The sequence below is a fragment of the Campylobacter sp. 7477a genome, assembly GCF_014892335.1.
GTDB lineage: Bacteria > Campylobacterota > Campylobacteria > Campylobacterales > Campylobacteraceae > Campylobacter_A > Campylobacter_A californiensis.
This window is the reverse complement of sequence record NZ_JADBJH010000008.1, coordinates 54,141-100,916: the sequence shown is the minus strand read 5'-3', so window position 1 is coordinate 100,916 and position 46,776 is coordinate 54,141. Positions and strand designations below refer to the sequence as shown.

The window sequence follows — 46,776 nt, the reverse complement described above, 5'->3', positions numbered from 1 at the left end:
AGTTAAGAAATTTTTTGCCTTTTATAAGGTATTATTTCTTAAGTGGTTTTGAAATTATACGAAAATATTTTCGTTTTGTCAAGGGATAAAAATGGTTTTAGGAAAAAAAATTCGTTTAGTAAGAGAAGAGCAAGGGTTGAACCAATCTGAACTGGCAGACAAGTTAAGTATTACAAGTCGAACTCTACAAAATTATGAATATGGCACCAGTATCCCGGACATAAAATTGATGCAAAAAATGGCTCAAATTTTTCAAGTGCCTATTGGGTATTTTTTAGATGACAATTTTGACGTTAATAGTATAAAAAATGACGTAAGTCTAAAAAAAGCAGAAAAGCTACAACACTTAAAAAACACCATAGGCGAACAAGAAAATAGACTTGTAAATTTACGCTTTTTCCCTAGTGTTAGTGCAGCCGCTGGATACGGCGCAAATAACGACGATGATACTCACGAAACCATCAGTGTAACGGCAAATTTTCTAACCAAAATTTGGCATGTTCCGGTTAAGCAATATGACGTTATAAGAGTAGCCGGCGATAGCATGGAACCTTTTTTAAAAGACGGCGATATGGTGCTTGTCTTGCCGACACACGAAGCAAGCAACGGCGAGATAGTCATAGCAAATCTTGATGGCGATTTATATGTCAAAAAAATGCTTAAAGATCCGATAAAAAAGCGCGTCCGTCTAACTTCTATGAATGAACTTTATGAAGACATCATAGTCGAAGGCGATGAGTTAGAGCAGCTTAAAATAGTCGGTATCGTCAAAAAAGTGCTTCCATCCGGTGTAATCTCGGCATAAGCCCTATTTTACGTAACTTTGAAATAATTTTTGAAGTTTTGAAGCGATTTTTGAAGCAGTTTGAAGCTTAACTTTCAAAATGCGAAAAAAATGCGTAAATTTTGCAAATTTTGCATTTTAGTTTCTCATTTTTTACCTTATGTCTCCAAGCCATAAAATACCGACCATTACGATATTTACTATACATTTTTTGTTATTCTCACTTTTTTACCTTTTGCATAAGATTTATCAGTTTTTAAAACTTGCCGGAAAATATTTTAAATTTTTATCTCTTTTTTCTTTAAATTTAACAACAAATATATCTTGCAAGCTAAATAAATTTTTATAAAAATGTTTATATAAAGGTTTTATAGGAGTAAAAATATAGAGAAGATTAAATTTAAAGAAGAAAGTAATATAATTTTTATAAAAGTACTTAGCCCAAATACGGGCTAAGTAAAGTAGTATTATAGGCCCTCAAATGGGTTTGTTACTACGTTATCGCGATCTACTATATATGGTATAAGCGCTGCTTGGCGAGCACGTTTGATCGCTTTTTCTACCATTTCTTGGTATTTTTTAGATGTGCCAGTTAGTCTGCGTGGCATTATCTTAAATCTTTCTGATAAGCAATACTTTAAAAGTGAAGTATCTTTATAGTCGATAAAATCTATCTTTGCCTCTGTGTATTTGCAATATTTGCGTGAATATTTTCTTTTTTCTGCCATAATTTATCCTTAATTAAAACGGTATTGTATCGTCGCTTTCGTATTTTACATTATCCGAATCAACGTTTACTTCAGGGATTTTTTCTTCATAATAATCTTCATTGCTTCTTTTGTTAAATTGCTGATTTTGAGCTCTTTGCGGTGCATTTTGGTTATATCCGCTATTTTGTGAGTTGAAATTTGACCCACTATTATAACCGCCCTGTTGATATCCGCCTTGATTATTTTGATTGAATCCACCTTGCGAAGAAGGGCCACCTCCAAGCATTTCCATGTTTTCAACACTTATGCTGTGTTTACTTCTATTTTGGCCGTTGTTGTCTGTCCACTGATCAAATTTCAAGCGACCCTCGACCAAAATTTTAGAACCTTTACTTAGGTATTGGTTGGCTATCTCTGCTGATTTTCCAAAAAAAGATATGTCGATAAAGCAAGTTTCTTCTCGTTTTTCACCGTTTGCCGTAAAACGGCGTGTTACTGCTATGCCAGAATTTCCGATAGCAGAACCGCTTGTTGTATATCTTAGCTCGATATCTCTGGTTAAATTTCCGACTAAAACTACTTTATTGAACATTTTTTATCCTTAAATTACTCTTCTGTAAGCGGTTGTTCTTCTACTTTTTCAACTCTTGGCTCACGTGGTGCTCTTGGCTCACGTGGCTCTTTGCGAGCGATTGTTTGTCTGATACCTTTTACCATTCTTTCCCATGCGGCTATCTCGCGTTTGTTTTCGTATTTAACGCTTAAGAATCTGATTATATCTTCTGTGATTCTGATATTTCTAACAAGTTCTGCTAGAAGTGCCGGAGGTGCTTTGTAGTAGATAATAAAATATGTGCCGCGCTCATATTTTTTAATAGCATAGGCAAGTTTTCTTGTGCCCATCTCTACAACATTGGCTATCTCGCCGCCGTTTTTGGTTATGACTTCTTTTACGAAATCAACTTTTGCTTTAATTTCTTCTTCTGTAAGCGTAGGCTTTAGAATGAATAAAAGCTCGTAATGTCTCATTGATTCTCCTTGTGGGTATTAAGCTCGCGAACGAGCAAGGATGCTTTAAGCAAGCTAGGATTATACCTTTTTTTTACTTAATTTTTGCTGTTGATATTATGTTTTGCAGGTTTAGAATGGTTGATAAAAGATATGCCGACTTATCTATACCGGGGTTTGTTTTTAGCTCTGATTCGGCTAAATTTAGCTGGATAAAAACATCTGCATAGGTCTTTAAATTTAAAGATAAACTTTGTGTTTTTAGCGCATTTGCGACGTTTTGAGGAGGTGCATATCCGATAGCTTCTTTGATATCAAATTTGCCATTTATTTTTATGTATGAGTAGAGTTTAAATAGTCTAAAAAATGATTTATAAAGTGAGTTAATAAATAAAATTTCGTTAAATATCGGATCTTGTTCGTATGTAAAAAAGTCCTTTTTGATATCTTTTAGTGAGATAAATTTATTAAAAAAATCATCAAAATTTACACTTCCAAGTCCAAAAACAAGCTTTCTTACTGTGTCTTGTTCGATGTGGGTATTTAAGCTCGCAAGTTTGTTAAGTTCGCCTGCTGCAAGATATAAATTTTCATTATGTATGAAGTAAAGCTCGTAAAGTGCATTTTTGGTTATATTTAGTCCTATTTTTCCGGCTTGTCTGGCAAGTAGTTGCAAGGCCTCTTCGGGGTTGTTTGGTTTAAAAAATCTAGCGAAATTTAAGCCAAACGTTCTTTGAATCTCGGTTGTTATCTTGGTATCTAACTCGTAAAATTCATATAAAAAGAAATTATTTTTATCTTTTTCACATGCTTTTATTAGCTCTTTTAGCTCTTTAGAAGCGATCTTTTTATCGGTTTTTATATGAAGTAAATTTTCTCCACCAAAAAGAGACGGTTCACTTAGGTGTGACAAGGCTCTTGTGTAGTCGTATTCGTTAAAGTAAAGGCTTAAAATATTTGTCTCTTCTTTTTTGTAAATGGTTAAAATTTCCTTTGCAAAGAGCTCGATTTGGTATTCATCAGCGCCAAAAAGTAAAAAATAATTTGCTATTTTGCCATTTAAAAGCGCATTTTCAAGCTCTCTTTTATACATTACTTTTCTTTTTTATCAAACTTTTTTATGATCTTACCGATGATTTTAGCTGTGGCGATATCGGCTTGCGTTATCTCTACTAGAACATGCGATAATAACTCGCAGGTGTAGTTTGGTATAAATATCCTAGCGCCTTTTAGTTCGTCATCTAATTTTGCGATCAGGATGTTTTGGTTTTCGCTTATGTAGCATTTGACGTGTTTACCGATATTTTTACTTGCCCACCTTGCAAATTTACGATCCATAAAGTCAAATGCCGTCTTGTCGGCTTCGCGTTCAAGCTCGCTTAAATTTGAGCACGTATTTTCTATATTTAAAAGTAGATAGTTATAAAGCCTGTCGTCTTTTGACAAATTTGCCTTTAGCAATCTATGCAAAATAAGATCGGAATACCGCCTAATCGGACTTGTAAAATGTGTATAACGGTCAAATCCAAGTCCAAAGTGTCCGAAGTTTTCGCTTGCGTATTCGGCCTTTTTTTGTGCTTTTATAATTAGCTTGTCGATCTCTTCGCGATTGCCTAAAATTTCTGCTTTTGCTTGAATTTTACGTATGAGATTTGCTAAGTCGCTCTCATAAGAGAAGTCAAGACCAAGTAAGGCAAGGTCGTTTAATAAATTTGTGATTTTTTTAAGATCTGGTGAGCCGTGATTTCTAAAGACACCCTTTTTTATACGTTTGGCGGCTGCTTTGTTTGCAAGCAACATACAGTCTTCTACTAATTGATGCGAAGCAGAGTCGTTTTCAAATCTAGTTGCGCATACTTCGCCGTTTTCATCAAGACTCATTCTAAGCTCTTGAGTGTGAAAATCAAACGCGTGAACTAGGCGCTTTTGTCGTAGTTTGATCGTTAATTTATGCAAAGGTTTTATCCAGTCGATCTCGCTTTTTTCTTCATCTTTTAAAATTTTATCTATCTGATCGTAGTTAAATCTTTTCTTGGAGACGATTATAGCTTCAAAAAGCTCTTCTTTTTTTACATCTAAATTTTTATCAAGAGAGATTTTAAAACAAAATGCAAGACGTGCAACATTTGGCTTTAGTGAGCAGATATTTTCACTTAAAGCTCGTGGCAACATCGGGATTGATTTGTGAGGAAAGTATATCGAAAAACCACGAGTTTTAGCTTCTTTGTCAATAGCGCCGTAACTGCTTACGTATTCGCTAACATCGGCTATAGCTACATAAATTTCAAGATTTTTTTCATCAAAATATATCGCATCGTCAAAGTCTTTGGCGTCGATAGGGTCTATCGTGCAAAAGTCAAGATCGCTAAGATCGACTCGCTGTGGATACATGCTAGGATCTACTTCGTCACCCCAAGCACTGGCTTCATCTTCACAAGCGTCGGTAAATTCGTCGTTTTTGTTATAAACGGCTAATGAAATTTTTTCATCGCTTGCAGGATCTGCGATATTTCCTAAGACTTCTACTATGTCGTTGTTTAGGTTGTTTATTTTAAGTAAAGTGCCCGTAGGTAGGGCTTTTAGGCTTTTTTGACTAGCCTTTAAGGCGAGGCTTAGTCCAGTTTTTAAATTTACTCCAAGCACTGCCGCGCCAAAACTTTTTGTGTAAACTACGCTTGTTTCGTTTGCGAGTTTTAGATTCATTACAACCTTGCCGTTTTCGCGTTTTCTACCATTTTTTAGGAGTTTTACGAGGACTATATCGCCGTAATGACCGTTGTTTAAATTTTTATTTTCGATTAATATATCTTGTTTAAAACGCTTATCATAAGGTAGTAAAAAACCGGTTCCGTTCGAGCTTATGTCAAGTTTTCCGCAAACAAAACCATTGTTTAGATAAAATTTATTGTTGTATTTTGTAACGGCATTTAAATTTAAGAGATTTCGTAAAATTTCTTTGTTTGAGGCACAGACTTCCTTTTCTGTTATCCCGTCGATTAAATTTTCTAAAAATTCTCTCACAGACTATCTTTTACCTTTGCCGTAGCCATCAAGAAAGTATCTTGGCTAAAGCCGTATTCATCAAGTAAAGGAAGAGTGTTTTGTATGCTTATATCATCAAGTTGGTTGAAGATATTTACACTTGTTTTGATAACCTTGAGTGCTTTTGCATACTCTTTTATGTGCTCAGGCGCATCTTCTGGGTCATTTGAGTAGAAGATAGAATTTATGAGCTCATTTTCTAAATTCCACTGCTCAAAAATTTTAGCAGTGACTTCTTCGTTTGTGATGTCTAAAAACTCACTCTCTAAAAGTGCTAAATCACTAGGATAAACGATATCTTTTAATCTTGAGTTAAATTCTTCCGCTTCGTCGTTTTCGTTAAGCTCGTGAGCTAAAACGATCTTTCCGATCTCTAGCATGAAAGAGGCTGGAGATAGTATTTCAAGGCTTTTTGGTTTTATTTTTGAGTACCAGTTATACATCAAAGCGTTTTGTATGGTTGAGATATTTAAGAAGTCCTGGCTAGTTATTCCGTAGGGCTCTAAATTTATATTAAAGCTCTTTTTTACGGCACTTGAAAGCGCAAAACCTCGTATAGTTACCGTTCCAAAAAGAGATATCGCTCTTGCTACGGTAGTGATCTCCTTGCTAAAGCCGTAAAGTGGAGAATTTGCCGAGCGCAAGATGTTTGCCGTTAGCATCGGATCTTGCTCTACGACCTTTGTTAGATCGCTAATGGAGCTATTTTCATCAGCGCAAATGCGTTGAATTTGGATAATCGTATCGTCAAGCGGAGGAAGGGATTTTATTTTTTTATATATTGAGTCGTTCATGATAGATAGCTTTCTTAAAAATTTTTGCAATATTTTATCTAAAATGGCTTGTTATAAAACTTAAAGGATATAAAATTTGCGACTTCAGCGATATTTGAGTTCGTAAATTGTATAATCTATGCCAAAATTTTATATAGGAGAAAATATGGCTGTTAATATTTATTATGACAAAGACTGTGATTTAAGTCTTATTCAGGGTAAAAAAGTTGCTATCGTTGGTTTTGGTTCACAAGGTCACGCACATGCGGAGAACCTACGCGATAGCGGTGTAAAGGTAGTTATCGGACTAGCAAAAGGCGGAAAAAGCTGGGCAAAAGCAGAGGCTAAAAACTTTGAAGTTAAAAGTGTGGCAGATGCTACAAAAGACGCAGACGTAGTTATGATATTAACTCCCGATGAGCTTCAAGCTGAAATTTTTGAAAACGAGATCAAGCCTAACCTAAAAGACGGCGCTGCTATCGCGTTTGGACATGGATTTAACGTTCATTTTGGACAGATAAAAGCTCCTGCAAACATAGATGTTATAATGATCGCCCCAAAAGCACCTGGTCATACTGTAAGAAGTGAATTTGTTCGCGGAGGCGGTATACCTGATCTAATCGCTGTTGATCAAGACGCTAGCGGGCAGGCAAAAGCTATCGCGTTAAGCTATGCTTCAGCTATTGGCGGTGGCAGAACAGGCATCATCGAAACTACATTTAAAGATGAAACTGAAACAGATCTTTTTGGAGAGCAAGCAGTTCTTTGCGGCGGTTTATGTGCACTTGTAAATGCAGGTTTTGAAACACTTGTTGAAGCCGGATATGAGCCTGAGATGGCATACTTTGAGTGTTTGCATGAGTTAAAACTCATCGTTGATCTAATGTATCAAGGCGGAATGGCTGACATGCGTTACTCTATCTCAAATACTGCTGAATACGGTGATTACGTAAGTGGCACAAGAGTAGTTGATGAAAACAGTAAGAAGGCTATGAAAGAAATTTTAAAAGAGATCCAAAACGGAACTTTTGCTAAGAATTTCATCCTAGAAAGAAAAGCCGGCTATGTAAAAATGAACGCAGAGCGTGGCATAGCTGAAAGAAGTCTTTTAAATCAAACAGGCAAAAAACTTCGCGCGATGATGTCTTGGATAAGTGCCGGCAAAATCGTAGACCAAAACAAAAACTAAGTCTTGAATAAAAAAAAGACCACAAAAGGGCGCTCTAAAAAATCCCTCAAAGGGCGTCCTTTAAATAAAACATTTCTTGGTATTGCGCTTTTATCCTTGCTTATCATCACAACACTAATAGTCGCGCTCAACCAAAAATCAGATAAAACAGCAGATATAAATCAAACCACTATAAATGTAAAAAATGTAACTACCATAACCGATAAAAGGGTTGAAGATATAAAAAAACCCGTCCAAAAACAACATAAGGTAGTAAAATTTTACGAAGATGAAAATTTAACTAAAATTTTTATAGACCCAAAAAACAAAGATGAAATTTTTAAAAATCAAAAGCCTCAAATTTATCAAAAACAAAAAGATGAAACCGAAGTAAATGCATCGATAAAGCACGACATAAAAGATGTTGAAAAAGATACAAAAAAAGAGTCGCCGGTAAAAACACAAGATAAATTTAACGAAGATAACGTTAGTAAAAAAATACCTCAAGAAAAAATACAAGAAAAGCAAATTTCAAAAAAAGACGAAAACAAAACCGCAAAACAAGCAACTCAATCCGATAAAAAGCCACTGCCCAAAGAGGAGGCTTTTGTGCCACTCACACATACAAAAAGCCTTTTTGGAAAGCCAAAGCTTGTTATTATAATAGACGACGTGGCGACTTTTGAACATGTAAATATGATACGCTCAACCGGACTTAAACTAACTCCTTCTATATTTCCGGCAACCGAGGCTCACCCTGATACGCCAAAGATAGCCCAAGGTTTTGAGTTTTTTATGATACATCTTCCTATGCAAGCTAAAAATTTTAAAAGACCCGAGATCGGCACTTTAAATGTAACAGATAGTTATGAAAGTATGCTTGAGAGGGTTAAAAAGATAAGAACTGACTTTCCAAAGGCGGTATATATAAATAATCACACCGGGTCAAAATTTACGAGCAATTTCGATGCTATGGACAGGGCTTATCGTGCGCTTTTAAGTCAAAATTTTGTATTTGTAGATAGTCGAACTATAGGCACAAGCGTAGTTGCCAAAGTCGCAAGCAAATATTCAAAACCATACATCTCGAGAGATGTATTTTTAGACGATGACCCATCAAGATCAGCCGTAAAAAGAGAGCTTGAAAATGCCGTAAGGATAGCCAAAAAACGCTCTTACGCTATAGCTATCGGTCATCCTAAGAAAAACACTATAGACATCATTAAAGAGAGCAAAAACACCATCTTAAAAGATGTAGAAGTGGTTTATCTTAAAGAAATTTTATGAAAATTCTAGCAAAAGATAAATTTATAAGTAAGTTAGATAGGCTTACAAATCCTCCAAAAGAGCTTTACTATGAGGGCGATATAGATCTTTTAATCATGCCAAAAGTAGCGGTTGTGGGCTCAAGAAAAGCCAGTGTCTATACAAAAGAGTGCGTTGCTAGACTTTGTACAAGTCTTAAAAACCATAATGTTTGCGTGGTAAGCGGAGGTGCACTGGGCGTCGATATAGCTGCACATAAAGCCGCCATGCCCTTAACGATCGGAGTTTTTGCGACTGGGCTTGATACCTTTTATCCTAGTTCAAATGCAAAATTTATAAAAGAAATTTATGATAAGGGGCTAGCACTAAGCGAATACAGCCCAGGCTCGCCTGCCATAGGATATAAATTTCTTGAGCGTAACCGCATAGTAGTCGCTCTCTCGCAAGCTCTTGTGGTAGCCCAGGCAGACTTAAAAAGCGGCTCCATGCAAAGTGCCAGACTTGCCGGAGAGCTTGGTGTTCCGGTATTTGTCCTGCCTCAACGAATGGGTGAAAGCGAGGGGACAAATATGCTTTTAGCAAAAGGTAAGGCAAAACTGATAAATGATTTTGATGAATTTTCTTCGCAATTTGGACTTTGTCTAAACAAAACGCCTGCACGAAATGATGATATTTTAGAATTTTGCAAAGACTTTGTTTCGCTTGAAAAGGCACTTGCAAAATTTGGTGATAAAATTTACGAATACGAATTGGAAGGCTTAGTGGAGATTATAAATTTAAAGGTAAAAAGTAAGATATGAATGAAAAATTTATGGCGATAGATGTTGGGCTTAAGCGGATAGGTGTTGCCTTTGGAGTAGGGCAAGTTGTTTTGCCCCAAGAGCCCATACTTCGTAAAAATCGCAACCAAGCCGCTCGTGACGTGTCGCAAAGAGTTGCAGAGTATGGAGTAAATGTTTTAGTTGTAGGCTTACCGCTTGGCGGAAGTAGTGAGGATGAGATGAGGCGTAGGATAGAACATTTTGTATCACTTCTTGAATTTGGCGGGCGCATAGTCTATCAAGATGAGAGTTTAAGTAGTTTTGAGGCGAGTGAAATTTATACAGATACAAAGCGCGACGGGAAGCTTGACAGCATGGCTGCTGCGGTTATACTTAAGCGATACTTAGGAGTTGTTTAACACTCCGTCCCTAACTCTTTCTTTTCTTTCATAACACATATCAAGCACTGCTCGCAAGATATCATAAGAGTATGGCTCTCTTAAGATGATGAGTTCTTGTTTGATTTCAGGTTTAAAGATCTCATCTGTTTCGCAAATCGCTACTATGCAAAAATGTTTCATCTTTTTAAATTTTAGTAGTTCGTTTAAATTTTGCTCATCTTCTAAAAATACCTTTTGGACAAAGGCTAGATCAGGGTTATATATAGCGTCTGTAATGTGTTGTTTTAAGCTTTCATAGTCACTGCTTGGCTTTACGTTTATACCTATAAATTTTAGTTGATTTGAGAGGATTTTAAAGCCGTTTTTATTGTCGTAAGCAATTATGGCGTTGTAGTTTTTTATAGCTTGATTATTGATGTCAAGGCTTTTTGTGGGTTGTGCGTCAGAAGCCAACTCGACTTCTATATCAAGGATAAAGTTGCCGTTTTTGTCTTGTCGTATGATGATACCGGCTTTATCACCATACTCTTTTGCCGCGTTTAGTAGTTCTTGGTCAAATTCTTTAAGTCGTTCGCTTGATGAGATTAGGATATTAAAAAGGATCCTATTTGTATTATAGTTGGCTAGTTTAAATTTGATTAAAATTTCACATTCACTTTGAAAAAAAAGAAAAATTTTAGTCAAATTTTCTATACATTTTATCGTATTAGAAGCGTCTATCTTATATACACGCGGATATGATGGGTCGTATTCGAAAAGTATGGTATTCGCATGTCTCTCGCCGTCGTAGTATATGGTCTCTAAGAATAAATTTATTCTTTCTATAAAGTCTATCTCTTTAAGTTTCATATGATAAGCATCCCATCTCCGTATGAGTAAAAACGGTATTTTTTATTGATAGCGGTTTGATAAATTTGCATTGTTTTTTCAAGGCCGATAAAACTTGTTACGAGCATGATTAGAGTTGATTTTGGTAGATGAAAATTTGTAAGTAAATAGTTTTGTCGGATCGGCGGGTTGTTTAAATTTAAAAACAACTTGCAAAATCCGCTTGCGCTATTGCTTCTGGCAAATTCTTCCACGCACCTAGTTACGGTTGTGCCAACTCCTAAAATTTTCTTATCGCTTTTTATAAGCTCTTGGGTGTTTTGCGGTATGTCATAAAATTCAGAATGCATGATATGATCTTTGATATTATTACACTCTACGCCTTTAAATGTTCCTGCTCCCACGTGCAAAGTTAGATATGAAATTTCATGATCTTTTTTGATGTTATCTATCATGTCCTCGCTAAAGTGCAAGCTTGCAGTCGGCGCGGCTACAGCTCCGCTGGTTTTAGCAAATATACTTTGATACCAGCTCTCATCATCTTTAGTGTCGGCTCGTTTTATATATGGCGGTAGTGGCACATGTCCGATCTTTTCAAGTTCGCAAAAAAGATCCGATGCGCTTAGTTCCAAATTTGATCTATAAAATTTAACCGCACGCGTGCCGTCGCTGTTTAAAGCTAAAACTTTTGCACTTATGCCATTATCAAAATTTAAGATAGAATTTTCTTTAACCCTGCCTCTGATATAACAGCTAAATTTGTTCTCTCCAAGTGGTTGGTTAAGCATTATTTCGCAAGCCCCACCGCTTTGTTTATATCCTAAAATTCGTGCTTTTATAACTTTTGTATCATTAAATATAACCGCGGTATCTTTTGGTATAAGCTCTGCTAAATTTTTAAATTTAAGGTGATGTATCTCGTCTTTATCTTTAAGATAAACTAGTAAGCGAGCCTCTTCTTTTGGTAAGATAGGTTCGCTTGCGATAAGGCTTGGCGGGAGATTATAATCGTAACTAAGAATGTCGTCTATATCTTTCATTTTTCGTTTTCTTGTGCGGGCTCTTCGTCCTCTTCTTTTTTGTTTGCCGACTTGGCGATAAGTATAGAAAGACCATAAAGACCCATAAGTGGAAATGCCATTAAAAATTGGCTTATAACATCAGGCGGAGTAACGATAGCTGAAAAGATAAATATAATAACAACTGCGTATCTAAAGTATTTTTTAAGCATGATGTCATCAACAAGACCAATTTTTGCAAAGAAAAATGTTATAACAGGAAGCTCAAAGGCGATACCAAATGCCACTAAAAGTTTGGTAAAAAATCCCACGTATTCGCCGATACTAGGAAGTGCGGTAAAGAGTTGTCCGCCAAAATTTACCAAAAACGTAAAGCCAAGCGGTATAACTACGTAGTAACAAAAAGCCGCACCGCATAAGAACATTATCGTTGCCGCAAGCACAAAAGGAACGACGTATTTTTTCTCGTTTTCATAAAGTCCGGGTGCTACAAATAGCCAAAACTGCCAAAATATAATAGGCAAAGAAACGATAAGTCCGGCAAAAAATGCAACTTTCATCGCCGTAAAAAACGGCTCTTGCACTTGCGTAAAGATGATGTTACTTCCATCCGGTAAGACGGCCTTTAAAGGCTCGGTCATCCATGCTAGGATCGGGTTCCAAACCGTAAAACAAACAACAAAAGCAAGAATAACGCTTGCTACGCTAAGACCAAGCCTCTTTCTAAGTTCAACTAAATGCGGTTTTAACTCTTCAAACATTATGCCTCTTTGTTTTGATTTTCTATATTTTTGTTTTCGGTTTTAATACTGTTTTGGCTTTGAGTGTCTTGTTTAGGGCTTTCACCGCTGCCTAAAACTGCGTCTTTTATAGCTTCGGTAGGGTTTTTAACACTATCAACAGCCTTTTTTACTCCGCTAACGGCATCGTTTAACCCACCCGTAATATCGTTTACACCGCTTTTTAAAGCATCAAGCTCTTCAAAAGTTAGTTTTTTTCGCACGTTTTCAGTGGTTTTTTCTAAATTTTCGCGGTATTTTTTAGCATCTTCTTTTAGTTCTGCTATCTTCATCTCTTGATCAAAGGTTGATTTGGCGTCATTCACGCCTTTTTTGAGCATTTTGAAAAATTTAGCTATCTGTATCATCGTGTCAGGAAGCTTCTCAGGTCCAAGAACTAAGACTGCTATCACGGCTATTATAAGTACTTCCGAAAAACTCATACCAAACATTTTTGTCCCTATTTTATTAAATTAAGCTCAACATTTTAGCTTTATTTTGCTCAAAGTTAAATAAATTTTTTAGCCGACGATAAATAATGCGATCTCGTCTGCAAGTAGGAAATTTTTAACAAAGTATTTGCCGTCTTTAAAGGCTAATTTTCGGCTTTTTCTTAAAATTTCCGCTCGCTCTTGCTCGTGTTTATTGAGCCACGAAGCTTCTATGCCTACGATACTTCTTGCTCCTAGAAAGATCCTTTCAAATTTCATATCGTTTTTACTTAAAATTTCGTATGTTTTTTGTGTGGGATCTGCTATAAATTTCTCTAAATTTGCACATGCGGTAAATCGAAAATCATCACAAAAGCCAACTGCATAAGCACCTATGGCTGCATAGTCCTTACCTTGCCAATACCCTAGGTTATGCTTGCAAATTTCGCCAAAATTTGAAATTTCGTATTGCTTTAAGCCGATATTTTCTATCTCATTCATTATAAATTTAGCCAGTATCGGGCTATCCTTTTTATACTCGTTTTTACGAAAAAACGGAGTATTTGGTTCAAGTGTTAGCGAGTAAGCACTAACGTGTGAAATTTCTAAATTTTTAATGTTTTCAACCTCTTTGGAGAGTCTTTTTTTTGTGTCAAATTTCGTGCCGTAAATCAAATCTATATTGATATTTTTAAAGCCTGAAATTTTAGCATTTTTAACGGCTTGATAAATTTGCTTTGCATCGTGTGTTCTTCCTAGAAATTTTAGCTTGTCTTCAAAGAAACTTTGAGCGCCGAAACTTATGCGATTAACCCCTAAGTTTCGCATTTGTGTAAGCCAGTTTGTATCTGCTGAGTTTGGATTTGCCTCGCTTGTTATCTCGCAATCTTTTTGACAAAAAGATAAAATCTGCTCAAAAAGAGGTTCGTAAAATTTGGCATCAACGGCGCTTGGAGTCCCTCCACCGATAAACACGCTTTTAAAATTTCTTATCTTAAATTTTTGAATTTGAAATTTCAAGTCTTTTAGTAACGCATCAAAATAACTTTTAGCTAGATTATCTTTGCCTACGACTGAGCCAAATGCGCAGTAATGGCATTTGCTTTCGCAAAATGGAATGTGTATATAAAGTAACAAATTTTCTCTTTCTTAATTTTTTGTATTTTAGCCTAAATAAATTTAAAGCCGAATTTGGTTAAAATCAAAGCCAAAAATTTATAAATAGGGCAAGGAAGATGCAGAAAAACTACAGACCAAATGTTGCAGCTGTCATTCTTTCAAGTGCATATCCGTTTAAATGTGAAATTTTTGTAGCTCGCAGGGTTGATTTGAGTGATGTATGGCAGTTTCCGCAAGGAGGCATAGACAAGGGCGAAGAACCTAAAGACGCGCTTTTAAGAGAGCTTGAGGAGGAGATCGGAACTCGTGATGTTGAAATTTTATACGAGTATCCAGAGTGGCTTAGCTATGATTTTCCGATTAATGCAAAAAAGAAATTGTATCCGTTTGATGGGCAGACGCAAAAGTATTTTTTAGTTCGTCTAAAGTCGAATGCAAGAGTAAATTTAAATACAAAGCACCCGGAATTTAACGAATTTAAATTTATAAATGTCAAAAATGTACTCGATGAGATAAACCACTTTAAAAAGCCTATTTATATCAAGGCTTTAAGTTTTTTTAAAGAGAAAGGATTTTTTTAATGCTGATTGTTCAAAAATTTGGCGGAACGAGCGTCGGAACGCTTGAGCGTATCGAAGCGGTGGCAAATCGCGTAATAGAAACCAAAAATGCGGGAGCAGACGTGGTGGTGGTAGTGTCTGCGATGAGTGGCGTTACAAACCAACTTGTAGAATACGGCGAGCATTTTTCAAAACATCCAGACGGTGTTGCTATGGATATGCTTTTAAGCTCTGGCGAACAAGTAACTACGGCGATACTATCCATAGCTTTAAATGCAAAAGGATATGAAACAGTCGGTTTAACCGGTGCAATGGCAGGCATAATCACCGATGACATTCATACAAAAGCTCGCATTGAAAAAATAGACACAAAACGTATAAAAAAAGAATTAAATTCAGGCAAGATAGTTGTGGTAGCAGGCTTTCAAGGCATAGATGAGCACGGCAATATAACAACCTTAGGTCGTGGCGGAAGCGACCTTAGCGCAGTTGCGCTTGCGGGAGCTTTAAAGGCTGATCTATGTGAAATTTTTACAGATGTAGACGGTGTTTATACTACCGATCCTAGGATAGAAAAAAAGGCCAGAAAACTTGAAAAGATCAGCTATGACGAGATGTTGGAGCTTGCAAGTGCCGGAGCAAAAGTGCTTCAAAACCGCTCTGTAGAGATGGCTAAAAAACTTAACGTCAAGCTAGTAACAAGAAGTAGCTTTAACCACAACGAAGGAACATTAATAACTCAGGAGGATAGTATGGAAGCAGTTTTAGTAAGCGGAATAGCACTAGATAAAAATCAAGCAAGAGTAACTTTACGCGGTGTGGTTGATAAACCGGGCATAGCTGCTGAAATTTTTACCGCTTTGGTAAATGAAAATATAAATGTGGATATGATTATACAAAATGTAGGGCTTGACGGAACAACAAATTTAGGCTTTACGGTGCCTCAAAACGAGCTTGAAATAGCAAAAGAAACTATGCAGAAACTAAATGCCGCAAAACACGTAGAGTATGATGACGCGATAGTTAAAGTTTCTATCGTGGGCGTTGGTATGAAAAGTCATAGTGGTGTAGCGTGTTTAGCGTTTGAGACGCTTGCAAAAGAGGGCATAAACATACAAATGATCTCCACAAGTGAGATAAAAATTTCTTTAGTTGTGGATCAAAAATACGGTGAACTTGCAGTGCGTGTATTGCATGAAGCGTATAAGCTAGATAAATAATGCAAGATCTCATAAAATGGACACTCGAAGCGATCAGAAACGAAGGATCGCTTATGAGTTGGATGGAGGAGCGAAGGGTTGAATGGACTCCTCTCTTGGCTTCAAGACTAAAATACCTCCTTGATGGCAGGACTTTTATCGTTATAACGGACGACGAGAGGACTTGGTTTGAGGAGTATTTGATTAAAAAGATCAATAGAGCCTCAAGCGCAAGACCGCTTTTGCCGTTTGTTAGCCTTCGTGCGCTTTATCCAATGCTTGATGAAATAAACTCTAAAGAACAAATTTTACTTCTTGAGGATATGTTAAGCCTTGCTTTTCCAAACGGATATGTGTATTTTTACATCGGAAAAAGCGTCGATAAAAGATCTCAGATCGCAAAAGGTGCTGACGATAGCTATATGTGGCTCTTTGATGAGCAGGCGCAAAATAGCTTTTATCTAAGCTCAAATGATGAAAATTTAGACATAAAACTTATAACTTTATTTAGACTTTTTGATAAAAGTATCGATGCGGTACTTTTTGCAAAGGTTGTTTTGTAAATGCTTAATAAAATCGTTATAACAAACGATTTTAGCTCTTTGCAATTAGAGCTTGAAAATGAGTTTGAGAGTAAAAATTTAAGATTTTTTATTAGCGATGATTTTTTGCTAGAAAATGCAAAAGAGGTCGTAAACGAAGCCTATATAGCGGAAAAAGAAGAAAAACTTCTGGTTATAATGGCAAAAAATTACAAAACAGAAGCGCAAAATTCGCTTCTAAAAATCATCGAAGAACCCCCTAGAAATGTTAAATTTTTAATCGCAACAAACTCTAAAAATTTACTTTTACAAACTATTCGTTCGCGTATGATCGTTGAGAATAGACTTGAAAAACCGAAGCGAATGGATATAAATTTAAACCTAAAAAGCCTTGATTTAAAGGATGTTATGAAATTTATAGATGAGTATATAGAGCTTGAGCGTTCTGAAAATTTCGATAAAAACGAACTAAAATCGCTTATAAGCACTGTGATCATTAAAGCCTGTGAAGCCGGATTTAAATTTAGCGCGGATGAGCTCGAATATTTTTATAAGCTGATGATTTTAGCCGACTTGAATGCTAAATGCACGCAACTGCTTACTCCTTTAATGTTGATTATTTTACAAAAGGGACGTCCTTGAAATTTTATAAAATAAACGAAAATTCCGACTTTAACGCACTTTGTGAATACATAAAACCAAGCCCTGGCGGGATAAGTATAATGTCAAAAAAGAGCAAATTAAATTTTGTACTAATCGATGATATTCGCTCTCCTGCGGCAAATATCCTAAAGCAAGATGCCATTAGCGTTGGAGCTGAGCTTGTTACGCACAAGGATACGATATTTGGCATGCAGTTAAATTCTTCTGCGCTTTTAATGGGTACAAATGCGCAATTTCAAGCACTTTCAAAGAAAGAGAAATTGCAGGATTTTGGTCTTAAAAATTTGGCTGTATTTTTAGGTAAAAGTTTTGTTAAATCAAGACAAGCCCAGATCATGGGTGTTTTAAACATAAATAAAGATAGCTTTAACGAAAACAGTCGCATAACGGGCGAGAATGGAATTTCCCGCATAGAAAATATGATAGAGCAAGGCGCTAGATATATCGATCTTGGCGGCGTAAGTTCAAGACCTGGAAGCGTTTATCCTGGAAGAGATGAGGAATTTGATCGCATAAAAGATATTGTTAGTGAAATTTATAGGCAAAAATTATACGAAAAGGTTGAGTTTAGCCTTGATAGTTTTGATGAGTACTGCCTGGAATTTGCTCTAAATCACGGCTTTAGCGTGATAAATGATATAACCGCAAATGAAAATTTAGCCTCTCTTGCTGCAAGATATGATGCGCAATTTTGCATGATGCATATGCTTGGTGATCCTGCGACAATGCAAATCGCTCCGCATTATGACGACTTGATGGGCGAGATAGATGAATTTTTTGCTCAAAAAATAGAGCGAGCAACAGCACTTGGTGCTAAGAAATTAATTTTAGATGTCGGGATAGGATTTGGTAAGACTGCTGAACAAAATATGCTTTTAATCAAACATCTTTCGCATTTTTTGCATTTTGGATATCCGCTTTTAATCGGCGCAAACAGAAAATCAGTCATAAATCACTATGTAAAAACAGATGTCAAAGACAGGCTTCCGGGCTCGCTTTATCTACATCTAAAAGCCTATGAAAACGGAGCAAGTATAATCCGCACTCACGATGTTGGCGAGCATGTGCAGATGTTTGCTTTACATAGCGGGATGCAAAATGTAAATTTATGGCAGGATAAGGCTTGATAATGACAAAAACAGAGTATGAAAATGCCGTTGAGACGTTAAATTCTTGGGCAAAGGCGTATTACGAGCTTGATGAGCCGATTGCTAGCGACGAAGAGTATGATAGGCTGTATCATGAAATTTTAGAGTATGAAAGGTTAAGTCCAAAAGATATTTCGATATTTTCTCCTACTACTCGTGTTGGAGGAGGAGTGAGTGAGGGTTTTAGCAAAGCCTCTCATATAAAACGCATGTGGAGCATGGAAGACATCTTTACCCATGCAGAACTTATGGCATGGATAAAACGCGGCGAAAAAGAAAATTTAAGCTTTGTTGTTGAGCCTAAATTTGACGGAGCTAGCTTAAATTTACTCTATGAAGACGGAGTTTTGGTTAGAGCCATCACAAGGGGGGACGGCGTGGTCGGAGAAGATGTGACAAATAACGCCAAAACGATAAAGTCCGTTCCTTTGAGGATAGATTACGATAAACGAATAGAAATTAGAGGCGAGGTCGTTATAAAAAAAGATGACTTTGATATGATAAATGAGCAAAGGGCAAAGGATGGCGAAATGCCACTTTCAAATCCCAGAAATGCAGCTGCAGGTAGTTTAAGGCAGCTTGATAGTGCTGTAACGGCAAAGCGTAAACTTTTATTTATCCCGTGGGGGGTTGGTGAAAATAGCTTAAATTTTACGCGCCATAGCGAGATTATGAATTTTGTTAGAAATTTGGGCTTTGAGCAGGATGAATTTTTTAAAATTTTAACCACCGATATGCTTGATGATGCTTACAAGGAGCTTTTGGCAAAGCGCGATGAAAAAAGCATCATGATGGATGGCATGGTTGTAAGGGTTGATGATTTGCAGCGTTGCGAGGAGCTTGGTTATACGGTTAAATTTCCAAAATTCATGGTAGCTTATAAATTTCCTGCCATAGAAAAAACTACGCGTTTGCTTGATGTTGCCCTTCAAGTAGGAAGAAGCGGTGTCGTAACTCCGGTTGGAGTGCTTGAAGAGGTTGTTATAGACGGCGCTCGCGTAAAGTCGGCAACACTTCATAACTTTGACGAGATAGAGCGCCTTGGGGTTATGAGAGGTGACATGATAAGCGTGATACGCTCAGGCGATGTCATACCAAAGATAACGGGAGTATTCAAAGAAAGAAGAGATGGAACGCAAACACCGATAATGCGTCCTCAAATTTGTCCTGAGTGCGGTTCACATCTACTTGATGAGGGTGTTTTTATAAAGTGTCAAAATTTAGACTGTAAGGCTAGAGTAATAAACTCAATCATTCATTATGCCTCTAAAAAATGTCTAAACATAGACGGGCTTGGCGATGCTATCATAAATTTGCTTTATGAAAAGGACATCATCTCAAAGGTTATAGACATCTACTCGATAAAATTTGATGACTTGATAGGACTTGAAGGCTTTAAAGATAAAAAGATTAACAATTTGCTAAAAGCTATAGAAGATAGCAAAAACGCCAGCCTTGCAAGATTTATATCAGGGCTTGGATGTGAGCATATCGGCGAGGTTGCGGCTAAAAAGATAGAGCAGATTTTTGGAGATAGATGGCTTGAGGCAAGCTATGATGAGGTTAAAAATTTAGAGGGTTTTGGCGAGCAAATGGCTAAAAGCTTGATCGAATTTATCGAAGTAAATTACCAAAGTATCAAAGAGCTAGCGGGGATCGTTAAGCCCGTAGCTTTAAAACTAGAGATAAAAACAAACGCCTTTAGCGGCAAAACCTTTGTTATAACGGGTACTTTGAGTCGCTCACGCGATGAGTTTAAAAGCGAACTAGAAAGTTACGGAGCCAAGGTTGCCGGCTCGGTTTCTAAAAAAACAGACTTTGTTTTAGCAGGTAGCGAAGCAGGTAGCAAGCTTGATAAAGCACTTGAGCTTGGTGTAAGCGTGATCGATGAAGAGCGATATGAAAGCATGAAAAATGAGATTTGATTTATACGTCGCGCAAGAGTTAAATATCAGCCGAAACAAGGCAAGCGAGCTTATAAAAAACGGCAAGATCGCACTAAATGATGAAATTTGCGATAAGGTTAGCCTTGACGTGCAAGGCGGAAAAGTGGGGCTTCTTGATGAAATTTACGTTGGGCGAGGGGCATTAAAACTAAAAAGCTACCTAAAAAGCAAAAAAATTGAAATTTATGGCAAAAATGCCCTTGATATAGGTTCTAGCACAGGCGGGTTTATGCAGATCTTGCTGGCTAATGGCGTAAAAAGCGTCACTGGTGTTGATGTTGGAAGTGACCAGTTGGATACTTGCTTGCGCAAAGACGAGCGCGTTAAAATTTATGAAAATACAGATGTTCGTCTCTTTAAAAGCAGTGATAAATTCGAGCTTATTACCTGTGACGTTAGCTTTATATCTGTGGTTGAAATTTTAGAGGCTATTGATAAAAACGCCGATAGAAACGCGATGATCATCATACTTTTTAAACCTCAATTTGAAGTAGGAAAAGATGTAAAACGCAACAAAAAAGGCGTTGTAACCGATAAAAATGCAGTCTTACTTGCGATGAAAAAATTTGAACTCGCGTGCGCAAAGTTTGGTTGGACGCTTCTTGATACAATGGAGTGCGAGATAAAAGGAAAGGAAGGAAATGCCGAATTTTTCTACACTTTTAACAAAAGATAACATAACAGCGGTTGCGATAGGGCATTTTGACGGTATTCATCGCGGTCATAAACAGCTTTTAAAAAGGCTTGGTCAATACGGCGGACTTGTTATAATCGATAAAAATAAAGCTAATATCACGCCAAAGTTAAAACGCGCTGAATACTCAAGCTATCCGTGTTTTTTGTATGATTTTGAAAGCATTAAAGGACTTAGCGGCGAAGAGTTTATCGCTCTTTTAAAGCGCGATTTTAAAAATTTAAAAAAGATAGTCGTCGGATTTGATTTTAGGTTTGGAAGAAATAGAGCTTGGGACAAGCGCGATTTGATGCGTATTTTTGATGGAGAGGTTGATGTTGTTGATGAGTATTGTTTTAACGAAATGGGTGTGCATAGCTCTACCATACGTGAATACATCAAAGATGGCAAGATAGCCCATGCAAATGCACTTTTAGGACGCGAGTATTCGATAGAGGGTGATGTCGTAAAAGGGCAAGGCATCGGAGCAAAAGAGCTTGTTCCTACACTAAATTTACGTATCCAGAGCTACTTGCTGCCAAAGGCGGGAGTTTATGCCACAAGAACTAGGATAGGCTATAAGACTTACGGCTCTGTTACGTTTGTGGGCAACCGCGTTAGCACAGATGGCGCTTTTAGCGTTGAAACTCACATCATCGGCGAGGAGGTTCATCCAAGTGCGGAGCGTATCGCGGTTTGTTTTGTTAAGGCGCTTCGTGAAAATAAAAAATTTAACAGCCTCGCCGAGCTCAAAGAGCAGATAAAAAAAGACATAGAGCAAGCAAAACAGTTTAGCGGAGTTTGTGAATTATTTTTAATGAGTCAAAAATGAGAGATGAAATTTTTAAAGAACCGATAAAAAAACAGTTTGAATTTGATGCTTCGGTTGCTAGTGTTTTTGATGATATGATAGGGCGCAGCGTGCCGTTTTATGATGTTAGCGTTAAGCTGATAAGTGAAATTTTGGCCAAAGCTTTACCGCAAAATGCCAAAGTTATCGATCTTGGTTGTTCGACCGCAACTTTGCTTTTAGCTCTTTTTGCCTTTAGGCAAGATCTTTTGCTTTATGGAGTAGATAACTCACAAGCCATGCTTGAAAATGCTCAAAAAAAAGCTAAGGCTTTTGGCGCAAGGATAAATTTTAAAACAGATGATATTTTAAAGTGTGAAATTTCAGGCTTTGATGCGGTGATATTAAATTATACATTACAATTTATCCGCCCTATAAAACGAGCCGAGTTTATATCTAAAATTTATGATGGTTTAAATGAGAACGGAATTTTTGTTTTTAGCGAAAAGATAATTTACGAAGATAAGAAATTTGCAAAAAATATAATAGAAATTTATGAAAACTATAAAGCAGGGCAGGGGTATTCTCGTTACGAGATAGCGCAAAAACGTGAAGCTTTAGAAAATGTTCTTATCCCGTATACCGAAGATGAAAATCGCCAAATGGTTTTAAATGCAGGATTTAAGCGTATCGAAAGTGTGTTTAAGTGGGGGAATTTTGTTAGTTTTGTAGCGTTTAAATAAGATCTAAGAGAGAAACTCTCTTAGAAATTTTTGTTATTTATCTCTTATGCCTAATTCTACGATTAACTTAGAATAAGTAGCGTAGTTTTTGTTTTTAAGATATTTTAAAAGTCTTTTTCTTTGACCGACTAGTTTTAAAAGACCTAGACGTGAAGAGAAGTCTTTTTTGAAAACCTTAAGGTGTTCTGTAAGTTCTGCAATACGAGTTGAAAGAAGTGCTATTTGAACTTCCGGAGAACCTGTATCTCCCTCTTTTCTGGCGAATTTCGCAACTATTTCCGCTTTTTTAGCCGAATCCAAAGCCATGATGACCTCCTGATTGGTGATTTAAAATTAGACGGCGATTATATCATAAAAAACATAAAAATAGATAAAGTGATGTTTTTAATTAAAATAAAATAGTTTTGACGCATATTTGACGCTTATGGTTAAGTAAAAATCTAGCAAATTTTTTATAAAATATCTAGCTGATTATACTTTCGAAGGAGAAAATGTGCTTTTTACAAAAGCTAGTGAATACGCACTGCTATCGCTTATACTAATATCTCAAAAATCATCTCCGGTAGATGTTGATACGATATCAAACGAATTACAAATTTCAAAAAGTTTTTTAGCCAAAATTTTACAAAATTTAGCAAAAGAAAAAATTTTAAAATCCTACAAAGGCGCAAACGGCGGTTTCACACTTGAGTGTGATCCAACTACTGTTAGTGTTAAAAAAGTAATAGAATGCGCAGAAAAGCGTCCCATGAGCGTATTTGAGTGCTCCGGCTCAGCCGAAGGCTGTTCTTCGCAAAGGGCTTCAACGTGTCAAATTTGGTCTATGTTTAGCACTCTTCAAAGCAAAGTTGATGAGATGCTTGATGATATAAAACTAAGCGATATTATCAAGAAGTAATCTTGGCAAAGCAAAAAAACACCATCTTAACTCTAGTTGCGCCATTTTTAGCCCCTATTTTACGTTTTAAAAGTCTAAGTATCGTTGGCGTAATCGTGGCGATTTTGGCCATTATTATCGTTCCGCTTCCTGCTGGAGTTCTTGATTTTTTCCTTGCGCTTTCGATCTCAATTTCGGTTTTGATCATTTTAATATCCATCTATGTGCCAAAGCCAACTGATCTTACGACATTTCCGACGCTTATACTTATTATCACGCTCTTTCGTCTTTCGCTAAATATCGCTACAACTCGTATGATACTTAGCGAAGGACACAATGGACCAGAGGCGGTAAGTGAGATCATATCAAGTTTTGGGCAGTTTGTCGTCGGTGGAAATTATGTTATAGGCGTTATAGTTTTTTGTATCTTGGTGCTTATAAATTTCATGGTCGTAACAAAAGGCTCAACTCGTGTTTCAGAGGTTCAAGCTCGTTTTACGCTTGACTCGATGCCCGGAAAACAAATGGCGATAGACGCCGACTTAAACGCCGGTTTGATCGATGAAAAAACCGCAAGAGAAAGACGTGAAGCTGTTATTGCGGAGGCAAATTTTTACGGCGCAATGGATGGTTCGTCTAAATTTATAAAAGGCGATGCCGTAGCTGGGATCATCATCACGATTATAAACATCATAGGCGGCTTTGCCATAGGCGCTTTTCAGCATGATCTTGATATGGCAACATCGGCGCAGTACTATACGATATTAACTATCGGAGATGGTTTGGTTAGCCAAATTCCGGGGCTTATCAGCTCTACTGCAACAGCCATTATCATAACACGTGCAAGTAAGGAGAGTGATAACTTTGCCGAAGGCTCGATAAACCAGCTCTTGGGCGATTATAAAACATTATTAATCGTTGGCTTTATACTTTTTATGTTTGCCCTAGTTCCAGGACTTCCAACACTTTCTTTGGGTTTTATAGCGGTGCTATTTTTGGGTCTTGGATATATTATAAAACAAACCAAAGACGGACACATAATGATCCCTGCTGCAGGATCTGCCAAAGCTAAGTCCGCCCAGGGTGCACAAGGCGGCACAGCAGGTCAAATCGCTCATGGTGCAAGTGCCGCAAAACCGGCTAAAAAAAGCGATGAAGAGATAGCAAGAGATGAAGAGACCAAGATAAACGATATCTTAAAACTTGAAATTTTAGAACTAGATCTTGGTTATGGCTTGTTAAAACTAGCCGATTCCGATCTTATAGAGAGAATTCGTGCCATGCGCCGAAATATCGCTTCTCAATTTGGCTTTTTGATGCCCAAAATTCGTATCAGGGATAATTTGCAACTTCCTCCAAATGAGTATAGGTTTAAGCTAAAAGGTGTCGTGATAGGTCAGGGTGAAATTTATGCGGATAAATTTCTGGCTATGGATAGCGGACTTGTGAGTGAGGATATAGAGGGAATTCCCACAAAAGAGCCGGCATTTGGACTTGATGCCTTATGGATAGACGCAAACACAAAAGAAGACGCCATACTTAGCGGATATACGATAGTTGATCCCGCAAGCGTGATAAGCACTCATATGAGTGAACTTATCAAACAAAACTCAGCCGAACTTTTAACGCGTCAAGAGACGCAAAATTTACTTGATAAACTAAAAACAGACTATCCTGTGGTTGTTGAAGATACATTGCGTATAGCTCCGATAAGCCTTATACAAAAGGTGCTTAAAGCCCTGCTTAAAGATGCGATACCCATTAAAGATCTACTTAGTATACTTGAAGCCATCGGTGATATAGCCGAGGTTACTAAAAATTTAGACATGATAATCGAACATGTCCGTGCTGCGCTTGCTCGTGCAATAACTTCGCTTTATGTCGATGAAAAAGGCCAGCTTAGCTTTTATATCCTTGATGCCGGCAACCAACAAAAGTTAATGGACGCAGTTCAGTACAAAGACGGCGCTTATCACCTCATGATAAATGTCGCCCAGACTTCATCTATTGTCCAAGCCTTAAGAAGAGAGCGAGAAAAACGACCTATAAGCCATCATGGACCTATGATAATTTGCGTTGAACCTAGTTTACGTAAATTTATAGCCAATATCTGCTCAAATTTTGGCATCGATATAGTTGTGCTTAGCTTTGCGGAAATTTCCGCAAATACGCCTTTTGAAACAATCGGCGTGATAGAAATAGAAAATTTATAAAAGGAAAATAATGAAAATTTATCATTTGTCGCATACCGATCTTGACGGATACGGTGCGCAGGTTATTACGAATTTTTATTTTAATAACGTAAAATTTAGCAACTCAAATTACGGACGAGAGATCGATGAGAAATTTAACCAAATCGTATCTGATCTTGATGATGAAAAAAGTATTGTTTTAATCACGGATTTAAATTTAACGATGGCTCAATGCGCGGACTTTTCTCAAAAGCTAGAGGGTAAAAATGCTAAAATTTTCTTACTCGATCATCATCAAAGTGGAGCCGAGTGCGCAAGCGCTTTTGAGTGGTATTTCTTAGACAGTTCAAGATGTGCCACAAAGATCACTCATGACTTTTTTGCTGCAATGTTTAAAGAAAACGAAGAGCTTAAAAAATTTAGCGACATTGTAAATGCTGTTGATATTTGGCTAAAAGATGATAAAAATTTCGAAATGGGAAAGGTGTGTTTGGGCCTTGTTGCAAACGCAAAAGAGATAAACAAGATAATGTTTGAGCGTGAAAATACGCTTTATCAGTTTCATCTCTTAAAACATGCCGCGGAATTTTTTAATGAAAAGAACGACTATATCGGGCTTGATATGCAAATACATGCCATAAAAAAAGAGTTTTTTAAATTTAATAAAGACGATACATTAAGTAATCTCATATCAAACTATGTCGTAAATTTACTTAGTGAAAACAAAGAAAAATTTAGCATAAATTATAATGAATTTAGAGGAATTTTGACATATAATATAGGAAATACTTCCGTTATAGGCAATGATTTTTTAGTGGCAAATCCTGAATTTGACTTTTTCATAGACATCACAAATAAAAAAACAATGAGCTTTAGAGCAAATGGAAAAGTCGATGTAAGTGCGATGGCAAAACATCTAGTAGGAGGAGGCGGACATGTAAACGCAAGTGGCGGAATGTTTGCAAATTTCAAAGACGGTTTTAGCTATGAAGCGATAAAAACACAAGTCGTAGAGTTGATAAATAAAAAAACACAGGAGACATTATGAGAGAAGAAGACGTGAGCGTTGAGGAGCTAAGTTACGAGCTTAGTGTAGTTTTAGAAGGATTGCTTCACTATGCTGGAGTTAAAAAGTCAAAGCTTGAAGAGGCTGCGGGAGTTTATGTGGAGTGTATAGACGATGCGCTTGAAAATTCAGATGCACAAGGTGTTGACGAGGTTATAGCGATAGTCGAGTTTATGAAGAAAAAACATCCAAAACTATTTGAAAAATAAAATTTAATAAAGGAAAAACATGAAAAAATTACTAACTTTCTTAGCTTTAGGTGCACTTGCTTTTGGTGCAAACACAAATTTTGATGAGGCTGTAGAGCTTTATAAAGACGGTAAATTTGCGCAGGCTTATACTGCTTATAATAGAGCGTGCGGAGAGGGTGTAAAAAAAGCTTGCACGATGAATGCTATTATGCTTTTTAACGGAGATGGTGTTAAAAAAGATAACGAGCAGGCTGAGAGAATTTTTACTAAAATGTGCGATGAAAACGAGCCTATGGCGTGCGCAAAACTAGCTGAAATGCAAGCTTATGGATTAACAAAAGATAAAATAAAAGACGAGGCTAGAACGCGTGCATTGTTTAAAAAGGCATGCGAGGGCGGATACGAGCCTGCTTGTATGTGGGCTGGCGAGCAAAAATAATCCAAAAGGGGATAAAATGAGCTATAAACGCAAGGATTTACTCGGCACGATAGACCTTAGCACTGATGAGATTTTATATTTTTTAGATGCTGCTAAGGAATTTAAAAATTTAAATTTACAAGATATCAAAAAGATTGATTATCTACGTGGTAAAACTACTATAAATGCTTTTTATGAGAATTCTACCAGGACGCGTACTAGCTTTGAAATAGCAGCCAAAAGACTTGGAGCCGATACTATAAATTTCAGTTCCTCAAACTCAAGCGTAAATAAGGGCGAAACGCTAATTGACACGATGAACAATATGGCAGCGATGAAGAGTGATATCATCGTGCTTCGCCATCCAAGCTCAGGTGCTGCAAAACTTGCAAGCAAGCACACTGATGCTTCCATAGTCAATGCGGGAGACGGTATGAACGAACATCCGTCTCAAGCACTGCTTGACCTTTTTACATTAAGGGAATTTGGCAAAAGCCTTGATAGTAATACTACTGTAGCGATAGTAGGTGACATCGCTAGAAGCAGGGTTGCTCGCTCTGATGCTTGGGCTATGAACACCCTTGGTATGAATGTAAAAATTTTTGCTCCAACTATGATGATGCCAAAAAATGCAGAGGTTTTTAACGCTCATATTTGTAAAAATATGGAAGAGGCGTGTGAGGGAAGTGATGTTATCATAATGCTTAGGATCCAACTCGAACGAGGCGACGGTGACGTGTCTTTTCCTAGCTCAAGAGAGTATTCTAAATTTTTTGGTCTAAATAAAAAACGCATAGCTTTGGCAAATAAAAATGCTATCGTCTTGCACCCCGGACCTATTAACCGCGGTGTGGAGCTAAATTCGGATGTTGCCGATGGCGAGCACTCTGTCATCTTAAATCAAGTTGAAAGTGGTGTAGCTATGCGTATGGCTATACTAAATACCTTAATCAAAAATAGGGGATAAATATGAAAATAGCTATCCAAAACGGAACCATAGTTAATAATAATGAAAAATTTAAAGCCAACGTCCTTATTGAAGGCGATAGGATCGTAAAGATAACAAGCGATGAGATAGAAGCCGATGTTAAGATAGATGCTAGCGGTAAATTTATAATGCCTGGTCTAATTGATATGCACGTTCACTTTAGAGATCCAGGGTATGAGTATAAAGATGATATCATATCAGGCTCACAAGCGGCAGTTGCTGGCGGAGTTACTACTTGTCTTTGCATGGCAAATACAAACCCGGTAAACGACAACGCTTCCATTACGCGAGAGATGATACGAAAAGCGCGAGAGTGCGGACTTATAGACCTTATGCCAATAGCTGCCATTAGCAAAGGTCTTGGCGGTAAGGAGCTTGTTGAGATGGGCGATCTTATCGAAGCCGGTGCGGTGGCTTTTAGTGATGACGGCTTGCCTGTTAGCAGCTCAAGCGTCATGAGAGCTGCACTTGAATATTCAAAGATGTTTGGTAGCTTTTGCATAAGTCACTCTGAAGACTGCTCGTTTTGTCGTCAGGGTGTTATGCATGAGGGCAAAGTTTCTGCGATACTAGGACTAAAAGGTATGGCAAGAGAAAAAGAGGAGATAGCCGTTAGCAGAGATATGTTGCTTGCAAAATTAACAAATGCGCACATTCATATTGCGCATGTAAGCTCGGAGTATTCTCTAAAGATCATCGAAATGGGACGTAAAGAAGGCATAAATATTACTTGCGAAGTCACTCCTCATCACTTTAGTTTTAGCGATGATGATATTTTACAAAATGCCTATGACGCAAATTTTAAAATGTCTCCTCCACTTCGTGAAATAAGCGATATAAAAGCTATCAGAGAGGCTTTAAAAAGTGGACTTGTAGATGTGATTGCCACAGATCACGCTCCTCATCATAATGATGAAAAGATAGTAGAATTTGATCGTGCCCCGTTTGGTATCATCGGTCTTCAAACTCTTGTTCCACTTACCTTAAAGCTAGTAAAAGAGGGCGTGATAAGTCTTGAAAGGATGGTTGAGCTTACTTCTGCAAATGCCGCGAAGATGTTAAATTTAAAGGACAAAGGTCGCATAGCCGAAGGAATGCTAGCCGATATCGCTGTGATAGATCCTGATATTGAGTATATCTATGACGAAAAGATAAATCGCTCTAAGTCTATAAATTCACCTCTTTTTGGTAAAAATTTAAAGGGAGCCGCGGTTGTTACTATCAAAAGTGGCAAGATAGTTTATAAATTCGGCGAATAAATTTTAAAATTTTAGGCGTAAAACAACGCAAAATTTTACGTCTAAAATTCTTTTTAAAACTTCTTCAACATCCTTACATTCTTTACTTTAAGCTTTATTTGTGTTATTTTGTTAAAAGTAAGTGAATAAAATTCTCTATAAAAACGTATAAATTTACCCTCTTTTTTTGTGCATATCGCAGAAAAAACACTTTCAAGCTCCATACGCTCTTTTTGAGTAAGTCCGTTCATTTACTATCTCCTATTAATTTTTTCATCTTTTTTATTACAAACAAAATATCATCTTCGTCAAGCTCACAAAGCAACTGGCATATAGCAAGTGCGGCTTGTGGCTTTGAGTTGCCAAGCCTCCAGTCTTGATATGTCCTCATCGAAACACCTAGGTGCTTTGCCATTTGCGCTTGAGAAATTTTTTTACCGATATTTTTTGATTCAACTGCGTTATGAAGCAGGTTGAAAATGTCGCTTGTTTCAATCATCCGCAAATTATACATTTTTTATAATTAAACATGTATTAAATTTAATATAAATAGCAAATATAATTATATTTAATGAAGTTTATAAGATAAATAAATAATTATAACATATAAATTATACGGTAAAATGTATAAAAATGTAAAATAAAATTTAAAACTAAATTATTTTACATAATATTCTTTAGTTATATAGACTAAATATAAATAAATAAAAAAATTTAATTTTATTACTTGACATTAGTATACTCAATATTGTATAATTCACTTAGCAATCAAAAATAAAGAGTGCTAATAATAAGCAGAAAAAGAAGATGAACAGAGTAAATAAAAGAGATTTGATACTAAATTCTATCATTAAAGCTTATCTAAACAACAACTCTCCCATAGGTTCAAGTGAGCTTGGCTCTATCATGAATGTTGCGATGCCGGCCTCTACGATAAGGGTCTATTTTAAAAAGTTATCGGACGAGGGTGCTATCACGCAGCTTCACATTAGTAGTGGCAGAATTCCTACCGTAAGAGCGATGACTGATTATTGGAATGATGTTTTTGGAGAGATTAACTTTGATAAGGTTTTGCTCTACATAAAAAACGAATTTATGCTTAAATCGCTTTGTGATAAATTTGAGCTTTACTGTATGGTTTTTGGGGATTTTAAACAAGAGCTTGACGAAATTTTAAATGTAAATAATAAATTTTTACTCTTAAATTTTACCAATGACGAACTTGTTTTAAAATATGATATTCGCGTTGAGAAATTTTTAAAAAACCTAATCGGTATAGACTTAGACAAGCTTGAACTTGTCTGCTCTCAAGTTGGTCTAAGTGAGCTTAAAGGTAAGATAAGAGAGCTAAAAAGGACGAAAATTTACTTTCAAGAAAATGAAATTTTAGCCTTTAAAATGTTTGATGATGAGCGTTTTAAGATGATACTTGAGCCAAGTTTTGCTACAAAAATGCAGCAAGGTTTAAGTTTTGCACCGATTTTTACGGAGGACTTTATGGGCTTAAAGATCAATGTTAATTACCAAGATAAGCCTTCAACTATGATATGCGCAGGTAGCGTATATATTGATTATGTTAAATTTTTAAATCAAATAAAGGAGGTAGCGTGAGTGAGGATATAAAAACCGAGCAAGTTGCTGATGAGAATATAGAGCTTGAAGCAATAAACCAAGAGAGTGCTAAAATTTTAGACTTAGAAAAACAGCTTGGAGAATTAACAGATAAGTACTATAGGGCAAATGCGGATTTTGAGAATTTAAGAAAGCGTGTGGAAAAAGAGAAGGCTGATATCGCAAGCTACTCAAACGAGAAATTTGCGAGGGATCTGCTTCCTGTGATAGATGCGCTTGAGATAGGCTCAAATTTTACACCGGAAGATGAATTTTCTTCAAAGATAAAAGAGGGCATAGAACTTTCTATAAATGAATTTAAAAAAGCCCTTGAGAAGCATGGTGTAACGGCAGTTAGCACCGATGGCGAATTTGATCCAAATGTTCATAACGCCATCATGAGAGTAGATAGCGACACCGTAGAGAGTGGCAAGATCGTGCAAGTCATGCAAAAGGGCTACTTAATAAATGGTAGAGTTTTACGCCCTGCGATGGTAAGTATTGCAAATTAAATTTTAGTTTAAAACGGCGTGAAAACGCATATAAATTTTAAAAATAAAATCAAAATAAAGGAAAGAAAATGGCAAAAGTAATAGGTATCGACCTAGGAACAACAAACTCATGCGTTAGTGTGTATGAGCGTGGCGAAAGCAAGGTTATCCCAAACAAAGAGGGTAAAAACACGACTCCTTCAGTTGTGGCATTCACTGACAAGGGCGACGTGCTAGTAGGAGACGTTGCAAAACGTCAAGCAGTAACAAACCCAGAAAAAACGATATACTCTATCAAAAGAATAATGGGTCTTATGAGCAACGAAGATGCGGCACGTGAGGCAAAAGAGAGACTTCCGTATCACGTAGTGGATAGAAACGGTGCGTGCGCTATAGAAATTTCAGGCAAGGTTTATACTCCGCAAGAAATTTCGGCTAAAGTGCTTATGAAGCTAAAAGAGGACGCTGAAGCATATCTTGGTGAAAAAGTAGTTGATGCGGTTATCACCGTGCCTGCGTACTTTAACGATAGCCAAAGAAAGGCTACAAAAGAGGCTGGAACTATAGCAGGGCTTAATGTGCTTCGTATCATCAACGAACCGACTGCTGCGGCACTTGCGTATGGTCTTGATAAAAAAGAGGCTGAGAAAATTTTAGTTTACGACCTAGGTGGTGGTACATTTGACGTTACGGTGCTTGAAACAGGCGATAATGTGGTCGAAGTTTTAGCAACCGGTGGTAATGCATTCCTTGGTGGTGATGACTTTGATAACCTTGTTATCGACTGGCTAGCTAGTGAGTTTAAAAGTGAAACCGGTATCGACCTAAAAAGCGATGTAATGGCATCACAGCGTCTAAAAGAGGCTGCTGAAAACGCTAAAAAAGAGCTAAGCTCAGCACAAGAGAGCAACATAAACCTGCCGTTTATCACAGCTGATGCGACTGGTCCAAAACACCTTGTAAAAACTCTAACAAGAGCAAAATTTGAAGGTATGATAGAAAAACTAGTAGCTCAGACGATAGATAAGATAAACGAAGTCGTAAAAGACGCGGGTCTTAGCAAGTCAGAGGTAAAAGAGATCGTAATGGTCGGTGGCTCTACTCGTGTGCCACTTGTAGGTGAGGAAGTCAAAAAGGCGTTTGGCAAAGAGCTAAATAAGAGCGTGAACCCTGATGAAGTCGTAGCTATCGGTGCTGCGATACAAGGTGCGGTTATCAAGGGCGATGTAAAAGACGTGCTACTTCTTGACGTTACTCCGCTTTCACTTGGTATCGAAACACTTGGTGGTGTGATGACTAAAATCATCGAAAAAGGCACAACCATACCAGTTAAGAAAAACCAAACTTTCTCAACTGCTGAGGATAACCAAAGTGCAGTTACGATACATGTTATCCAAGGCGAGCGCGAGTTTGCAAGGGACAATAAATCTCTTGGTCAATTTAACCTTGAGGGTATCCCATCAGCACCACGCGGTGTGCCTCAAATCGAAGTTGAGTTTGACATCGACGCAAACGGCATATTGACGGTATCTGCAAAAGATAAAGCAACTGGCAAAGCTCAAAATATCACAATCTCTGGCTCAAGCGGTCTAAGTGATGATGAGATAAACAAAATGGTAAAAGAAGCCGAGCTTCACAAAGAAGAAGACGCTAAGAAAAAAGAGGCAGTTGAGGCTAGAAACCAAGCTGACGCACTTGTTCACCAAACACAAAAATCAATGGATGAGCTAGGCGAAAAAGTGCCTGCCGAAGATAGAGCAAACATAGAGGCTGCACTAAACGAGCTAAAAGAGGTGCTAAAAGATGAAAACTCAAGCAAAGAGCAAATCGATGCTAAGGTAAAAAATCTAAGTCAAGCAAGTCACAAACTAGCCGAAGCTATGTATAAAAAAGATGGTGACGCAAACGCTGAGCAAGGCGGAGCAAATAAGAAAAAAGACGACGACATTATAGACGCCGAAGTCGAGTAATCTACAAAATTTAGCCCCCAAAGTGGGGCTAAATCTCATTAATTTTATCTACATAATTTTTAATAAACCGTATATTTTACTCACGACTAATGTGTATAAAATTTATACTCCAGCTTCACACTGGCTTTTGTGCCGTAGCTTCCTTTGGCGTTAGCGGTGCCTCCCACTGCGTATCGAAATACAAATTTATCATTTAGTCTAGTCTCACCTATATAATTTACCTCATAAGAGAGAGGCTTGTCTTTTATGTCATACTCAAGATACGAGTTCGCATTGCTTAAATTTACCTTCACACTATTGTTTGTTTGATGGACATTTTTCTTAAGTATCGCCTGGAGAGTGTGGTCCTGGTTGTCGCTTACTATGGTATATTCGGCGCCTAGTCCTAAAGCGATGTTAGTGTTTTTGATCCTGTCTTGCTTGTAGTGCTTTGACGCAAAAGCATTTACGCCGTTATGTCCTACTTCTATCAAGACTACACATGTCCCATGTCATATGCGTTGTCTATAGTTATCATGGTTGATTTGTTTATGATATTATCTTTATCTTGCACTAAGTCTGCGTCAGAAAGTATGCTGTTTGTTTGTATGTGTTCGTATTTCTTTTTATAGTCGTTAAAGTCAACCATACTTACAAGAGATAGTCCTGTGTAGGTATTCTTGCTCGTTGATACAACGCCTATTATTACCCATTGTTTTTTATTTTTATCGTATAAAAATACACCGCTTCTGCTATCTCCCGTGGTTATATTGTTTTTAAACAAATCATTAGAAGACGAGCCTATTATTATACCTTCATGCAACATAACACCAGAACCGGAGTGTATCCCGGCTTTAAGATAGTCCATCAGCCTGATATCTGTGTAGATAGTATGCAGTCCGCCACCTTTTGATTTGTTGCCACTTGTTCCGCTTAAATTGCTCGAATCATTAAGCATTAAAAACCACTTCCGGCTTGATATACATTTAGCTTATCATCGTTGTTATCGTCCATTGTTTTGAAATAATCAGTTATTTTATTTCTCATTTCCACACTTGTGGAGCTAGTTATTTGTGATGATAGTTTTAGCCCAGGCACGTCAACGGGTGAAATTTCACCTTCAACTATATATTTTGAAGCTTTTAAAAACAATGTGTCTCTTGCGTAGTCGGCAGTTGTATCTTTTGTGTTAAAGCTCCCGGTTAAAAACTCATATCCGGTCTGACCAAAACTTGTCTTGTCTGAAGCGCCTTTTAGAGGATTATAGCTTTCCCCCTCTTTAAAGTCTTTTCTAACATGCATGGCACTTACCATATAGTTTCTACCAAGTTATGTAAAACTACCATGGTTTGTTCTGGCATAGTTATTTGGTATTCGTTCAAATGTAAAATTTTCGCCATTTTTCATTTGAACTATAGCTTTTTGATCCGGTGTGCTAAACAAACCCTTGTTTTGTCCTAAGTCTAGGTAGTCTCTGTAGTGGAAATTTTCAAGAGACATATTTTGTGAGAAAGCACCTGTGCAAAGCACGCTGGCAAGCGCAAAGGAGAGAGATACGCGTTTTGCACAAGTTGTTTTTGTAGATTTTTTCTTCATAACTTTTCCTAACTATTAAAAATTCCGAAAAAGATTATACAAGATAATATATTAAAAATTAATTAGTTTTTTTAAAGTAAATTTAAAGTTAATTTATGCTCTTAAGCCCCTCTTTATTTAATCCACTTTCTATACGCTTTATCTCTACTTCACCGCTTCTCACGATTTCCTTATCGTAGCTAAGTATTTTTTTATCTGTCTTGTTTGGATACTCGACATTTGAAAGGATATATCTAAAGATATTTAGTCTGGCAACCTTTTTGTTATCCGAAGCGATGATAGTCCAAGGAGAGATCGTTGTGTGAGTTGCCAAAAGCATGGAGTACTTGGCGATGGAGTATTGATCCCACAACTCTTGTGCTTTTTGATCCACGGTAGATATCTTAAACTGTTTTAGAGGATCGGTCATGCGCTCTTTAAATCGCTTTTTTTGTTCTGCTTTTGTGATGGATAGGTAAAATTTAAAGAAAATTATCCCGGAATTTATGATCATTTCTTCAAATTTTGGCACTTCGCGTAAAAATTCCTTATGCTCTTCTTGTGTGCAAAAGCCCATAACAGGCTCAACTCCTGCTCGGTTATACCAACTTCTGTCAAATATCACTATCTCTCCGGCGCTTGGCAGATGTTCTACATATCGCTGAAAATACCATTGCGTTTTTTCAACGTCGCTTGGCTTTTCAAGGGCCACTATGCGACATCCTCTTGGATTTAGATGTTCTGTTAGGCGCTTTATGCTGCCGCCTTTTCCTGCAGCATCACGTCCTTCCATGAGGATTAGCACTCGTAAGCCTTTGTCTTTTACGTGATTTTGAAATTTTAGGAGTTCGATCTGAAGTGTTCTTAGCTCTTCTTCGTAGTTGTTTGCCTTCTCTTTTTTTTGACTGTTTTTTGGCATATTGACTCCTTTATAAATGGTATGCTAAGCAAATTTTACTCTAAATTTAACAAAAAATATTAGAATTATACGTTTTTAAGGAGAATAAATTCATGTTTTTTAGAGTGCTTGTATCTTTTTGTATCTTTTTTGTTTCACTTTTATCTGCGCCACTAGATACCGCAGAGGCTTTTAAGCTAAGATCATCTATCGATGAGCAAAATGTTAGGATTGATTTTAAATTTGGACAAGATATTTATATTTATAATCAAACTTTTGAGATAAAGCTTGCAGATAAGCCTATAAATTCGCTCATTGATATGCCAAAAACAGAAATTTCAAACGAATACGAGATAATACCAACCGACTTTTCGCTCCTAATACCGCTTAAACTCATAGAAGAGAACTTGCAAGACGATTTGTCAAAAATTTCCATCTCATATCAAGGATGTGCCAAAAACGGCATTTGCTACCGTCCGCAAAATAAAACTTATATCGTAAGCAAAGTTCAAAGTGGATATAAAGTCGTTGATAGTGATGCTAAACAAGAAATTTCAGACGAGCAAAGTATCGCAAATGAGCTCTCATCAAAGAGCTTTCTACTCTCGCTTGTGACTTTTTTTGGATATGGGTTGTTGCTTGCTCTTACTCCGTGCGTGTTTCCTATGATACCGATACTTTCAAGCATTATCGTTGCTAAGGGTGGGGAGAATTTGGGTGTTAAAAAGGGCTTTTTACTCTCGTTTGTTTATGTTTTGGCGATGAGTTTTGCTTATGCGTTAGCCGGAGTCGGAGCTAGCGCACTTGGTTTTGGAGTGCAAGGCATGCTTCAAAATGCATGGATTTTGGGCACATTTGCTGTTATTTTTGTTTTGTTGGCGTTTAGTATGTTTGGCTTTTATGAACTCAAACTTCCGTCTGTGATTGAAAATTTTATAAATAAAAAGTCTAAAAACTCAAGTGGCTTGCTCGGTGTTTTTATAATGGGCTTTACCTCTGCGCTAATAGTCTCTCCTTGTGTTGCCGCCCCGTTAGCTGGAGCCTTGCTTTATATAGCTCAAAGCGGTAATTTACTTTACGGCGGAGTGATGTTGTTTATTATGGGTCTTGGCATGGGTGTTCCGCTTCTTATTATAGGCGCTAGTTCTGGTAAAATTTTGCCTCGTCCTGGAGTTTGGATGGATGGGGTAAAAAGTCTTTTTGGCTTTTTGATGTTATTTATGAGTGTTTGGTTGCTTTCAAGAGTGTTTGGAAGTGTTTTTGAGCTTGTTGGATACGGTGTTCTTGGTGTATTTACGGCTGTATTTTTTGGAGCATTTGAAGCAGCTGGCTCTGGCTGGTTGAAATTTAAAAAGGCGACTGCAATTTTGTTTTTTGTCTACTCGGTTATGCTTATTATCGGTGGATTTTTAGGTTCTAAAAATGCCCTTTCGCCACTTAGCGGTTTTAATTTAAGTGCATCCGCTAAAGATGAACTTAAATTTGAAAAAGTTCAAAATTTACAAGAGCTTTTGGCTGCTATAAATAACTCAAAAAAGCCTGTTATGGTTGATTTTTGGGCTAACTGGTGTGTTAGCTGTTTAGAACTTGACGATAGGACTTTTAGCGATCTTGGCGTAAAAAATACTCTTAAGAATTTTACCGTTATAAAGATCGATGTTACACAAAATTTAAGTCAAAACCGTGAAATGCTTAAGTATTTTTCACTTATAGATCCACCTGCGCTTTTGTTTTTTAAAGATGGTTTGGAGATAAGTTCAAAACGAATAATCGGCTATATAGAGCCACAGAAATTTTTAGAGAAAGTTTCTGATATCTAACGCCAGTATTTATAAATATCATTTTATTAAAATTTTAATTATTATCTATGTCAGAAGCAATTGACTATTAAAATATTAAATTAATATATCAAAATTTAATTTAAGACCCTTTAAAAAGCAAAGGTTTTACTATTTTTAAAGGACAATTTTTATCATGAAGTTATAAAAATAATATTTAAAAAATTTAATTATAAAATTAATTTTTGATTTTAATAGCTTTTGTTTTCATAAAACTATTTCAAATGACCAAAAAATATAAATAAACATAAAGATAATTTTTGAGATAATAATTAAAATTTTTAAGGGTGTATTTTGAAAATTTTAGTCAAGAAAGATTATAAATTTTTTATCATCATAAGCATAGTCTTTTTGTGTTTTATCGGACTTAATTACTATTTTAACTACGAGCTTTTAAAGGATAATATAAGGCGTTATGAAAGCGGAATTTTTAGCCGTGTACATACCAAAATTGAAGATTGGACAAACTCAAATTTTAAAGATGTAGAAAAAATTGCAAAACTTTTGCAAAATGAACATATACAAAGCGCGACACAAATTCAGCCCTTGCTTCATAAATTTCAACAAAGCTCAAATTTTCCGTATCTCATCATGGGGCTTGATGATGGAAATTTTACATATCAGATAATGATTACGTTACGCCTCACAATTACGACCTTAAAACTCGCGATTGGTATAACGACACATTAAAGGTAGGTGGCACGATAGCTTCAAATCCATACATCTCTATGCGACTTGGACTTCGCAGCGTATCTATTTGCACTCCTATCAAATTAGTAGATAAGCGAGGTGTTTTTTGCGGAGGACAACCATTCGAGGTTATAAGGAGCTATTTTAAAGAGTATAAAACCCTATACGATAAAAATTTATATCTTATCAATAAAGGCGGTGAGATATTAGCAAGCTTTGGCAATATAAATGATACGATATCTTTTGAAAATGTAAATTTACCAAACGACAAATACATGGCGATCCCTATCAAAAAATACTAATTGGAGTATAGTTTTTGAAAAAGATCAAGAGCTTTATACGAATGAGCTTAATAAATATTTACTTATAAATTTGTTACTTTACGCACTTTGTGTCTTGATATATATTTTTACTAATTTCATTTGGCTTAGAAAAAACAGTATAAGCTCAAAGCAACTTAATGAACAAAACATTTATATAAAAGATGTGCTTACTAAGCAGGTAAATGGAGTTTTTATTAGCTGTAATGAAGATCTTGAGATCATATATGCCGGTGATGAATTTGCAAATTTCTATGATTTTTATAATGGTGCTGCAAACCTAAAAGAGGCCATAAGAAACAGTAAATTTCTTAGTGATGATGAAAAGTTAAATTTTCTTAATGAGATAGCTATCTCAAGTCGGGGTTTGAAATTTAGGTATTTTAATATAGAGTTTACAAAAGAAAATGAGGTTAAGAAATATCTGATAACAACTGCGCCTATCGGCGATCATGCTCCTTACGGTCTGTCATTTTTATTCCAAGACGTCAGTTTAATGCAAGAACAAGAGTCTCAAAAAACATATAATGAGTTCTATAATCCATATGTAGAAAAATTAATGATTTTTATTAAGCAAAATATCGGAGATGATGGACTTTGTGTGGAAAAATTAGCCAAAATTGGCGGGTATTCCAAATTTTATTTGCAAAGATTATTTAAAAATTATACCAACACTAATGTAGCTGAATATCTACGTTCGTTCCGTCTTGAGCGTGCTAGGTTTTTATTAAAATTTAGTGACGAAAAAGTAAGTGTTATAGCTAAAAAATGTGGATTTGCTCATAATGAAACATTTATAAGATTGTTTTCTAAATTTTACGGCTCGTCCCCGCTTGTTTATAGACAAAACATAAGAGGTAAAATTCCTAAAAAAGAGCTATTATACGAGGAGATAGAGTTGCCAGAAATTAAGCTAGCTGTAACACATAAGCCTCAAAATATAGAGTTTTTAAAATCAAAGCAAAGCGGTGGCGATATCTTAGTTTTGCTTGAAAACGGAGATATAAATAGTAAAATTTATGCAGTTTATAGTAAAGATGGCTCACTATCGTCATATGTGGAATTAAGCGGTGTAACATGGGCTAAGATGCATGAATTTGCCAATTGAGGATATTTTAGACAAGGCTTGCGAGATATTTTATGATCCAAATCTGTACAAATTTAAAGCTCCTCAAATTTATTTTTCGCTAACTGATGATAAAAATATGGATTTTATATACTTTAAAATTTAGAAATTTTACTGATTAAAACACACATTAGCTTAAGTTAATATTTTATGCTAAACTTAGATTAAATCCTGTAAAAACGAGCTTCACGATTATTGATAAAAAATGCTTTGCCATTATTTGGCATTTTTTATCATGAAACAAACCAAAAAATTTATATTAGTATTTCATTTAAAGATCTTATTAAAAATCTTTAAATTCATATAAAATGAGAGATGATGTTTGACTCATCAAGAAGGCGAACCTTAAAGACGCTTGCCTGTTGCTCCGCTGCTATTGCTGTTCCAAATTTAGTGTTTGGTAAGATGAATGCAAGCGATGTAAAGCGATGGGATAAGGAATTTGATGCTGTAGTAGTGGGAAGCGGATTTGCAGGCTCTGCTGCTATGTTGTCGTTACTAGATCACGGCATAACAAACTGCATAATGATAGAAAAGATGCAGTATCTTGGTGGCAACTCTGCTTATAGCGGTGGATCTATGGCGGTTGCCGGTACGCCTATACAAGAGCGCGACGGTATTAAAGATGACCCTGAAAGCCAGATAAAAGACACTCTAAAAAGCGGTCATGATCTAAATGATAAAGAGCTTGTGCGAGAGATGATTTATAAACGTAAGCAAAGACATATCATATTTTAGTCTTGATGATAGCGAACAAGAAGCCATAAATGAGAAGCTAAAAATTTTAAAAGAGTGGGATGAGTGTAAAAAGACAGGGTTGTCATCTAAAAAGTTTTGTAGTGATTTTAATATAAGTGAAGCAAACCTTTTTAGATGGCAAAGAGCTTATAAACAAAAAGGAGCTATTGGGCTTGCTGATAAAAGAGGTAAGCATAGGGCTGGGACTAGCAAATTAAATGATTGGATGAAGGAGTTTATCCTTAATAAATTTAGAGCTTATGGGGCTACCTCATTTAATATAACCGAAGTTTGGAGAGAGCTTCACAAAGAAGCTAGTATAAGAGAAAATTATAATTACTATGGCTTTTTAAAAGCAGAAGTAAAACCACTATTTGATACTGGTGTTGCGCAACTCAAAAGGTGAAATAACAACAGGTTTTAGTCCAAAGATTTTTCCTATCCAAGGTATTCATAAAAAGCTAAATTTAGCCTGTATTGATTGTCATAAAGATGAAAAGCAAAAAGATTACTCTTCTGCAATGAATAACTCTTGTCTCTCGTGTCATGGAAGTTACTCAAAACTAGGCGAAACCACAGGACATCTAGGACATAACGATAATATCCATGCTAATCCACATTACGAATCGCTTGATTGTGACACTTGTCATAAATCGCACCAACCAAGCGTAAATATGTGCTTGCGTTGTCATACGCAAGACAGCATGAAAAATTTGATCGTGAAGTAGGAGGCAGTAATGAAAAAAGTAGTATTTTTAACGATAATTTTAACTTTGGTGGCTGTTTTTGGCGGATACCATGTGATAAAAGCCACTGGAGAATATCCATTTTGCGGAAGTTGTCACGAGTGGGATGGAGCCATAGCACAAACAAATTTAGCCGATCCTATTCACGGTGGCTCAAATCCAAAAGGTCTTGGAGCAAAATGCACTGACTGTCACTTGCCTCATGATAGCTTGGCTAATTATATTTTTACAAAAGCTAAAAACGGTATAGCAGAAGGCATCACGACACTAACTGGTGATCCAGACAAAAAAGATTGGATAGCCAATCGCGAATATGCACGCAAAAACTATACTTTTGATAGCTCTTGTCTAAACTGCCATGCGGACATTGTGAAAACATCGGATGCTAACGCTACAAGGCAAATTCTGCCTGTAAATAGCTTGCCAGAAGAGATTGCTACTTTAAGTGAAGCGGGTAGAATGCATATAAAATATCTTGAATTTAAAGGTACTGGCGATGAGATGAAATGTACCGACTGTCATAAAAATGTGGGTCATAAAGAGCTTGGCAAAATGCTAATCGAACAAAAACATAGGATTGCAAATAGCTGGGATGAGTGGGAGAATATGTATCAAGAGAGTAGAAAAAATAAGTAAAATTTTATTATTCTCTTGTGTGGGTTATGGGTAAAAATTTAATTTTTTACCCATCTTTATCTCTTAAAAACAACCTCTTTATCTTATTAAGTCCCAATTTCATGCCGCTGTATTTCATCATTTTTGCCATTCGTTTCCACATTGGTAGTTCATAACATGGATGTGGGCAGGTGTGACAGCGTGGTTTTTGCACATGTGGGCATGCGCAAAGCCTTGCAAAGGAGTAGTTTAGCATGTCTTCACAGTCTTTGCATAGTTCATAGCTCACACTTACAACATCAGGCACTCCTTCATAGGTTAATGTCTTTTCTTGCTTTATTTTTGGTAGTTCTTTGTGCTTATCTGTGCAGTAAATTTGTATAAATTTAGTAACAGTCGTAACCTCGTAAGCAAATTTTTCATTAGTCATTTTTGTCCTTTAGCAAAAGGTTATCGAAAAATGATAAAATTTGTTTACGAGTTTCATCAAGACTATATTGCTCTTAAAAATCAAATTTTACTCTAGCACGTTTTAGGTCTTCGGCACTATCTATGCCTATACTTTCGCTTGAAATTTCAAGCATGGCTATACGTTTGCCGTTTTGAAGCGCGCGAAGTTGCTCTAGTTTTTCGGTATTTTCAAGGCTTGACGGAGCTAGTGAGCAAAACTCATTTAGGCTAGCTACGCTGTATCCATAAATTCCAAGATGAGCCTTATATGTTTTACACTCTGCGCGGTTAAAAGGTATGCGTGAGCGTGAGAAATAAAGTGCAAAGTCATCTATATCGGTTACGACTTTAACTAAATTTTTATCATCAACAAGCTCATCGTTTATTAACTTGTAGCATGAAAACATGAATGCTTTATTTTGTCTTTTTTTGCAAAATTCTCTAAATTTTGCGATATTTTCAGGCTCGATAAATGGCTCATCTGCTTGCACGTTTATGACTATATCGTTTTGATCTAGGTTTAAATTTCTGCATGCCTCATTTATACGATCTGTCCCGCTTTGGTGACTAGTTGATGTCATGACGGCATTTAGCCCGTGAGTTTTTGCTATATCTAAAACACTCTCGTCATCAACTGCTATGACGACCTCGTCGCACTCGCTCACTCGTCTGGCAGTTACTACAAACATTGGAACTCCGCCTATATCGCAAAGAATTTTATTTTTAAATCTAGTAGAACTTAGTCTAGCAGGTATGATTATCATTTTTTTATCCATTCTAAAATTTTATCTTCTATCTCATTTTGTTCGATAACATCAGGGTGTAAAATTTTAGCATCAAAAAGCTCTTCAATACTGCTTGGTACACTTTCATTTAGTTTTGAAGCAAGCGTGTTTAAGCCCTCTTTTTCGCTATCTGCACTTTGTTGGCACGCCTTTAGCATGCTTGGCGCAAATTTAACCCAATGTGCCGTTGAAGTGATGACATTTATACGTGAGCTATCTGCCATTTTAAAGCAAGTTGCGGTGTGCGGGTCGATAGCTACGCCTTTGTCCATCCATTCTTTTATATAACTCTCACACTTACCATCAGTGCAAAAGTCCGCTTCAAATTCAGCTTTTAATGCCTTCAGCTCATTTTTATCAAGCTTGTAAAATTTATCTTTACTTAGCTTATCCATAAGCTCTTTTGTGCGAACGGCGCCAAATTTATCAAACAGCAATCTTTCGATATTGGAGCTAATTAAAATATCCATGGCAGGGCTTATCGTTTGAAGTAATTTCTTTCCCCTAAGATCGTAAATTCCTGTATTAAAGAGTTCTGTTAAGATATTGTTTGCGTTTGAAACGATTTTGATTTTGCCGATTTTAGCGCCCATTTTTTTAGCATAGTATGCACCTAAGGCATTACCGAAGTTTCCGCTAGGCACGATGATGTCAAAACTCTCGCCCTTTGCTAATTTACCATTTTTCAAAAGTCTTGCATAAGCGTATGCGTGATATATGATCTGAAATAAAATTCTTCCGAAATTTACGGAGTTTGCGGCACTTAGACTGAGTTTGTTTTTGGCTAATTGCGCTTTAAAATTTTCGCTTGCCAAAAGCGTTTTAAGTGCTCGTTGCGCGTCGTCAAAATCGCCTTTGATGCCGATAGTTTTTAGGTTATCGCCCTTCATGCATACCATTTGTAGGCGCTGAACCTCGCTGGTGCCATTTGCAGGATATAAGCAGACGACTTTTATATTTTTAGCATTAGCGAAGGTTTTTAGTGTTGCAGGTCCGGTATCGCCGCTAGTAGCGCACATGATGAGATAGTTTTTGTTTTTTTCTTGCGCAAGAGAGCTTAGAATTTCTCCAAAAGGCTGAAGAGCCATATCTTTAAAAGCGCGTGTAGGACCGTGATATAGTTCATTTATATATAAATTTTTACCAAGTTTTTTAAATTCAACCGGAGATGCTGGCTTGTCAAAGTTTTTATATCTTTTTACTGCTTTTTTAAAGACGTTTTTATCTATGTTAAATTTAAATAAAGAGATTATATAAAGGGCTAGTTTTTCATAGCTTAGCTTGCTTAGTTCGCGCCATTTTTTATCACTTATCTTTGGTAGCTTAACTGGTGCGTAAAGTCCGCCGTGTTCGCTACTTGGATTAAGTAAAGCGCGTTTTAAACCGACTTTTTTTGATTTTTCGTTTTTCTTGGCTCTTGTTGGGTGCAGTTTCATGTTGTTTCCTTTGATCTCTTAAATTTATTGTCTTATCATAGTTCCTATACCGTCGTCGGTAAATAGCTCAAGAAGTAATGAATGCGATAGTCTCCCATCAAGTATGTGTGCGTTTTTAACGCCGCTTTTTACGCATTCTAAAGCCGCATCGACTTTTGGTATCATGCCTCCGCTTATAACGCCGGTATTTTTTAGCTCATTTATCTGTGATTCGTTTAGTTTGCTGATGAGCTTTTTATCGTTATCTAAAATTCCTTGAGTATCGGTTAAAAATATTACTCTTTCGGCCTTTAGCGCACTTGCTATCTTGCTTGCGCAAAGATCGGCGTTTATGTTGTAGCTATTTGCCTCATCGTCAGTTGCAATAGGTGCCACAACAGGTATAAGCCCATTTTGTAAAAGCCCGTTTAGCACGGCTGTATTTACGTATTCTATCTCGCCGACAAAGCCGTATTTGCCGTTATTTAGCGTTTTAGCTTTTAATAAATTTGCATCTTTGCCACTAACACCTATGGCTCTTGCGCCATTTTTATTTAAAAGTGCAGTTAGTTCTTTGTTGATATTTCCGCTAAGAACCATCTCGACGACTTCCATGGCTTCTTTATCTGTTACTCTAAGACCGTCTACGAATTCGCTTTTTATATTTAGCTTATCAAGATATGAGTTTATCTTTTTACCGCCGCCGTGAACTACGATAACCTTGCAGCCTACAAGCTGAAGTAGGGCGATATCTTTGATGAAATCACTCTTTAAATTTTCATCAAGTTGAGCCGAGCCGCCATATTTCACAACGAAAATTTTATCGCGGAATTTTTGGATATATGGTAGAGCAGATATGATCACCTGTGCGGTTTGAAGTTTATCTTTCAAAGTTTTTCCTTGTATTTAAAATCCTAGATTATAGCAAAAAACCGTTTAAATTGCTTGTTTTATGGCGTTTTTTAGCTCATTACTAAGCGTTGTGTGTAGTTTTATAAGCGAGATAGGGAGATTGAAGTCTTTTACTTTTACAAAATCCTTTTGTGTCATAAGTAAGGATGTAGCTTTGTAAGAGCTAAGAAGCTTTGCAAGCTCTTGTTTATTAAAGTCGTGATGATCTGGATAAAAAATTTGCGCTACTGTTTGGTTGAAAAATGGCTCTAGGCGCGTTGGATTGGCTATTGCTGTGACTAAAAGCATCTTATCTGTTTGGTTAAAAATTTGAGTTTTTCTAAAGTGCGAAACACCCTCTTTAGCTATGAAATCCCCAAATCTATAAAAGCCAACAGGATATCTATAAGCCCCGCTAGGTATGGTAAAATTTAGCGCTGGAAGAGGGTTTGGCTGGATTAGGATATTAAATTTTTTAATGTGAAATTTACCAAAACCATCATCTAAAATAATATACCTTGCACCCATTTTTTTTGCTTCATATATAGCTTCATCTCGGTTTTCACTAACGATGACGTTTGTATTTTTTACACTTATGGCATACTCCATCGCCTCATCGCCACTTGTTTTTACGTCTGTTAAAATTTGACCGTTTACGCATACCTTTACAAGACCTTTACTACTTCTGCCGTATCCTCTTAGTATGATAAAAGCACCGTCAAATTCGTTTGCTATCGCGATACCAAGCGGAGTTTTGCCGCTTCCTCCCAAGCTAAGGTTGCCTATGCTTAAAATTTTAATACCAAGATCCTTCTCTTTACTTGTGTATTTTTTGATATAAATAACAAAAGCATATATTAAAGACAGTGGTAAAAGTATAAAAGAAAGAAGCTTTTGAGTGAAATTAGGGCGGTAAAAATAACTCTCCGCCCAAATGTATAAATTTTGTTTAAATGTGCTTTTAGACACGTGATTTTGATATCTCTTTAATCTTTTCGCAAATATAATAAACCTCTTCGTCTTTTAAAGCGTTATAAATAGGCAAAGAAAGCACTTGTTGATATACCTTAAGTGCACTAGGGTAGGCGTTTACTTTAAGGTTGTATTTAGCCTTATAGTAACTTAAAAGATGTATCGGTATATAGTGTAACGAAGTATGGATGTCATTTTCCAGTAGCTCACGTGCGAAACTGTCGCGGTTTTTATCGATTTTGATTATATACTGAGAGTATACATGGTCACGTTTTTTAATAGGAGTTGTTATGTGAGGACAGTTTGCTAACTCTTTGTTATAAATTTCAGCTATCTCTTTTCT

Annotated in this window: 57 protein-coding genes (1 of these 57 cut by a window edge); 32 read left to right on the top strand and 25 right to left on the bottom strand. The window is 36.6% G+C overall.

The annotated features are described in order from the left end of the window. Positions 1–91 precede the first annotated feature (91 nt). Positions 92–805 carry an XRE family transcriptional regulator gene (locus CCAL5182_RS05460; protein WP_336610462.1) on the top strand — a complete coding sequence of 238 codons (714 nt, stop codon included), beginning with the start codon at positions 92–94 and terminating at the stop codon, positions 803–805. Positions 806–1,251: 446 nt separating this feature from the next. Here CCAL5182_RS05460 and rpsR read toward each other — a convergent pair whose 3' ends face one another. The 6 genes from rpsR to CCAL5182_RS05430 all read right to left on the bottom strand — a co-directional run bounded on the left by rpsR (position 1,252) and on the right by CCAL5182_RS05430 (position 6,338). Beyond that, positions 1,252–1,512 (bottom strand): 30S ribosomal protein S18, encoded by a 261-nt coding sequence (rpsR, locus tag CCAL5182_RS05455; RefSeq protein ID WP_169936398.1) that lies wholly within the window; start codon positions 1,510–1,512, stop codon positions 1,252–1,254. Between the two features lie 13 nt (positions 1,513–1,525). Next, a complete protein-coding gene (locus CCAL5182_RS05450; RefSeq protein WP_169936400.1) occupies positions 1,526–2,086 on the bottom strand; it encodes a single-stranded DNA-binding protein in 561 nt (186 codons plus the stop codon). Between the two features lie 14 nt (positions 2,087–2,100). After that, the gene (gene rpsF / locus CCAL5182_RS05445; protein WP_336610461.1) at positions 2,101–2,523 is read right to left on the bottom strand and encodes a 30S ribosomal protein S6; all 423 of its coding nucleotides are present in this window, start codon (positions 2,521–2,523) and stop codon (positions 2,101–2,103) included. Between the two features lie 73 nt (positions 2,524–2,596). Next, entirely contained in the window at positions 2,597–3,595 is a 999-nt protein-coding gene (gene holA / locus CCAL5182_RS05440; RefSeq protein WP_169936404.1) for a DNA polymerase III subunit delta, read from the bottom strand. Beyond that, entirely contained in the window at positions 3,595–5,523 is a 1,929-nt protein-coding gene (locus CCAL5182_RS05435; protein ID WP_336610460.1) for a ribonuclease R family protein, read from the bottom strand. The genes holA and CCAL5182_RS05435 overlap by 1 nt, the downstream gene beginning before the upstream one ends. Further along, a complete protein-coding gene (locus CCAL5182_RS05430) occupies positions 5,520–6,338 on the bottom strand; it encodes an HDOD domain-containing protein (protein WP_169936409.1) in 819 nt (272 codons plus the stop codon). The genes CCAL5182_RS05435 and CCAL5182_RS05430 overlap by 4 nt, the downstream gene beginning before the upstream one ends. Positions 6,339–6,483: 145 nt before the next feature. On the opposite strand from CCAL5182_RS05430, the gene ilvC reads away from it, so the two are divergent. From ilvC to ruvX, 4 genes are read left to right on the top strand one after another with little or no spacing between them, the layout of a single operon-like run. After that, complete coding sequence (gene ilvC / locus CCAL5182_RS05425) at positions 6,484–7,506, top strand: ketol-acid reductoisomerase (protein ID WP_336610459.1); 1,023 nt, start codon at positions 6,484–6,486, stop codon at positions 7,504–7,506. Positions 7,507–7,509: 3 nt separating this feature from the next. Then, entirely contained in the window at positions 7,510–8,772 is a 1,263-nt protein-coding gene (locus CCAL5182_RS05420; RefSeq protein WP_336610458.1) for a divergent polysaccharide deacetylase family protein, read from the top strand. Then, a complete protein-coding gene (gene dprA / locus CCAL5182_RS05415) occupies positions 8,769–9,551 on the top strand; it encodes a DNA-processing protein DprA (RefSeq protein WP_336610457.1) in 783 nt (260 codons plus the stop codon). Before CCAL5182_RS05420 ends, dprA begins: the two co-directional genes overlap by 4 nt. Further along, positions 9,548–9,931 (top strand): Holliday junction resolvase RuvX, encoded by a 384-nt coding sequence (gene ruvX, locus CCAL5182_RS05410; RefSeq protein ID WP_169972143.1) that lies wholly within the window; start codon positions 9,548–9,550, stop codon positions 9,929–9,931. Before dprA ends, ruvX begins: the two co-directional genes overlap by 4 nt. Here the strand turns inward: ruvX and CCAL5182_RS05405 are convergent. From CCAL5182_RS05405 to hemW, 5 genes are all read right to left on the bottom strand, one after another. Continuing rightward, a complete protein-coding gene (locus tag CCAL5182_RS05405; protein WP_336610456.1) occupies positions 9,917–10,762 on the bottom strand; it encodes a hypothetical protein in 846 nt (281 codons plus the stop codon). The two genes, ruvX and CCAL5182_RS05405, sit on opposite strands and share 15 nt — an antisense overlap. Then, on the bottom strand, positions 10,759–11,781 hold the full coding sequence (queA, locus tag CCAL5182_RS05400; RefSeq protein ID WP_336610455.1) for a tRNA preQ1(34) S-adenosylmethionine ribosyltransferase-isomerase QueA: 1,023 nt from the start codon (positions 11,779–11,781) through the stop codon (positions 10,759–10,761). The genes CCAL5182_RS05405 and queA overlap by 4 nt, the downstream gene beginning before the upstream one ends. Further along, the gene (gene tatC / locus CCAL5182_RS05395) at positions 11,778–12,521 is read right to left on the bottom strand and encodes a twin-arginine translocase subunit TatC (protein WP_336610454.1); all 744 of its coding nucleotides are present in this window, start codon (positions 12,519–12,521) and stop codon (positions 11,778–11,780) included. Before tatC ends, queA begins: the two co-directional genes overlap by 4 nt. Then, entirely contained in the window at positions 12,521–12,991 is a 471-nt protein-coding gene (tatB, locus tag CCAL5182_RS05390) for a Sec-independent protein translocase protein TatB (RefSeq protein ID WP_169936425.1), read from the bottom strand. The genes tatC and tatB overlap by 1 nt, the downstream gene beginning before the upstream one ends. A 69-nt stretch (positions 12,992–13,060) precedes the next feature. Then, positions 13,061–14,107: a radical SAM family heme chaperone HemW gene (gene hemW / locus CCAL5182_RS05385; protein WP_169972146.1), complete on the bottom strand. Its 1,047-nt coding sequence runs from the start codon at positions 14,105–14,107 to the stop codon at positions 13,061–13,063. Positions 14,108–14,205: 98 nt separating this feature from the next. Here hemW and CCAL5182_RS05380 point away from each other — a divergent pair, with 98 nt between their 5' ends. The 9 genes from CCAL5182_RS05380 to cmoA are packed head-to-tail and all read left to right on the top strand — an operon-like array spanning position 14,206 to position 22,353. Further along, positions 14,206–14,670: an RNA pyrophosphohydrolase gene (locus tag CCAL5182_RS05380; RefSeq protein ID WP_169936429.1), complete on the top strand. Its 465-nt coding sequence runs from the start codon at positions 14,206–14,208 to the stop codon at positions 14,668–14,670. Next, positions 14,670–15,869: an aspartate kinase gene (locus CCAL5182_RS05375; RefSeq protein WP_336610453.1), complete on the top strand. Its 1,200-nt coding sequence runs from the start codon at positions 14,670–14,672 to the stop codon at positions 15,867–15,869. Before CCAL5182_RS05380 ends, CCAL5182_RS05375 begins: the two co-directional genes overlap by 1 nt. Continuing rightward, positions 15,869–16,411 (top strand): HobA family DNA replication regulator, encoded by a 543-nt coding sequence (locus CCAL5182_RS05370; protein WP_169936433.1) that lies wholly within the window; start codon positions 15,869–15,871, stop codon positions 16,409–16,411. The genes CCAL5182_RS05375 and CCAL5182_RS05370 overlap by 1 nt, the downstream gene beginning before the upstream one ends. Next, positions 16,412–17,032, top strand: a complete 621-nt coding sequence (locus tag CCAL5182_RS05365) for a DNA polymerase III subunit delta' (protein ID WP_169972147.1) — start codon at positions 16,412–16,414, stop codon at positions 17,030–17,032. It abuts the gene before it with no gap. Further along, positions 17,029–18,180: a dihydropteroate synthase gene (folP, locus tag CCAL5182_RS05360; protein ID WP_169972148.1), complete on the top strand. Its 1,152-nt coding sequence runs from the start codon at positions 17,029–17,031 to the stop codon at positions 18,178–18,180. The genes CCAL5182_RS05365 and folP overlap by 4 nt, the downstream gene beginning before the upstream one ends. 2 nt (positions 18,181–18,182) lie before the next feature. Next, positions 18,183–20,126, top strand: coding sequence for an NAD-dependent DNA ligase LigA (ligA, locus tag CCAL5182_RS05355; RefSeq protein ID WP_336610452.1), 1,944 nt, complete (start codon positions 18,183–18,185; stop codon positions 20,124–20,126). Next, positions 20,116–20,823 (top strand): 23S rRNA (cytidine-2'-O)-methyltransferase TlyA, encoded by a 708-nt coding sequence (gene tlyA / locus CCAL5182_RS05350; RefSeq protein WP_336610451.1) that lies wholly within the window; start codon positions 20,116–20,118, stop codon positions 20,821–20,823. Before ligA ends, tlyA begins: the two co-directional genes overlap by 11 nt. Beyond that, on the top strand, positions 20,789–21,652 hold the full coding sequence (locus CCAL5182_RS05345) for a bifunctional riboflavin kinase/FAD synthetase (protein WP_169936443.1): 864 nt from the start codon (positions 20,789–20,791) through the stop codon (positions 21,650–21,652). Before tlyA ends, CCAL5182_RS05345 begins: the two co-directional genes overlap by 35 nt. Further along, positions 21,649–22,353, top strand: a complete 705-nt coding sequence (gene cmoA / locus CCAL5182_RS05340; protein WP_336610450.1) for a carboxy-S-adenosyl-L-methionine synthase CmoA — start codon at positions 21,649–21,651, stop codon at positions 22,351–22,353. Before CCAL5182_RS05345 ends, cmoA begins: the two co-directional genes overlap by 4 nt. 33 nt (positions 22,354–22,386) lie before the next feature. Here the strand turns inward: cmoA and rpsO are convergent, their stop codons facing one another. Next, positions 22,387–22,659: a 30S ribosomal protein S15 gene (rpsO, locus tag CCAL5182_RS05335; protein WP_169936449.1), complete on the bottom strand. Its 273-nt coding sequence runs from the start codon at positions 22,657–22,659 to the stop codon at positions 22,387–22,389. Between the two features lie 187 nt (positions 22,660–22,846). Here rpsO and CCAL5182_RS05330 point away from each other — a divergent pair, with 187 nt between their 5' ends. The 7 genes from CCAL5182_RS05330 to CCAL5182_RS05300 are packed head-to-tail and all read left to right on the top strand — an operon-like array spanning position 22,847 to position 29,344. After that, a complete protein-coding gene (locus tag CCAL5182_RS05330) occupies positions 22,847–23,251 on the top strand; it encodes an RrF2 family transcriptional regulator (protein WP_169936451.1) in 405 nt (134 codons plus the stop codon). A gap of 2 nt (positions 23,252–23,253) precedes the next feature. Continuing rightward, positions 23,254–25,443, top strand: a complete 2,190-nt coding sequence (gene flhA / locus CCAL5182_RS05325; protein WP_336610449.1) for a flagellar biosynthesis protein FlhA — start codon at positions 23,254–23,256, stop codon at positions 25,441–25,443. Positions 25,444–25,453: 10 nt separating this feature from the next. Further along, positions 25,454–26,470, top strand: coding sequence for a DHH family phosphoesterase (locus tag CCAL5182_RS05320; RefSeq protein WP_169972153.1), 1,017 nt, complete (start codon positions 25,454–25,456; stop codon positions 26,468–26,470). Further along, on the top strand, positions 26,467–26,697 hold the full coding sequence (locus tag CCAL5182_RS05315; RefSeq protein ID WP_169972154.1) for a hypothetical protein: 231 nt from the start codon (positions 26,467–26,469) through the stop codon (positions 26,695–26,697). Before CCAL5182_RS05320 ends, CCAL5182_RS05315 begins: the two co-directional genes overlap by 4 nt. A 19-nt stretch (positions 26,698–26,716) precedes the next feature. Next, a complete protein-coding gene (locus CCAL5182_RS05310; protein ID WP_169972155.1) occupies positions 26,717–27,118 on the top strand; it encodes a tetratricopeptide repeat protein in 402 nt (133 codons plus the stop codon). A gap of 16 nt (positions 27,119–27,134) precedes the next feature. Continuing rightward, positions 27,135–28,064 carry an aspartate carbamoyltransferase catalytic subunit gene (locus CCAL5182_RS05305; RefSeq protein WP_169936462.1) on the top strand — a complete coding sequence of 310 codons (930 nt, stop codon included), beginning with the start codon at positions 27,135–27,137 and terminating at the stop codon, positions 28,062–28,064. A 2-nt stretch (positions 28,065–28,066) separates the two neighbouring features. Beyond that, complete coding sequence (locus tag CCAL5182_RS05300) at positions 28,067–29,344, top strand: dihydroorotase (protein ID WP_169936464.1); 1,278 nt, start codon at positions 28,067–28,069, stop codon at positions 29,342–29,344. Positions 29,345–29,397: 53 nt separating this feature from the next. On the opposite strand, the gene CCAL5182_RS05295 is transcribed toward CCAL5182_RS05300, so the two are convergent. Both CCAL5182_RS05295 and CCAL5182_RS05290 read right to left on the bottom strand, forming a co-directional pair. Continuing rightward, positions 29,398–29,574 (bottom strand): hypothetical protein, encoded by a 177-nt coding sequence (locus CCAL5182_RS05295; RefSeq protein WP_169936466.1) that lies wholly within the window; start codon positions 29,572–29,574, stop codon positions 29,398–29,400. Then, entirely contained in the window at positions 29,571–29,822 is a 252-nt protein-coding gene (locus CCAL5182_RS05290; RefSeq protein ID WP_169936468.1) for a helix-turn-helix domain-containing protein, read from the bottom strand. The genes CCAL5182_RS05295 and CCAL5182_RS05290 overlap by 4 nt, the downstream gene beginning before the upstream one ends. A gap of 308 nt (positions 29,823–30,130) precedes the next feature. On the opposite strand from CCAL5182_RS05290, the gene CCAL5182_RS05285 reads away from it, so the two are divergent. The 3 genes from CCAL5182_RS05285 (at position 30,131) to dnaK (ending at position 33,395) form a co-directional block, all read left to right on the top strand. Further along, entirely contained in the window at positions 30,131–30,934 is an 804-nt protein-coding gene (locus tag CCAL5182_RS05285; protein WP_336610448.1) for an HrcA family transcriptional regulator, read from the top strand. After that, positions 30,931–31,446 (top strand): nucleotide exchange factor GrpE, encoded by a 516-nt coding sequence (gene grpE, locus CCAL5182_RS05280; protein WP_169972158.1) that lies wholly within the window; start codon positions 30,931–30,933, stop codon positions 31,444–31,446. Before CCAL5182_RS05285 ends, grpE begins: the two co-directional genes overlap by 4 nt. Positions 31,447–31,514: 68 nt before the next feature. Next, positions 31,515–33,395, top strand: a complete 1,881-nt coding sequence (gene dnaK / locus CCAL5182_RS05275; RefSeq protein WP_169972159.1) for a molecular chaperone DnaK — start codon at positions 31,515–31,517, stop codon at positions 33,393–33,395. A gap of 86 nt (positions 33,396–33,481) precedes the next feature. Here dnaK and CCAL5182_RS05270 read toward each other — a convergent pair whose 3' ends face one another. The 5 genes from CCAL5182_RS05270 to ppk2 form a co-directional block, all read right to left on the bottom strand. Further along, entirely contained in the window at positions 33,482–33,868 is a 387-nt protein-coding gene (locus tag CCAL5182_RS05270) for a hypothetical protein (RefSeq protein ID WP_336610447.1), read from the bottom strand. Positions 33,869–33,870: 2 nt separating this feature from the next. After that, on the bottom strand, positions 33,871–34,332 hold the full coding sequence (locus tag CCAL5182_RS05265; RefSeq protein WP_336610446.1) for a S6 family peptidase: 462 nt from the start codon (positions 34,330–34,332) through the stop codon (positions 33,871–33,873). Continuing rightward, positions 34,332–34,676 (bottom strand): hypothetical protein, encoded by a 345-nt coding sequence (locus tag CCAL5182_RS05260; protein ID WP_336610445.1) that lies wholly within the window; start codon positions 34,674–34,676, stop codon positions 34,332–34,334. Before CCAL5182_RS05260 ends, CCAL5182_RS05265 begins: the two co-directional genes overlap by 1 nt. 27 nt (positions 34,677–34,703) lie before the next feature. Next, positions 34,704–34,970, bottom strand: a complete 267-nt coding sequence (locus tag CCAL5182_RS05255) for a hypothetical protein (RefSeq protein WP_169936480.1) — start codon at positions 34,968–34,970, stop codon at positions 34,704–34,706. Between the two features lie 88 nt (positions 34,971–35,058). Next, positions 35,059–35,868: a polyphosphate kinase 2 gene (ppk2, locus tag CCAL5182_RS05250; protein WP_169972164.1), complete on the bottom strand. Its 810-nt coding sequence runs from the start codon at positions 35,866–35,868 to the stop codon at positions 35,059–35,061. Positions 35,869–35,960: 92 nt separating this feature from the next. On the opposite strand from ppk2, the gene dsbD reads away from it, so the two are divergent. From dsbD to CCAL5182_RS05210, 8 genes are all read left to right on the top strand, one after another. Continuing rightward, positions 35,961–37,667 (top strand): protein-disulfide reductase DsbD, encoded by a 1,707-nt coding sequence (dsbD, locus tag CCAL5182_RS05245; RefSeq protein WP_336610444.1) that lies wholly within the window; start codon positions 35,961–35,963, stop codon positions 37,665–37,667. 312 nt (positions 37,668–37,979) lie between these two features. Next, positions 37,980–38,375, top strand: coding sequence for a hypothetical protein (locus CCAL5182_RS05240; protein ID WP_169936486.1), 396 nt, complete (start codon positions 37,980–37,982; stop codon positions 38,373–38,375). Positions 38,376–38,413: 38 nt separating this feature from the next. Continuing rightward, entirely contained in the window at positions 38,414–38,677 is a 264-nt protein-coding gene (locus tag CCAL5182_RS05235) for a hypothetical protein (protein WP_336610443.1), read from the top strand. 94 nt (positions 38,678–38,771) lie between these two features. Then, positions 38,772–39,803, top strand: a complete 1,032-nt coding sequence (locus CCAL5182_RS05230; protein WP_336610442.1) for a helix-turn-helix transcriptional regulator — start codon at positions 38,772–38,774, stop codon at positions 39,801–39,803. A 336-nt stretch (positions 39,804–40,139) separates the two neighbouring features. Then, on the top strand, positions 40,140–40,559 hold the full coding sequence (locus CCAL5182_RS05225; protein ID WP_336610441.1) for an FAD-binding protein: 420 nt from the start codon (positions 40,140–40,142) through the stop codon (positions 40,557–40,559). Next, positions 40,528–40,965, top strand: coding sequence for a helix-turn-helix domain-containing protein (locus CCAL5182_RS05220; protein ID WP_336610466.1), 438 nt, complete (start codon positions 40,528–40,530; stop codon positions 40,963–40,965). The genes CCAL5182_RS05225 and CCAL5182_RS05220 overlap by 32 nt, the downstream gene beginning before the upstream one ends. Beyond that, a complete protein-coding gene (locus CCAL5182_RS05215; RefSeq protein WP_336610465.1) occupies positions 40,943–41,287 on the top strand; it encodes a cytochrome c3 family protein in 345 nt (114 codons plus the stop codon). The genes CCAL5182_RS05220 and CCAL5182_RS05215 overlap by 23 nt, the downstream gene beginning before the upstream one ends. 9 nt (positions 41,288–41,296) lie before the next feature. Next, positions 41,297–41,941, top strand: a complete 645-nt coding sequence (locus CCAL5182_RS05210; RefSeq protein WP_336610440.1) for a cytochrome c3 family protein — start codon at positions 41,297–41,299, stop codon at positions 41,939–41,941. A 46-nt stretch (positions 41,942–41,987) separates the two neighbouring features. Here the strand turns inward: CCAL5182_RS05210 and CCAL5182_RS05205 are convergent, their stop codons facing one another. From CCAL5182_RS05205 to CCAL5182_RS05180, 6 genes are all read right to left on the bottom strand, one after another. Beyond that, positions 41,988–42,350 carry a nitrous oxide-stimulated promoter family protein gene (locus CCAL5182_RS05205; protein ID WP_169972171.1) on the bottom strand — a complete coding sequence of 121 codons (363 nt, stop codon included), beginning with the start codon at positions 42,348–42,350 and terminating at the stop codon, positions 41,988–41,990. 73 nt (positions 42,351–42,423) lie between these two features. After that, positions 42,424–43,134 (bottom strand): 3-deoxy-manno-octulosonate cytidylyltransferase, encoded by a 711-nt coding sequence (gene kdsB / locus CCAL5182_RS05200; RefSeq protein WP_336610439.1) that lies wholly within the window; start codon positions 43,132–43,134, stop codon positions 42,424–42,426. Next, positions 43,131–44,591, bottom strand: coding sequence for a threonine synthase (gene thrC, locus CCAL5182_RS05195; RefSeq protein ID WP_336610438.1), 1,461 nt, complete (start codon positions 44,589–44,591; stop codon positions 43,131–43,133). The genes kdsB and thrC overlap by 4 nt, the downstream gene beginning before the upstream one ends. 24 nt (positions 44,592–44,615) lie before the next feature. Continuing rightward, the gene (gene argB / locus CCAL5182_RS05190; RefSeq protein WP_169972174.1) at positions 44,616–45,461 is read right to left on the bottom strand and encodes an acetylglutamate kinase; all 846 of its coding nucleotides are present in this window, start codon (positions 45,459–45,461) and stop codon (positions 44,616–44,618) included. A gap of 45 nt (positions 45,462–45,506) precedes the next feature. Continuing rightward, positions 45,507–46,430 carry a tetraacyldisaccharide 4'-kinase gene (locus CCAL5182_RS05185; RefSeq protein ID WP_169936528.1) on the bottom strand — a complete coding sequence of 308 codons (924 nt, stop codon included), beginning with the start codon at positions 46,428–46,430 and terminating at the stop codon, positions 45,507–45,509. Beyond that, positions 46,423–46,776: the end of a DegT/DnrJ/EryC1/StrS family aminotransferase gene (locus CCAL5182_RS05180; RefSeq protein WP_169936530.1), read on the bottom strand. Its footprint extends 780 nt past the window's final position; only the last 354 of its 1,134 coding nucleotides appear in the window; its start codon lies beyond the right edge, outside the window — the gene reads right to left on this strand; the stop codon is at positions 46,423–46,425. Before CCAL5182_RS05180 ends, CCAL5182_RS05185 begins: the two co-directional genes overlap by 8 nt.

Excerpts from the sequence above, each read along its gene's own strand:
- ligA (WP_336610452.1), top strand. The coding sequence starts at position 18,183 with ATGACAAAAACAGAGTATGAAAATGCCGTTGAGACGTTAAATTCTTGG.
- thrC (WP_336610438.1), bottom strand. The coding sequence starts at position 44,591 with ATGAAACTGCACCCAACAAGAGCCAAGAAAAACGAAAAATCAAAAAAA.
- CCAL5182_RS05255 (WP_169936480.1), bottom strand. The coding sequence starts at position 34,970 with ATGAAGAAAAAATCTACAAAAACAACTTGTGCAAAACGCGTATCTCTC.
- CCAL5182_RS05320 (WP_169972153.1), top strand. The coding sequence starts at position 25,454 with ATGAAAATTTATCATTTGTCGCATACCGATCTTGACGGATACGGTGCG.
- rpsF (WP_336610461.1), bottom strand. The coding sequence starts at position 2,523 with ATGAGACATTACGAGCTTTTATTCATTCTAAAGCCTACGCTTACAGAA.
- holA (WP_169936404.1), bottom strand. The coding sequence starts at position 3,595 with ATGTATAAAAGAGAGCTTGAAAATGCGCTTTTAAATGGCAAAATAGCA.
- CCAL5182_RS05265 (WP_336610446.1), bottom strand. The coding sequence starts at position 34,332 with ATGCTTAATGATTCGAGCAATTTAAGCGGAACAAGTGGCAACAAATCA.
- rpsR (WP_169936398.1), bottom strand. The coding sequence starts at position 1,512 with ATGGCAGAAAAAAGAAAATATTCACGCAAATATTGCAAATACACAGAG.
- CCAL5182_RS05285 (WP_336610448.1), top strand. The coding sequence starts at position 30,131 with ATGAACAGAGTAAATAAAAGAGATTTGATACTAAATTCTATCATTAAA.
- CCAL5182_RS05430 (WP_169936409.1), bottom strand. The coding sequence starts at position 6,338 with ATGAACGACTCAATATATAAAAAAATAAAATCCCTTCCTCCGCTTGAC.
- CCAL5182_RS05205 (WP_169972171.1), bottom strand. The coding sequence starts at position 42,350 with ATGACTAATGAAAAATTTGCTTACGAGGTTACGACTGTTACTAAATTT.
- CCAL5182_RS05370 (WP_169936433.1), top strand. The coding sequence starts at position 15,869 with ATGCAAGATCTCATAAAATGGACACTCGAAGCGATCAGAAACGAAGGA.
- CCAL5182_RS05460 (WP_336610462.1), top strand. The coding sequence starts at position 92 with ATGGTTTTAGGAAAAAAAATTCGTTTAGTAAGAGAAGAGCAAGGGTTG.
- CCAL5182_RS05380 (WP_169936429.1), top strand. The coding sequence starts at position 14,206 with ATGCAGAAAAACTACAGACCAAATGTTGCAGCTGTCATTCTTTCAAGT.
- CCAL5182_RS05310 (WP_169972155.1), top strand. The coding sequence starts at position 26,717 with ATGAAAAAATTACTAACTTTCTTAGCTTTAGGTGCACTTGCTTTTGGT.
- dprA (WP_336610457.1), top strand. The coding sequence starts at position 8,769 with ATGAAAATTCTAGCAAAAGATAAATTTATAAGTAAGTTAGATAGGCTT.
- CCAL5182_RS05225 (WP_336610441.1), top strand. The coding sequence starts at position 40,140 with ATGTTTGACTCATCAAGAAGGCGAACCTTAAAGACGCTTGCCTGTTGC.
- CCAL5182_RS05315 (WP_169972154.1), top strand. The coding sequence starts at position 26,467 with ATGAGAGAAGAAGACGTGAGCGTTGAGGAGCTAAGTTACGAGCTTAGT.
- CCAL5182_RS05375 (WP_336610453.1), top strand. The coding sequence starts at position 14,670 with ATGCTGATTGTTCAAAAATTTGGCGGAACGAGCGTCGGAACGCTTGAG.
- rpsO (WP_169936449.1), bottom strand. The coding sequence starts at position 22,659 with ATGGCTTTGGATTCGGCTAAAAAAGCGGAAATAGTTGCGAAATTCGCC.
- tatB (WP_169936425.1), bottom strand. The coding sequence starts at position 12,991 with ATGTTTGGTATGAGTTTTTCGGAAGTACTTATAATAGCCGTGATAGCA.
- CCAL5182_RS05300 (WP_169936464.1), top strand. The coding sequence starts at position 28,067 with ATGAAAATAGCTATCCAAAACGGAACCATAGTTAATAATAATGAAAAA.
- CCAL5182_RS05235 (WP_336610443.1), top strand. The coding sequence starts at position 38,414 with ATGCGACTTGGACTTCGCAGCGTATCTATTTGCACTCCTATCAAATTA.
- ilvC (WP_336610459.1), top strand. The coding sequence starts at position 6,484 with ATGGCTGTTAATATTTATTATGACAAAGACTGTGATTTAAGTCTTATT.
- ruvX (WP_169972143.1), top strand. The coding sequence starts at position 9,548 with ATGAATGAAAAATTTATGGCGATAGATGTTGGGCTTAAGCGGATAGGT.
- CCAL5182_RS05260 (WP_336610445.1), bottom strand. The coding sequence starts at position 34,676 with ATGCATGTTAGAAAAGACTTTAAAGAGGGGGAAAGCTATAATCCTCTA.
- ppk2 (WP_169972164.1), bottom strand. The coding sequence starts at position 35,868 with ATGCCAAAAAACAGTCAAAAAAAAGAGAAGGCAAACAACTACGAAGAA.
- dnaK (WP_169972159.1), top strand. The coding sequence starts at position 31,515 with ATGGCAAAAGTAATAGGTATCGACCTAGGAACAACAAACTCATGCGTT.
- CCAL5182_RS05295 (WP_169936466.1), bottom strand. The coding sequence starts at position 29,574 with ATGAACGGACTTACTCAAAAAGAGCGTATGGAGCTTGAAAGTGTTTTT.
- CCAL5182_RS05345 (WP_169936443.1), top strand. The coding sequence starts at position 20,789 with ATGCCGAATTTTTCTACACTTTTAACAAAAGATAACATAACAGCGGTT.
- CCAL5182_RS05290 (WP_169936468.1), bottom strand. The coding sequence starts at position 29,822 with ATGATTGAAACAAGCGACATTTTCAACCTGCTTCATAACGCAGTTGAA.
- cmoA (WP_336610450.1), top strand. The coding sequence starts at position 21,649 with ATGAGAGATGAAATTTTTAAAGAACCGATAAAAAAACAGTTTGAATTT.
- CCAL5182_RS05450 (WP_169936400.1), bottom strand. The coding sequence starts at position 2,086 with ATGTTCAATAAAGTAGTTTTAGTCGGAAATTTAACCAGAGATATCGAG.
- CCAL5182_RS05305 (WP_169936462.1), top strand. The coding sequence starts at position 27,135 with ATGAGCTATAAACGCAAGGATTTACTCGGCACGATAGACCTTAGCACT.
- dsbD (WP_336610444.1), top strand. The coding sequence starts at position 35,961 with ATGTTTTTTAGAGTGCTTGTATCTTTTTGTATCTTTTTTGTTTCACTT.
- CCAL5182_RS05210 (WP_336610440.1), top strand. The coding sequence starts at position 41,297 with ATGAAAAAAGTAGTATTTTTAACGATAATTTTAACTTTGGTGGCTGTT.
- CCAL5182_RS05405 (WP_336610456.1), bottom strand. The coding sequence starts at position 10,762 with ATGAAACTTAAAGAGATAGACTTTATAGAAAGAATAAATTTATTCTTA.
- tatC (WP_336610454.1), bottom strand. The coding sequence starts at position 12,521 with ATGTTTGAAGAGTTAAAACCGCATTTAGTTGAACTTAGAAAGAGGCTT.
- tlyA (WP_336610451.1), top strand. The coding sequence starts at position 20,116 with ATGAGATTTGATTTATACGTCGCGCAAGAGTTAAATATCAGCCGAAAC.
- kdsB (WP_336610439.1), bottom strand. The coding sequence starts at position 43,134 with ATGATAATCATACCTGCTAGACTAAGTTCTACTAGATTTAAAAATAAA.
- CCAL5182_RS05365 (WP_169972147.1), top strand. The coding sequence starts at position 16,412 with ATGCTTAATAAAATCGTTATAACAAACGATTTTAGCTCTTTGCAATTA.
- queA (WP_336610455.1), bottom strand. The coding sequence starts at position 11,781 with ATGAAAGATATAGACGACATTCTTAGTTACGATTATAATCTCCCGCCA.